General features: G+C 68.0%; 55 protein-coding genes and 1 tRNA gene (1 of these 56 running past the window's edge). 39 read left to right on the top strand and 17 right to left on the bottom strand.

Going from position 1 to position 57,179, the window contains the following annotated elements:
- From ABD108_RS19650 to ABD108_RS19690, 9 genes are all read left to right on the top strand, one after another.
- Positions 1–388, top strand: a 388-nt coding sequence (locus ABD108_RS19650; protein ID WP_343931157.1) for a diiron oxygenase, incomplete at its 5' end; no start/stop codon positions are given.
- 51 nt (positions 389–439) lie between these two features.
- Positions 440–1,183 carry a TetR/AcrR family transcriptional regulator gene (locus ABD108_RS19655; RefSeq protein ID WP_220658315.1) on the top strand — a complete coding sequence of 248 codons (744 nt, stop codon included), beginning with the start codon at positions 440–442 and terminating at the stop codon, positions 1,181–1,183.
- Positions 1,184–1,331: 148 nt separating this feature from the next.
- Positions 1,332–2,783 (top strand): extracellular solute-binding protein, encoded by a 1,452-nt coding sequence (locus ABD108_RS19660; RefSeq protein WP_304941251.1) that lies wholly within the window; start codon positions 1,332–1,334, stop codon positions 2,781–2,783.
- Positions 2,780–3,718, top strand: coding sequence for a carbohydrate ABC transporter permease (locus ABD108_RS19665; protein ID WP_255585697.1), 939 nt, complete (start codon positions 2,780–2,782; stop codon positions 3,716–3,718). The genes ABD108_RS19660 and ABD108_RS19665 overlap by 4 nt, the downstream gene beginning before the upstream one ends.
- 10 nt (positions 3,719–3,728) lie before the next feature.
- Positions 3,729–4,562, top strand: a complete 834-nt coding sequence (locus tag ABD108_RS19670) for a carbohydrate ABC transporter permease (protein ID WP_220658316.1) — start codon at positions 3,729–3,731, stop codon at positions 4,560–4,562.
- Between the two features lie 28 nt (positions 4,563–4,590).
- Entirely contained in the window at positions 4,591–5,772 is a 1,182-nt protein-coding gene (locus tag ABD108_RS19675; RefSeq protein ID WP_305112693.1) for an ABC transporter ATP-binding protein, read from the top strand.
- Between the two features lie 7 nt (positions 5,773–5,779).
- Positions 5,780–6,460: a metallophosphoesterase family protein gene (locus ABD108_RS19680; protein WP_343931158.1), complete on the top strand. Its 681-nt coding sequence runs from the start codon at positions 5,780–5,782 to the stop codon at positions 6,458–6,460.
- Entirely contained in the window at positions 6,450–7,322 is an 873-nt protein-coding gene (locus tag ABD108_RS19685; protein ID WP_305112691.1) for a chromosome partitioning protein ParB, read from the top strand. The genes ABD108_RS19680 and ABD108_RS19685 overlap by 11 nt, the downstream gene beginning before the upstream one ends.
- Before the next feature lie 27 nt (positions 7,323–7,349).
- Complete coding sequence (locus tag ABD108_RS19690) at positions 7,350–7,979, top strand: suppressor of fused domain protein (RefSeq protein WP_220658320.1); 630 nt, start codon at positions 7,350–7,352, stop codon at positions 7,977–7,979.
- On the opposite strand, the gene ABD108_RS19695 is transcribed toward ABD108_RS19690, so the two are convergent.
- Both ABD108_RS19695 and corA read right to left on the bottom strand, forming a co-directional pair.
- Positions 7,976–8,788 (bottom strand): hypothetical protein, encoded by an 813-nt coding sequence (locus tag ABD108_RS19695; protein ID WP_343931159.1) that lies wholly within the window; start codon positions 8,786–8,788, stop codon positions 7,976–7,978. The two genes, ABD108_RS19690 and ABD108_RS19695, sit on opposite strands and share 4 nt — an antisense overlap.
- A gap of 42 nt (positions 8,789–8,830) precedes the next feature.
- Positions 8,831–9,907, bottom strand: coding sequence for a magnesium/cobalt transporter CorA (corA, locus tag ABD108_RS19700; RefSeq protein WP_343931160.1), 1,077 nt, complete (start codon positions 9,905–9,907; stop codon positions 8,831–8,833).
- Positions 9,908–9,997: 90 nt separating this feature from the next.
- Between corA and ABD108_RS19705 the strand changes: the two genes are divergently transcribed.
- Positions 9,998–10,897, top strand: a complete 900-nt coding sequence (locus tag ABD108_RS19705; RefSeq protein WP_343931161.1) for a type 2 periplasmic-binding domain-containing protein — start codon at positions 9,998–10,000, stop codon at positions 10,895–10,897.
- Positions 10,898–10,900: 3 nt separating this feature from the next.
- On the opposite strand, the gene ABD108_RS19710 is transcribed toward ABD108_RS19705, so the two are convergent.
- Positions 10,901–11,728 carry an SDR family NAD(P)-dependent oxidoreductase gene (locus tag ABD108_RS19710; RefSeq protein WP_343931162.1) on the bottom strand — a complete coding sequence of 276 codons (828 nt, stop codon included), beginning with the start codon at positions 11,726–11,728 and terminating at the stop codon, positions 10,901–10,903.
- A 122-nt stretch (positions 11,729–11,850) separates the two neighbouring features.
- Here ABD108_RS19710 and ABD108_RS19715 point away from each other — a divergent pair, with 122 nt between their 5' ends.
- Positions 11,851–12,498, top strand: coding sequence for a TetR/AcrR family transcriptional regulator (locus tag ABD108_RS19715; RefSeq protein WP_220658325.1), 648 nt, complete (start codon positions 11,851–11,853; stop codon positions 12,496–12,498).
- 71 nt (positions 12,499–12,569) lie between these two features.
- Here the strand turns inward: ABD108_RS19715 and ABD108_RS19720 are convergent, their stop codons facing one another.
- Together ABD108_RS19720 and ABD108_RS19725 are read right to left on the bottom strand one after the other, a co-directional pair.
- Complete coding sequence (locus ABD108_RS19720) at positions 12,570–16,295, bottom strand: multifunctional oxoglutarate decarboxylase/oxoglutarate dehydrogenase thiamine pyrophosphate-binding subunit/dihydrolipoyllysine-residue succinyltransferase subunit (RefSeq protein WP_343931163.1); 3,726 nt, start codon at positions 16,293–16,295, stop codon at positions 12,570–12,572.
- Positions 16,296–16,409: 114 nt separating this feature from the next.
- Positions 16,410–17,165, bottom strand: a complete 756-nt coding sequence (locus ABD108_RS19725) for a hypothetical protein (protein ID WP_343931164.1) — start codon at positions 17,163–17,165, stop codon at positions 16,410–16,412.
- A gap of 123 nt (positions 17,166–17,288) precedes the next feature.
- Between ABD108_RS19725 and ABD108_RS19730 the strand changes: the two genes are divergently transcribed.
- The 11 genes from ABD108_RS19730 to ABD108_RS19780 all read left to right on the top strand — a co-directional run bounded on the left by ABD108_RS19730 (position 17,289) and on the right by ABD108_RS19780 (position 27,574).
- Positions 17,289–17,717 (top strand): acyl-CoA thioesterase, encoded by a 429-nt coding sequence (locus tag ABD108_RS19730; protein WP_343931165.1) that lies wholly within the window; start codon positions 17,289–17,291, stop codon positions 17,715–17,717.
- Between the two features lie 10 nt (positions 17,718–17,727).
- A complete protein-coding gene (locus ABD108_RS19735; RefSeq protein WP_343931166.1) occupies positions 17,728–18,351 on the top strand; it encodes a GNAT family N-acetyltransferase in 624 nt (207 codons plus the stop codon).
- 2 nt (positions 18,352–18,353) lie between these two features.
- A complete protein-coding gene (locus ABD108_RS19740; RefSeq protein WP_343931167.1) occupies positions 18,354–21,236 on the top strand; it encodes a DEAD/DEAH box helicase in 2,883 nt (960 codons plus the stop codon).
- A gap of 285 nt (positions 21,237–21,521) precedes the next feature.
- Positions 21,522–22,703, top strand: a complete 1,182-nt coding sequence (locus ABD108_RS19745) for a rep family protein (RefSeq protein WP_343931168.1) — start codon at positions 21,522–21,524, stop codon at positions 22,701–22,703.
- A gap of 101 nt (positions 22,704–22,804) precedes the next feature.
- A complete protein-coding gene (locus tag ABD108_RS19750) occupies positions 22,805–23,254 on the top strand; it encodes a hypothetical protein (RefSeq protein WP_343931169.1) in 450 nt (149 codons plus the stop codon).
- Between the two features lie 23 nt (positions 23,255–23,277).
- Positions 23,278–23,712 carry a hypothetical protein gene (locus ABD108_RS19755; protein ID WP_343931170.1) on the top strand — a complete coding sequence of 145 codons (435 nt, stop codon included), beginning with the start codon at positions 23,278–23,280 and terminating at the stop codon, positions 23,710–23,712.
- Positions 23,709–25,073 (top strand): FtsK/SpoIIIE domain-containing protein, encoded by a 1,365-nt coding sequence (locus tag ABD108_RS19760; RefSeq protein WP_343931171.1) that lies wholly within the window; start codon positions 23,709–23,711, stop codon positions 25,071–25,073. Before ABD108_RS19755 ends, ABD108_RS19760 begins: the two co-directional genes overlap by 4 nt.
- Complete coding sequence (locus tag ABD108_RS19765; RefSeq protein ID WP_343931172.1) at positions 25,070–25,261, top strand: helix-turn-helix transcriptional regulator; 192 nt, start codon at positions 25,070–25,072, stop codon at positions 25,259–25,261. Before ABD108_RS19760 ends, ABD108_RS19765 begins: the two co-directional genes overlap by 4 nt.
- 23 nt (positions 25,262–25,284) lie before the next feature.
- Entirely contained in the window at positions 25,285–26,148 is an 864-nt protein-coding gene (locus tag ABD108_RS19770; protein ID WP_343931173.1) for a hypothetical protein, read from the top strand.
- A gap of 100 nt (positions 26,149–26,248) precedes the next feature.
- Positions 26,249–26,527, top strand: coding sequence for a hypothetical protein (locus tag ABD108_RS19775; protein WP_343931174.1), 279 nt, complete (start codon positions 26,249–26,251; stop codon positions 26,525–26,527).
- 222 nt (positions 26,528–26,749) lie between these two features.
- Complete coding sequence (locus tag ABD108_RS19780) at positions 26,750–27,574, top strand: hypothetical protein (RefSeq protein ID WP_343931175.1); 825 nt, start codon at positions 26,750–26,752, stop codon at positions 27,572–27,574.
- Positions 27,575–27,755: 181 nt separating this feature from the next.
- Here the strand turns inward: ABD108_RS19780 and ABD108_RS19785 are convergent, their stop codons facing one another.
- Positions 27,756–28,214, bottom strand: coding sequence for a hypothetical protein (locus ABD108_RS19785; protein ID WP_343931176.1), 459 nt, complete (start codon positions 28,212–28,214; stop codon positions 27,756–27,758).
- A gap of 94 nt (positions 28,215–28,308) precedes the next feature.
- Between ABD108_RS19785 and ABD108_RS19790 the strand changes: the two genes are divergently transcribed.
- The 6 genes from ABD108_RS19790 to ABD108_RS19810 all read left to right on the top strand — a co-directional run bounded on the left by ABD108_RS19790 (position 28,309) and on the right by ABD108_RS19810 (position 34,698).
- Positions 28,309–28,677: a hypothetical protein gene (locus tag ABD108_RS19790; RefSeq protein ID WP_343931177.1), complete on the top strand. Its 369-nt coding sequence runs from the start codon at positions 28,309–28,311 to the stop codon at positions 28,675–28,677.
- Entirely contained in the window at positions 28,674–28,853 is a 180-nt protein-coding gene (locus ABD108_RS22160) for a helix-turn-helix domain-containing protein (RefSeq protein ID WP_425579804.1), read from the top strand. The genes ABD108_RS19790 and ABD108_RS22160 overlap by 4 nt, the downstream gene beginning before the upstream one ends.
- Positions 28,854–28,942: 89 nt before the next feature.
- Positions 28,943–29,926 carry a tyrosine-type recombinase/integrase gene (locus ABD108_RS19795; RefSeq protein ID WP_343931178.1) on the top strand — a complete coding sequence of 328 codons (984 nt, stop codon included), beginning with the start codon at positions 28,943–28,945 and terminating at the stop codon, positions 29,924–29,926.
- Between the two features lie 147 nt (positions 29,927–30,073).
- Positions 30,074–30,820: a hypothetical protein gene (locus tag ABD108_RS19800; RefSeq protein WP_343931179.1), complete on the top strand. Its 747-nt coding sequence runs from the start codon at positions 30,074–30,076 to the stop codon at positions 30,818–30,820.
- Between the two features lie 108 nt (positions 30,821–30,928).
- Positions 30,929–32,068 carry a metallophosphoesterase family protein gene (locus ABD108_RS19805; RefSeq protein WP_343931180.1) on the top strand — a complete coding sequence of 380 codons (1,140 nt, stop codon included), beginning with the start codon at positions 30,929–30,931 and terminating at the stop codon, positions 32,066–32,068.
- On the top strand, positions 32,065–34,698 hold the full coding sequence (locus ABD108_RS19810) for an AAA family ATPase (protein ID WP_343931181.1): 2,634 nt from the start codon (positions 32,065–32,067) through the stop codon (positions 34,696–34,698). The genes ABD108_RS19805 and ABD108_RS19810 overlap by 4 nt, the downstream gene beginning before the upstream one ends.
- Here the strand turns inward: ABD108_RS19810 and ABD108_RS19815 are convergent, their stop codons facing one another.
- The 6 genes from ABD108_RS19815 to ABD108_RS19840 form a co-directional block, all read right to left on the bottom strand.
- Positions 34,699–36,222, bottom strand: coding sequence for an acyl-CoA synthetase (locus ABD108_RS19815; RefSeq protein ID WP_343931182.1), 1,524 nt, complete (start codon positions 36,220–36,222; stop codon positions 34,699–34,701). It lies immediately after the preceding gene.
- 190 nt (positions 36,223–36,412) lie between these two features.
- Positions 36,413–37,033, bottom strand: coding sequence for a DUF3558 family protein (locus ABD108_RS19820; protein WP_343931183.1), 621 nt, complete (start codon positions 37,031–37,033; stop codon positions 36,413–36,415).
- 124 nt (positions 37,034–37,157) lie between these two features.
- Entirely contained in the window at positions 37,158–37,736 is a 579-nt protein-coding gene (locus ABD108_RS19825) for a DUF3558 family protein (protein WP_343931184.1), read from the bottom strand.
- Entirely contained in the window at positions 37,733–38,113 is a 381-nt protein-coding gene (locus tag ABD108_RS19830; RefSeq protein WP_343931185.1) for a hypothetical protein, read from the bottom strand. Before ABD108_RS19830 ends, ABD108_RS19825 begins: the two co-directional genes overlap by 4 nt.
- Positions 38,114–38,169: 56 nt before the next feature.
- Positions 38,170–38,631: an SRPBCC family protein gene (locus ABD108_RS19835; protein WP_343931186.1), complete on the bottom strand. Its 462-nt coding sequence runs from the start codon at positions 38,629–38,631 to the stop codon at positions 38,170–38,172.
- Positions 38,632–38,741: 110 nt separating this feature from the next.
- Positions 38,742–39,185, bottom strand: coding sequence for a hypothetical protein (locus ABD108_RS19840; RefSeq protein WP_343931187.1), 444 nt, complete (start codon positions 39,183–39,185; stop codon positions 38,742–38,744).
- 66 nt (positions 39,186–39,251) lie between these two features.
- Between ABD108_RS19840 and ABD108_RS19845 the strand changes: the two genes are divergently transcribed.
- Genes ABD108_RS19845 through ABD108_RS19855 form a run of 3 tightly spaced genes read left to right on the top strand, consistent with a single transcriptional unit; the run spans position 39,252 to position 42,680 of the window.
- Positions 39,252–41,711 carry an HAD-IC family P-type ATPase gene (locus ABD108_RS19845; protein WP_343931189.1) on the top strand — a complete coding sequence of 820 codons (2,460 nt, stop codon included), beginning with the start codon at positions 39,252–39,254 and terminating at the stop codon, positions 41,709–41,711.
- 4 nt (positions 41,712–41,715) lie between these two features.
- A complete protein-coding gene (locus ABD108_RS19850; protein ID WP_220658341.1) occupies positions 41,716–42,105 on the top strand; it encodes a hypothetical protein in 390 nt (129 codons plus the stop codon).
- Between the two features lie 50 nt (positions 42,106–42,155).
- On the top strand, positions 42,156–42,680 hold the full coding sequence (locus tag ABD108_RS19855; protein ID WP_343931190.1) for a hypothetical protein: 525 nt from the start codon (positions 42,156–42,158) through the stop codon (positions 42,678–42,680).
- Between the two features lies 1 nt (position 42,681).
- Here ABD108_RS19855 and ABD108_RS19860 read toward each other — a convergent pair whose 3' ends face one another.
- A complete protein-coding gene (locus ABD108_RS19860; RefSeq protein ID WP_343931191.1) occupies positions 42,682–43,539 on the bottom strand; it encodes a universal stress protein in 858 nt (285 codons plus the stop codon).
- The gene (locus tag ABD108_RS19865; protein ID WP_343931192.1) at positions 43,536–45,494 is read right to left on the bottom strand and encodes a primary-amine oxidase; all 1,959 of its coding nucleotides are present in this window, start codon (positions 45,492–45,494) and stop codon (positions 43,536–43,538) included. The genes ABD108_RS19860 and ABD108_RS19865 overlap by 4 nt, the downstream gene beginning before the upstream one ends.
- 183 nt (positions 45,495–45,677) lie before the next feature.
- Between ABD108_RS19865 and ABD108_RS19870 the strand changes: the two genes are divergently transcribed.
- Both ABD108_RS19870 and ABD108_RS19875 read left to right on the top strand, forming a co-directional pair.
- Positions 45,678–46,139: a hypothetical protein gene (locus tag ABD108_RS19870; protein ID WP_343931193.1), complete on the top strand. Its 462-nt coding sequence runs from the start codon at positions 45,678–45,680 to the stop codon at positions 46,137–46,139.
- Positions 46,140–46,586: a hypothetical protein gene (locus ABD108_RS19875; protein ID WP_343931194.1), complete on the top strand. Its 447-nt coding sequence runs from the start codon at positions 46,140–46,142 to the stop codon at positions 46,584–46,586.
- 4 nt (positions 46,587–46,590) lie between these two features.
- On the opposite strand, the gene ABD108_RS19880 is transcribed toward ABD108_RS19875, so the two are convergent.
- From ABD108_RS19880 to ABD108_RS19890, 3 genes are all read right to left on the bottom strand, one after another.
- Positions 46,591–48,246: an FUSC family protein gene (locus tag ABD108_RS19880; protein ID WP_425579805.1), complete on the bottom strand. Its 1,656-nt coding sequence runs from the start codon at positions 48,244–48,246 to the stop codon at positions 46,591–46,593.
- Between the two features lie 78 nt (positions 48,247–48,324).
- Complete coding sequence (locus tag ABD108_RS19885) at positions 48,325–48,981, bottom strand: hypothetical protein (protein ID WP_343931196.1); 657 nt, start codon at positions 48,979–48,981, stop codon at positions 48,325–48,327.
- 145 nt (positions 48,982–49,126) lie between these two features.
- A tRNA-Arg gene (locus ABD108_RS19890) sits at positions 49,127–49,199 on the bottom strand.
- A gap of 132 nt (positions 49,200–49,331) precedes the next feature.
- Here ABD108_RS19890 and argS point away from each other — a divergent pair.
- The 6 genes from argS to rho all read left to right on the top strand — a co-directional run.
- On the top strand, positions 49,332–50,984 hold the full coding sequence (gene argS / locus ABD108_RS19895) for an arginine--tRNA ligase (protein WP_343931197.1): 1,653 nt from the start codon (positions 49,332–49,334) through the stop codon (positions 50,982–50,984).
- A 12-nt stretch (positions 50,985–50,996) separates the two neighbouring features.
- Positions 50,997–52,352 (top strand): diaminopimelate decarboxylase, encoded by a 1,356-nt coding sequence (gene lysA, locus ABD108_RS19900; protein WP_343931198.1) that lies wholly within the window; start codon positions 50,997–50,999, stop codon positions 52,350–52,352.
- Positions 52,352–53,668: a homoserine dehydrogenase gene (locus ABD108_RS19905; RefSeq protein ID WP_220658349.1), complete on the top strand. Its 1,317-nt coding sequence runs from the start codon at positions 52,352–52,354 to the stop codon at positions 53,666–53,668. The genes lysA and ABD108_RS19905 overlap by 1 nt, the downstream gene beginning before the upstream one ends.
- On the top strand, positions 53,661–54,749 hold the full coding sequence (gene thrC / locus ABD108_RS19910) for a threonine synthase (protein WP_220658350.1): 1,089 nt from the start codon (positions 53,661–53,663) through the stop codon (positions 54,747–54,749). Before ABD108_RS19905 ends, thrC begins: the two co-directional genes overlap by 8 nt.
- An 8-nt stretch (positions 54,750–54,757) precedes the next feature.
- A complete protein-coding gene (gene thrB, locus ABD108_RS19915) occupies positions 54,758–55,750 on the top strand; it encodes a homoserine kinase (RefSeq protein ID WP_343931199.1) in 993 nt (330 codons plus the stop codon).
- 343 nt (positions 55,751–56,093) lie between these two features.
- Positions 56,094–57,179 carry the 5' portion of a transcription termination factor Rho gene (gene rho / locus ABD108_RS19920; RefSeq protein WP_425579806.1) on the top strand. Its footprint extends 861 nt past the window's final position, so 1,086 of the gene's 1,947 nt are visible here — the first part of the coding sequence; it begins with the start codon at positions 56,094–56,096; its stop codon lies beyond the right edge, outside the window.

The following is a 57,179-nucleotide window of genomic DNA, read 5'->3' on the forward strand; positions in this document are numbered from 1 at the left end:
GCAGATCCACGTGGCCGAGGAAGCCCGCCACATCTCCTTCGCGCACGAATTCCTGCACGCGCACCTGCAGGGGATGACCAAGCGGCAGAAGCGGATCTGCGCCGTGGCCTTCCCGCTCGCGATGCGCTGGCTGGTGGGGGAGATCTTCACCCCGCCGAAGGAGTTCTTCGAGAAGTTCGAGGTGCCCCGCGAGGTGCGCCGCGAGGCCTTCTGGCGCGGCCCCACCGCGCGGGCCCTCCTCAACGACTACTTCGCCGAGATGCGGGCGCTGGCCGACGACCTCGGATTGATGACGCCCACGGGCCGACGGATCTGGAAGCTGCTCAAGATCGACGGACATCACGCCAGGTACCGGGGCGAGCCCACCCGTCCCGCGCAGGTGGCGTGATCGCCGGCGGCTCGCGCTGGGGTGCGCCGGTGACGCGTAGCATCGGCCGGTATGGCCACGCACACCGAGGAGCCGGGCTCCGGGTACGAGCTGCGCTGGCGTGAACACAATTCGCAGCGCCGCGATCTGATCCTGCGCGCGGCGGCGGGGCTCGTCGAGGAGTCCGCGCCCGGCGCCCCGATCTCGGTGCAGCGCATCGCCGACCGCGCCGGACTCGTGAAATCGGTGGTGTACCGCCAGTTCAAGAGCAAAGACGATCTCGCGCGGGCGCTGCGCGGCTACGTGGTCGACGCTTTCGCCGCCGAACTCGAGGCCGATCTCGACATCTCCTCGGGAAGTCTCCGGGAGATCCTGCGGCGTTCGGTCGCCTCGGCGGCCGGCTGGATGCAGGACAATCCGCGCCTGGTGGACCTGTTGCGTTCCGGTCCGTCCGAGGCCGCGCCCGACGCCCCCGATGCCATGAGCGATCTCAAACAACGCATCGTGACGCGCGCCCGCGCCACCATCGACGGCATCGCCGCACTCACGGGGCTCGACGCCACAGGCTTCGCGGCGGTTCCCTTCGTCGTGTTCACGATGGTGGAGGCCACGCTCACCAGCTGGGTGCGCGGCGAGGCCCCGATCCGGGGCCAAACCCGGTCCGAGGTGGTCGAATCGCTCACGGGCATCACGTGGTTCGTGCTCGACGGTGCCGCGCGAGGCGTGGGGATCGAAGTGGACCCGGACATCGAGTTCAGCACGGTGCTGCACCAGCTCACCGAACGCCCCGGCACCGACCCACGGTCCGGAGGATGACGGCACCGTCGGGCGATTCCCGGGCTCTGCGCAATCCGGACGCCCGATCTGGCACGATAATGCCGAATGTGGTTCACCTCACCGCTCGCGTCCGCTAGCTTTCGTGCTGCGACGCCTCCGGTCGAGGGGCGGATTTAGGAGGCGGCGCGTGACGACCGGACCGAGATCAGGGTTCACCCCTGGGCGAACCGCGAAGCTGGCCGCTGCCGGCCTCGCCGCCACGATGGGGGTGACCATCCTCGCGGGCTGCGGCGCGAAGGAGGACGGCGTCACGCTCAACGTGTACGCCCCCGCCGACGGCGCCACGCTCGTCAAGGAGGTGGCGCAGGACTGTTCCACCACCGACTACAAGGTGGTCGGCCACGCCCTGCCGAAGAGTGCGGACGATCAGCGCCTCCAGCTCGCCCGGCGCGCCACCGGCAACGACCGGACCATGGACCTGATGGGCCTGGACGTGAACTGGACCGCCGAGTTCGCGGAGGCGGGATGGATCCTGCCGCTGCCCGAGGCGCTCACCCGCACGGCGCAGAAGACGGTGCTCGCCGGCCCGCTGAAGACGGCGATGTGGCAGGACACCCAGTACGCCGCGCCGGCGTGGACCAACACGCAGCTGCTCTGGTATCGCAAGGACTCGCTGGAGAAGGTGCTGGGCCGCAAGATCGGTCCGGCCGCGCCGAAGCTCACCTGGGACCAGGTGGTGGAGTACGCGGGTAAGTCGGGCGCGCTCGGCGGGCCGACCCAGATCGAAGCACAGGCGGCGCAGTACGAGGGCGTGGTCGTGTGGTTCAACTCCCTGCTCGAGAGCGCGGGCGGCCGCATGCTGGCCGACGACGGCAAGACGGTGACCCTCACCGACACACCGGAGCACCGGGCCGCCACCGTCAAGGCGCTGAGCATCATGAAGTCGATCGCCACCGCACCCGGCCGCGATCCGTCGTTCACTCAGCTCAAGGAAGGCGAGTCCCGCCTGGCGATGGAATCGGGCAAGGCGATCTTCCAGGTGAACTGGCCCTTCGTGTTCGCGGGCATCAAGCAGAACGCCGCCGCCGGCTCGGTGCCCTTCCTGCCCGAGCTCACCAAGTACGACGCGCTGCTCAATCCGGCGAAGGACGATAAGAACCCGCCGGAGCCCACGGTCGGCCAGCTCAACGAGATCAACAACCTGACACGGCAGAAGTTCGACTTCGCGCCGTACCCGTCGGTGATCCCGGGCAAGCCGGCGAAGACCACGGTGGGCGGCATCAACTTCGCCGTCGCGAAGACCACCCGGTACGAGAAGCAGGCCTTCGAAGCGCTGGCCTGCCTGACCAACGAGTCGGCCGAGCGCAAGTACGCGGTCAAGGGCGGTACCCCGCCGGTGCTGCCGAAGCTGTACGACGATCCGGAGTTCCGCAAGGCCTACCCGATGGCCACGCTGATCCGGGACCAGTTGCAGGAGAACACCTCCGCGGTCCGGCCCATCACGCCGCAGTACACGGCGATGTCGACCCTGCTCCAGGCCACCCTCGCCCCCGTGGGCTCGTGGGACCCGGAGCAGCTGGCGGACAAGCTGACCGACGCCGCTGAGAAGGCCATGAACGGAAAGGGCCTGGTGCCATGACATCCGGACCGACCGCCACAGTGGAGCGGATCGAACCCGCCCCCGCTCCCGCGAGCGAGGGGCAGCGCGCGGAGAAGCGCCTGGGCCTGATGCTCATCGCCCCCGCCGCGATCGTCATGCTGGCCGTGACGGCGTACCCGATCGTCTACGCCTTCTGGCTGAGCCTGCAGAAGTCGTCGCTGGCCGCTCCCGGCCAGGACGAGTTCGTCGGTTTCAGCAACTACGGCACCGTGCTGCAGGACGGCTACTGGTGGCAGGCGCTGGGGATGACCTCGTTGATCACCGTGATCTCGGTGGCGATCGAGTTCGTGCTCGGCCTGGCGATCGCGCTGGTGATGCACCGCACCATCGTCGGTAAGGGCGTGGTGCGCACCGTGGTGCTGATCCCGTACGGCATCGTCACCGTGGTCGCCGCGTTCTCCTGGTTCTACGCCTGGACTCCGGGGACCGGTTATCTTGCGAACCTGCTGCCCACCGGGTCGGCCCCGCTCACCGAGCAGTGGCCGTCGGTGGCGATCATCATCCTGGCCGAGGTGTGGAAGACCACGCCGTTCATGGCGCTGCTGCTGCTCTCCGGCCTGGCCCTGGTGCCCGACGATCTGCTCAAGGCCGCCGCGCTCGACGGCGCCGGACCGTGGACCCGCCTGACCAAGATCATCATTCCGCTGATGAAGCCGGCGATCCTGGTGGCACTGCTGTTCCGCACGCTGGACGCGTTCCGGATCTTCGACAACATCTACATCCTGACCAACGGCAGCAACGGAACGGGGTCGGTATCGATCCTGGGGTACGACAACCTGTTCAAAGCCTTCAACCTGGGTGTGGGATCGGCGATCTCGGTGCTGATCTTCATCTGCGTCGCGATCATCGCGTTCATCTTCATCAAGGCGTTCGGCACCGCCGTGCCGGGGTCCGACTCGGACGATCGACGGTAGGGGAAACGATATGGCTGCCAACACCGCCGGCCGCAAGCTGGCCTGGAGCGCGATCGACCTGCTGGTGATCGCCTACGCGCTGATCCCCGTGCTGTGGATCATCTCGCTGTCGTTCAAGCCGGTCGCCACCGTCGGCGACGGGAAACTGATACCGACCAACCCGACGTGGGAGAACTACACCGCGATCTTCTCCGGCAACGGATTCGTGCGGCCGCTGGTGAACTCGATCGGCATCGCGCTGATCTCCACGGTGATCGCCGTGATCATCGGCATGTTCGCCGCGTACGCCGTGGCGCGGTTGCAGTTCCCGGGCAAGAAGCTGTTCGTGGGCGCGGCGCTGCTGATCGCGATGTTCCCGCAGGTCTCGCTGATCTCGCCGCTGTTCAACATCGAGCGCAAGATCGGCCTGTTCGACACCTGGCCAGGCCTGATCCTGCCGTACATCACCTTCGCGCTGCCGCTCACGGTGTACACGCTCTCGGCGTTCTTCCGCGAGATCCCCTGGGAGCTGGAGAAGGCCGCGAAGATGGACGGCGCCACCCCGGCGCAGGCCTTCCGCCAGGTGATCGCACCGCTCGCCGCCCCGGGCGTGGTGACCGCGGCCATCCTGGTGTTCATCTTCTGCTGGAACGATCTGCTGTTCGCGTTGTCGTTGACCGCGACGGATTCGTCGATCACCGCCCCGGTGGCGATCGTGAACTTCACCGGCAGCAGCGAATTCGAAACTCCCACCGGTTCCATCTCCGCGGCAGCGGTGATCGTGACCATCCCCATCATCATCTTCGTGCTGATCTTCCAGCGACGAATCGTGGCCGGTCTGACCTCCGGCGCGGTCAAGGGCTGACGCCGGAAAGTACTCAAGGAGCAAAACTATGGCTGACATCGTCCTGGACCACGTCAACAAGACCTACCCCGACGGCAGCACCGCCGTCAGCGACATCAACCTGCAGATCGCCGACGGCGAGTTCGTGATCCTCGTCGGACCCTCGGGCTGCGGCAAGTCGACCACGCTCAACATGATCGCCGGCCTGGAAGACATCTCCGGCGGTGAGCTGCGCATCGGCGGCGAGCGGATGAACGAGAAGGCACCCAAGGACCGCGATATCGCGATGGTCTTCCAGTCCTACGCGCTGTACCCGCACATGACGGTGCGCGAGAACATCGCCTTCCCGCTCAAGCTCGCGAAGCTGCCCAAGGACCAGGTCAACGCCGCCGTCGAGGACGCCGCGCGCACCCTCGACCTCACACAGCACCTCGACCGCCGGCCCTCGCAGCTCTCCGGCGGCCAGCGCCAGCGCGTGGCGATGGGCCGCGCGATCGTCCGCAGCCCCAAGGCCTTCCTCATGGACGAGCCGCTGTCGAACCTCGACGCCAAGCTGCGCGTGCAGATGCGCACCGAGGTCTCCCGGCTGCAGAAGCGCCTGGGCACCACCATGGTGTACGTCACGCACGACCAGACCGAGGCCATGACCCTCGGCGACCGCGTCGTGGTGCTCAAGAGCGGCGATGTTCAGCAGATCGGTGCGCCGCAGGATCTCTACGACCGCCCCAACAACCTGTTCGTCGCCGGATTCATCGGCTCGCCCGCGATGAACTTCGTACCCGGCCGCCTCACCTCCGTGGGCATCGACACCGCACTCGGCGAGATCCTGCTCCTCGACGCCCCCGCCCTGGCCGAGAAGGCCTCCGCCGCGGGCAACAAGAACGGCGAGGTGACCGTGGGTATCCGCCCCGAGCACTTCGAGGACGCCCGCCTGCTCGACCCGAACCAGCGGGTCGGCGGCCTCACCTTCACCGCGAAGGTCGACGTCCTCGAATCGATGGGCTCGGACAAGTTCGTGCACTTCTCGGTGCCCACCGCGACCGGTCGCGTCGATGCCCTCGCCGACCTGACCCCCGACGGACAGTCCGCCCCCCTCGACGGTGTCGACGAGATCGTCGCGCGCCTATCCGCCGACTCCACCGCCGCCCGCGGCGCCGACGTCGACCTGTACTACGACCCGGCGAAGATCTCCGTCTTCGACCGTTCGACCGGCGTCAACCTGGCTCTCTAGCATCGCGGTGCGCGTGCTCGCCGTCAGCGACGAGGAGGTCCCGGGCCTGGCCCTGGCCTCCTCGACGTTGCGGCCCGACCTGATCCTCGGCGCGGGGGACCTGACCGGCGAGTACCTGGAAGCGCTGGTCGACCGGTACGGCGTGCCGTGCGTCTTCGTCCCGGGCAATCACGACCCGGATCACCGCGGATTCCGCCGCACCCGTGGGGGATACGTGCGCGGAGGCCTGCCGGAGGAACCGCCCGGCCCGCGGGGTGGCGTGAACGCGGACGGGCGCATCGTCACCGTCTGCGGGCTGACGGTGGCGGGCCTCGGCGGCTCGATCCGCTACCGGTCGGGGGCGAATCAGTGGACTCAGGGGCAGCAGCGTCGTCGGGCCTGGCGCCTGTGGCTCGCCTCCCGATGGCGACGGCCCACCGTCGACGTGGTCCTCGCGCACTCCCCGGCGCAGGGCGTGGGCGACGGTGAGGACGCGCCGCACCGCGGCTTCGCGGCCCTCGGTACGCTCGTACGCCGGCTACGCCCCCAGGTCTTCGTCCACGGCCACGTGCACCCGCACGGCCGGCCCGGACCGGACCTGGAGATCGCCGACGTTCCGGTGCTGAACACCGTGGGCTACACCTACTTCGACATCACCCCCGGATCGCCCGGGGCCTACACCATCCGGGAGCGACGACGTGGCGCGTGACACCGGCTTCCCCGACGAGGACGCCCGCTCGGACTTCGAGCGGTCCCGCCGCCGCGCGGAGATCGCGCGCCTCGCCGCCTGGATCCGTCGACGGCCCGGCGACGTGAACGACGTGCTGCCCTACGACGAGGTGGTCGGCGCGCTCGGCATGGTCTCCGAGCGCAACCTCGGACTGCAGGTGATCCCGACCGCACAGATCGTCGGCAGTGTCGATCGCACACGGGATTTCGACCGGTACTTCCGTCCCCGCACACCCGCCCTGCGGGCGCGCTGGCAGCGGCTCGCGGCGGCGCAGCGGCGGGGTGAGGCCATGCCGCCGATCGAGGTGAAGAAGATCGGCGACATGTACTTCGTGGTGGACGGTCACCACCGCGTGTCCATCGCCTTCGCGCGGGGTTTCACCACGATCGACGCCTACGTCACCGAGGTGGTGACCCGGGTGGGCGCCGACGGCATCTCGGTGCGCTCGGACCTGCTGCTCAAGGACCACCGCCGGCTGTTCCTGGAGCGCGTGCCGCTCACGGGGGAGGCCCGCGACCGCATCCGGATGACCAACGCCTGGGACTACTCGGTGCTCGCCGAATCAGTGGAGGCCTGGGGTTTCCGGCTCGTCCAGGAGACCGGCCAGTACCTGTCCCGGGAAGAGGTCGCGGACCGCTGGTACCGCGACGAGTTCAGCCCCGTGGTGGCGATGGCCCGGGATGCGGGAATCATGGCGCAGGCCACCGACGCCGAGGTGTACCTCTTCGTGGCGTGCGAGCGGTACCGGCTGGTGCGCAGCCATGAGTGGAGTCCCGAGATCATCGATGAGGTGGGCGAGCGCACCACCCGCAAGCCCTGGCAGCCGGGCCAATTCTTCTGACCGGGGCGGGCTCGTAGGATCGAAGCCGTGACTTCCGTGGTGGACGACGTCCGGGCGCACCTGTCGGCGCACTACGACGGGCGGGGTTTCGCGCCGCCCGCCTCGGCATCGGTGACCTTCCTCGGCCTGGAGCCGATGACGGTGCTGCGCTGGGTGGGCGAGGGCACCGTCGCCTTCGCCAGCCTCGGCTGCTCGCGCCACCCGATGACCGATCCGAACGCCATCGTGGCCGCGGACGACGGCCCGCGCGCGGAAGTCGTCCTCGAACTACGGCGCCGGGAGCGGAGCGAGCGGGCCGGGTCGACCCCTCCCGCCGCCGACGGTCCGGGCGCGGCGCTCGACGGGGTGCATCGTGCGGTCGCGATCCTCGGCGCCTCGCCGTCGGTCGAGGGACTGGTGCTGGCACCCGACGCGCTCGTCGACCTGGGCTCGCCGCTCTGGGCCGGTGCCCCGTTCACCGCGGTCCTGCTGGGCGAGTCGACGGTGCCCGACCTGGAGCGCGACGGAGAGCCGGTGCGCTTCCTGCGAGCCGATCCGATCACCGCGAACGAGGCGGCGTGGGTACGGCTGAAAGGCGCTGCGGCACTCCGTGAGGCATGGTCCGAGGCGGGCATCGACCCGTCGGACCCCGGACGTCCCGCGGCCCGCGAGGTCTAGCCGCGGTCGGCCGGGTCCGGTGGCCCGAACAGCGGATCGTCCGGCGGCGCCGCCCCGAAGAGCGGATCCTCGGCGACGCCATCGGGAGCCGATCGCGGCACGGCGACCATGCCCTCCGGCACGGTCGGTTCCGCGGCGATCGGAACCTGCTGCTCCGGCGGCGCGGAACCGAAGGCGACGTCCGCGGCCCACCCCGCCAGGATCGACACGACCGCGGGCAGCACGCCGACGAGCAGGTTCGCGAGCTGGACGCGGTTCGACGTCTCGCCGACCCACTCGAGGTTGTTCTGCAACCACAGCGGCACGAGCACCGTGAACAGCATCGGGACGGGCAGCGACCACACCCACGCCGTACTGCGCCGTCGCGCGATGCCCCAGGCGGCCCAGATCATGACGAGATTGAGGATCCCGCCGGAGACCTGGATGAACCAGTACACGGGTTCGGACGCGAGGCCGCCGGAGTAGTCCGGGGCGCTCATCATGGTCAGGATCCACTGCGTGGACAGTCTGGTCACGATGTCGCCACCGATGATGCTCACGACGATCACCAGGACGGCGACTACGGCGCGCGGCTTCGAGCGCGCGGCGTACAGCAGGTAGAGGGCGATCAGCGCCTTGGTCGAGTTTTTCAGGAGGAAGTCGACCACCGGATTCTGCGGGACGAACTGCCCGACCGTGCCGCCCCACGTGGACCACGCGGCGGCGACCAGGCCGAACGCGGCGCTGCGCGCCACCCACACGTGGGCGGGCGCACCGTCGTTCCCCCGGGCCCAGAGCTCGCTCCGGCGGTCCCACAGCTCACGGATCATGAGCTAAGCGTACCGATGGTTCAGATCACCACACCGGTGCGGTCAGAGCCACTTGATCCTGCGGAACGTGACGAACAGCCCGAGACAGGCCAGCAGCATCACGGCCAGCACGGCGTAATAGGAATAGCTCCAATGCAGTTCGGGCATGTTGTCGAAGTTCATGCCGTAGATCCCGGCGATCATCGTGGGCACCGCGACCAGGCCGATGATCGCCGACATCTTGCGCATGTCCTCGTTCTGCTGCATCCCGATCTTCGCCAGCGCGGCGTCGATCAGCGAACTGAGCACATCGTTGTAGGTCTCCACGTGATCGGCCACCATCGACTGGTGATCGACCACGTCCGAGAAGTAGCGCCGGATCTCGGTGGGGATGATGTCGTCGAAATCGCAGGTGAGCCGCTTGAGCGCGTGCGAGAGCGGATGAATACCGCGGCGCAGTTCCACCACATCACGCTTGAGCTGGTAGATCTCGTCGACCTGGATCCGGGAGCGGGCGCGGAAGACCTCCTCCTCCACCCGGTCGATATCGTCCTCCAGCAGATCGGAGACGGCCACGTAGGTGTCCACCACGTGGTCGGCCACGGCGTGCATCACGGCCGACGGACCGAGTCGGAGCAGCTCGGGGTTGGCCTCCAGGTTCCGCCGCACCCGGCGCAGGCTGCCGTGCTCGCCGTGCCGCACCGTGATCACGTGGTCGGGGCCGACGAGCACCATGACCTCGCCCATCTCGATCAGGCGGGCCATCGGGTCGGTGCGGTCGTGACCCACGTAGTTGACCGTCTTGAGGATGAGGAACAGGTTGTCGTCGAACCGGTCGACCTTGGGGCGGGTATGGGTGACCAGCGTGTCCTCGACCGTCAGCGGGTGCAGCCCGAAAACCCGCGCCACCTCGTCCATCTGGTGTTGATCGGGATCGAGCATGCCCACCCACACGTAGCCCTCACCGCGGCGGCGCACCTCCTCGATGGCCTCGACGTAGGTGAACCGGCCCGGAAGCCGCTCACCGTCGACGTACACACCGCAGTCGACCACGGCGCGTGCGACCGGGACGGGCACCCGGGGCACGACGGCATCGCGGCGCGGCGTACCCGCCCGGGGTAGGGACGGTATCGAGGGCATGCGCTGATATTAGACCCGCCGAACGGCGTTCGCGGTGCCCGCGGGCGGGCGGATTCCCCACCGCGGCGGGAGGCCGGGTAGAAAGAGGGCGTGAGAAGTCCGATCCTGCGCCTCGGCGCCGCGACCCTGCTCGCGGCGGCCCTCGCCGGCTGCGCCGATGCCGGCGACGCCTCCGATCTCGGCCCCCGGACGAGCACCGGCACCGTGACCCTGGCGACCTCCGACGACATCGCCTCCCGGATCGAGGGGCTGATCTACGCGAACGCGCTCCGCGGCATCGGTACGCCGGTCGAGACGCGGCTCGGAATCGGCCCAGGCGACGCCGCCGTGGCCGCGGTGGAGCGGGGCGAGGTCACGGTGGCCCCTGCGCTGACCGGCGCGCTGTGGGACCGCTACCGGCCCGGGGCGCCCCTGCCGACGGCGCGTGCCGCCGAGGAGAAGGATTCGAAGGCGCAGTGGGACGCCCAGTTCGTCGCGCTCAGCGCCGTGCTCCCCGAGGGGCTCGGGCTCGGTGACCCGACGCTCGCGCTCGACCAGCCGATGCTGTACTCCCGGCCCGGCGCCGCCCCGGCGAGCCTGCGCGACTGCGAGGGGTTGACCGGGCCGGTGGTGGTCCCGCAGGGCACCCCCACCGACCTCGGCGGACGCTACGGCTGTCCCGTGGGGCCGGTGACGGTGGTGGCCGACGATGCCGCCGCGGCCCGCGAGGTGGCCGAGGGGCGCGCCGGGCTCGCGCAGCTGGGCACGTTGACCGCCGCGGCGCAGCAGCTCAACCAGGTTGCCGACCCGGATTCGACGGTGCCCGCCCGCGCCGTGGTGCCGCTGTTCCGCCGGGACGGCGTCACGGTGCAGCAGAACAAGCGACTCTCGGCGATCGCAGGCGAGCTGACCACGATCGATCTGGCCGCGATGGTCGAGAAGGTGCGGTCGGGGGAGAAGACCGTGGAGCAGGTGACCGACGCCTGGGGCGCCGATCACCCGCTGCACTGACCGCTAGAGGCGCTTGTTGAGCTGGGAATCGACCAGCGCGTTCACCCGCTGGTACGCCGAGCCGCCCACTCGCACGAGTACGTCGATGATCTTGGCGTCGGCGCCGATCAGGACGCGGCCGCGGTTCTTCTTGACCCCGTTGAGGATGACGCGGGCGGCGTCGTCGGCCTCGGTGCGAGCGAGGTACTTATCGAACATCTCGGCGCTGGCGGCCTGGTTCTTCCCCTCGGCGACGGTCGCGTTGCGGGCGATGGCGGTCTTGATGCCGCCGGGGTGCACGCAGGTGACGCCCACGTTGTGATCGCTGGCGAGCATCTCGATCCGCAGCGACTCGGTGAACCCGCGCACCGCGAACTTGGCGGCGTTGTAGGCGCTCTGGCCGCCCACACCGAGCAGGCCGAACAGGGAGCTGGTGTTGATGATGTGTGCGTCGCCGGAGGCGATCAGGTGCGGCAGGAAGGCCTTGGTGCCGTTGACCACGCCCCAGAAGTCGATGTCCATGACCCGGTCGTAGTCCTTGAACGAGGTGGTCTCGACGGGCTCGTGGTGCGCGATGCCGGCGTTGTTGAACAGCAGGTTGACCGTGCCGTAGTGCGCGACCACATCGTCGGCGTAGGCCAGGAGCTGTTCGCGCTCACCGACATTGACCACCTTGGTGTGCACCTCGGCGCCACTGGCGCGGGCGAGCTCGGCGGTCTCCTCCAGGCCGGCGGGATCGTAATCGCAGAGCGACAGCTTGGCGCCCTCATCGGCGAGCTGCAGGGCCAGCTCGCGGCCCATGCCGGAGGCGGCGCCGGTGATGACGGCGACCTTGCCGCGGAAACTCTTCATGGTGGAAATCCTCACATTTGTCCAAGCTGAGCTGCACTGATGCGCCGGAACCCGGCGTACTTACTCGACAGTAGGGTCGGGAACGGGCATATGTCAACGACCTATTGAGTAGCATTCAGTAGGTGACCAGAAAGTCCGTGGCAGCCGCGGTGGGGCGTAAGCGCACCCGACTGAGCCCCCAGGCGCGGCGCCAGCAGTTCATCGACCTCGGCCTGCAGAGCCTCAAACACCAGGCGCTCGAACAGGTGTCCATCGAGGAGATCGCCAGCCAGGCCGGCGTCTCGGCCGGTCTGCTGTTCCACTACTTCGACTCCAAGCTCGACTTCCAGGTGGCTCTCGTCGAGGAGCAGGCCCGCATCGTCGGCGAGGTGGCCACCCCGGAACGCGATCCCGCGGACATCGCCGACGTGATGCCGATCCTCAGCGCCACCCTCGGCACCTACGTCGATCACATCATGGAGAACCGGCAGTCCCTGCTGCCGATGCTCGCCGGTGTCAGCTGGTCGGAGCCGCGGATCCGGACCGCCGTGAAATCGGTCCGCGAGCAGATCGTCGATCAGTTCGTACAGCAGGCCGAGAACATCGGCATCGAACGATCGACCCGGTTCGTACTCGCCGTGCACGGTTGGATCGCGGTGGTCGAGGAGACCCTCGTGCAATGGCTCGACGAGAACGCCGGTTTCGCCGAGATGACGCGTGACGAGGTGGTCGATCACCTCGCGACGATGTTCGTCGGTATGGCCGGCGCGGTCGGCCTCGATCTGGTCTAGCGCGGCCCGCACCGACGAGGAGGGCCGGCCCTCCCAGTGGGAAGACCGGCCCTGCATCGTGATTCAGTCGATCAGGCGAAGGCCTCGTCGATGATCTGTGCCTGCTCCACGGCGTGCACCTTCGACGAACCCGAGCACGGTGCCGACATCGCGCGCCGCGAGACGCGCTTGATGCCCACGAGCCGTCCGTCGAGCTGCGGCAGCTCCAGGCCGAAGAACGGCCATGCACCCTGGTTGGCCGGCTCCTCCTGCACCCACCGCACATCGGTGGCGTTCGGGTACTTGTCGAGCGTGGCCGGCAGACGGCGCGAGGGGAGCGGGTACAACTGCTCCAGGCGGATGATCGCCACGTCGTCGCGCTTGTCCTTCTTCCGCCGGGCCTCGAGCTCGTAGTAGAGCTTGCCCGAGACCAGCAGCAGCTTGGTGACGCCGTCGCGGTTGCCGCCCTCGACCTCGAAGCTCGGGTCGTCGATCACCGAACGGAACTTGCCCGTGGTGAAGTCCTCCAGCGGGCTCACCGCGGCCTTGTTGCGCAGCATCGACTTCGGCGTGGCCACCACCATCGGGCGGCGCACACCGTCGAGGGCGTGACGACGCAGCAGGTGGAAGTACGACGCGGGGGTCGACGGCATCGCGACCGTCATCGAACCCTCGGCGCACAGCTGCAGGAACCGCTCGATGCGGGCCGACGTGTGATCGGGGCCCTGACCCTCGTGGCCGTGGGGGAGCAGCAGCGTGACACCGGAGGTCTGGCCCCACTTGGCCTCGCCCGAGCTGATGAACTCGTCGATGATCGACTGCGCGCCGTTGACGAAGTCGCCGAACTGCGCCTCCCAGCACACCAGCGCCGACTCGTCGGCCACCGAGTAGCCGTACTCGAAGCCCAGGCCCGCGAACTCGGTGAGCGCCGAGTCGTAGACCATGAACCGGCCGGGCGACTCCGCGCCGTCCTCGCCCAGGTGATCGAGCGGGGTGTACTCCGCGCCGGTCTGCCGGTCGATCAGCACCGCGTGACGCTGCGTGAACGTGCCGCGGCGGCTGTCCTGGCCGGCGAGGCGGACCGTGCGGCCCTCCTCCAGCAGGGTGCCGAAGGCGAGCAGCTCGCCGAAGGCCCAGTCGACGCCGCCGTCGCGCGACATCTCGAAGCGGCGCTTGACCACGGGGGCCACACGCGGGTGCACGGTGAAGCCCTCGGGGACGTTGGCGTACGCGTCGCCGATGCGCTGCAGTTGCTCGAGCGGCACGGCCGTCACCAGCGAACTGGGCAGCGGCTGGTCGGCGATGATCGACGGGGCGGGCTCGGCCTGGAACTTCTCCAGCTCCTTGACCTCGTTGAAGACCCGCTCCAACTGGCCCTGGTAGTCGCGCAGCGCGTCCTCGGCCTCCTTGGTGGAGATGTCGCCACGGCCGATGAGGGCCTCGGTGTAGGACTTGCGGACACCGCGCTTGGTGTCGATCACGTCGTACATGCCGGGCTGCGTCATCGACGGGTCGTCGCCCTCGTTGTGACCGCGGCGGCGGTAGCAGACGAGGTCGATCACGACGTCCTTGTGGAAACGCTCACGGAAGTCGACGGCCAGCTTGGCCACCCACACGCAGGCCTCGGGATCGTCGCCGTTGACGTGGAAGATCGGCGCGCCGATCATCTTCGCGACGTCGGTGCAGTACTGCGAGCTGCGCGAGTTCTCCGGCGAGGTGGTGAAGCCCACCTGGTTGTTCACCACGATGTGGATCGTGCCGCCGTTGGAGAAGCCGTCGAGGTTCGCCATGTTCAGCGTCTCGGCCACCACGCCCTGTCCGGCGAAGGCCGCATCGCCGTGCAGCATCAGCGGCATCACGGGGTGCACGCCCTCGGGCGGGTTCTTCATGTCCTGCTTGGCGTGCACGATGCCCTCGAGCACCGGGTCGACCGCCTCGAGGTGCGAGGGGTTGGCCACCAGCGAGACGGTGATCTCGTTCTCGCCGAACATCTGGTAGTACTTGCCCTCGGCGCCGAGGTGGTACTTCACGTCGCCCGAGCCGTGCGCCTGCGCCGGGTTCAGGTTGCCCTCGAACTCGGTGAAGATCTTGCTGTACGGCTTGCCGACGATGTTCGCCAGCACGTTGAGGCGGCCGCGGTGAGGCATGCCGATGACGACCTCGTCGAGCGAGTGCTCGGCGGCCTGATCCAGCACGGCGTCCATCATCGGGATGACCGACTCGGCGCCCTCCAGCGAGAAGCGCTTCTGGCCGACGTACTTGGTCTGCAGGAAGGTCTCGAAGGCCTCGGCGGCGTTGAGCTTGGACAGGATGTACTTCTGCTCGGCGACCGTGGGCTTGGTGTCCTTGGTCTCCACGCGCTCCTGCAGCCACTTCTGCTGCTCGGGCTCGAGGATGTGCGCGTACTCGATGCCCACGTGGCGGCAGTACGCATCGCGCAGCACCGACAGCACCTTGCGCAGCTTGAGCCGGTCTTCACCGTGGAATCCGCCCACGTTGAAGGTGCGGTCCAGGTCCCACAGCGTGAGCTCGTAGGTGAGCACGTTGAGGTCGGGGTGCGATTCGAGCTTGTCGTTGTTGAAGCGCAGCGGGTCCACATCGGCCATCAGGTGGCCGCGGGCGCGGTACGCCGCGATCAGCTCGAGGACGCGGGCGTCCTTGTCGATGCCGTGCGGCGGGATGTCGCGACGCCAGCGCACGGGCTCGTAGGGCACGTGCAGGGTGCGGAAGATGTCGTCCCAGAACTCGTCGCTCAGGGTGAGCTCGTGCACGTACCGCAGGAAGTCGCCGGACTCGGCGCCCTGGATGATGCGGTGGTCGTACGTGGAGGTCAGCGTGGTGAGCTTGCCGACGGCGAGGTCGGCGATCTTCTCTTCGCTGGCGCCCTGGAACTCGGCGGGGTACTCCATGGCGCCCACACCGATGATCGCTCCCTGGCCCACCATGAGGCGGGGCACCGAGTGCACGGTGCCGATGCCGCCGGGGTTGGTCAGCGAGATGGTGACGCCCGCGAAGTCCTCCGCGGTCAGCTTGCCGTTGCGGGCGCGGCGCACGATGTCCTCGTAGGCGGCCACGAACTGCGAGAAGTCCATGGTCTCGGCGCCCTTGACGCCGGCCACCACGAGGCTGCGGCTGCCGTTCTTGCCCACCAGGTCGATCGCGATGCCGAGGTTGACGTGGGGCGGGGTGACCGCGTTCGGCTTACCGTCGATCTCGGCGAAGTGCCGGTTCATGTTCGGGAACGCCTTGACGCCCTGGACCAGCGCGTATCCCAGGATGTGGGTGAAGCTGATCTTGCCGCCGCGGGTGCGCGCGAGGTGGTTGTTGATCACCACGCGGTTGTCGAACATGACCTTGACCGGCATCGCGCGGACGGACGTGGCCGTCGGGATCTCACGGCTCGCGTTCATGTTCTTGACCACGGCGTTCGCGGCGCCGCGAAGCACCTGATGCTCCTCCTCGGCGGGGAACTCGGCCGCGGCGGGGGTCTTCGGTGCGGGTGCGGGCTTGGCCGGCGAGGACGGTGCCGGGGTCACCGGGGCGGAGGGCGCCGGAGTCAGCGTGGACTCCGAGGTCTTCGCCGGCGCGGCCACCGCGGGTGCGGCGGCCGCGGGGGCCGGAGCAGCGGGGGCTTTCGGCGCGGCGGGTGCGCTGGGAGCGCTACCGTTCGCCGCGGCGTCGGTGCCGCCGGGCTGATACTTGGAGAGGAAATCGTGCCAGCTCGGGTCGACCGAATTCGGGTCGGCCTTGAACCGCTCGTACATCTCCTCGACCAGCCACTCGTTTTGGCCGAAATCCGATACAGAACTGCTGCTCACGGCAGGTCCTCGCCTCGATTCATCATCGTCGTATCATGCGTGCGCCGAACCGGATCGCAGTCGGCGCAAATCTGCGTGGTCCAGGGTAGTCCACCGCGTAATTCGTGCGGCGGGTTACTCCGGTAACGCCGTCCCGCCGGGCTCGGCCACCGAGCCCTCGACGACCCGCAGGCCGGGGGACGGCCACGTGGTCGGGACCGGACCGAAGGCGTTCCGGGAGTTCTTGATGACGCCCTTGCCCAGCACGCGGTTGCCGCCCGCGCCCACCACGGCGCCGATGCCCGCGGGGAGCAGCTTGCCGAGGACCAGCGGCGACTTCTTCGCCAGGAACCGCCGGCTGAACATCTTCATCAGCTGCTTGTTGAGGTTGCCCAGGCCCGGGAGCTGGGTGGGGTTCTTCTTCAGGTTCATCAGGGTGGCGTTCTTAGCACCGACGGTGGTGCGCAGGGCACCGAGACCCGCCTCGCCGAGTACCGCGGTGAGCACGAGCGCCTTGCGCAGCTCGCGATCGTCGGGCGAGATGCCGTAGACGTCGGCCACGGCCAGGGCGTACAGCGCGGAGGCCTCCATGAAGACCACGGTCTCGGCGCCGACGGTGCCGATCGCGGCCAGGGTGCCCACGCCCGGGACGGCGGCGGTGGCGCCCGCAGCGCCGCCGGTGCCGGTCACGGTGAGCAGGTAGCGCTTCTCGATCCGCTCGATGATCTGCGCCGGGCTCTCGTCCGGGTGCGCCTCGCGCAGGCTCGTGACGTACTTCGCCACCGCGGGGGCCTGGAGCCGGGCGGCGCGATCGATGACGGAGCCCAGCACGCCGCCGCCGTCACGGGTGGCGGGCACGTTGGGCTCGATGTTGGCGGGCTGTTTCGCCATGATGACCTCCGTAGCTGGGCGCCCGCAGCGGGCACCGCTCTCCACCCCTTGTTACCACTGCAACGCGATATTCATTCCCCGTCCGGACGGACCGGGGTGGGCTCGCCGCGTAGGGTGCGACCCGTGCCGAGCATCGACGAGCAGCCGTACACCCTCGAGATCCCCACCCGGTGGAAGGACAACGACGTATACGGGCACGTCAACAACGTCGAGTACTACAGCTTCTTCGACACGGTGATCAACACCTATCTGATCCGGGAGGGCGGCCTGGACATCCATGCGGGCCCGACCATCGGGCTCTGTGTGGAATCTCACTGCCGCTACGACGCCCCGCTGGCCTTCCCGGAGCGGGTGACGGCGGGTCTGGCCGTCACCCGGCTCGGTGGCTCCAGCGTGACCTACGCCGTGACGCTCTTCGGCGAGAACGGCGAGGCCGCGGCGGAGGGCTGGTTCGTGCACGTCTTCGTCGACCGCGGGACCCGCCGGCCCACGCCGATCCCGGACGGCCTGCGGGCCGCGCTCGGTCGGCTCCGTGTCGGTGGCGACGCGTAGTCTCCGCTGCATGGCGTTCTCCACCCCGCTGCAGCCGGTCACGCTCACCGGGCACCTGGTCACTCTGGCCCCGCTGTCGCACGACCATTACGACGGTCTGCTCGAAGCGCTCGAGGACGGGCAGCTGTGGGACCGCTGGTACACCTCCGTCCCGGCACCGTCGGGGCTTGCGGCCGAGATCGACCGCCGGCTGGATCTGCAGGCGAACGGGCAGATGATCCCGTTCACCGCGATCGACACGGCGGGCCGGGTGCTGGGCATGACCACCTACTACGACATCGATCCCGACGTGCCCCGGATGGAGATCGGTTACACCTGGAACCGCGCCTCCGCGCACGGCACCGGCACCAACGCCGAATCGAAGCTGCTGCTCCTCGAGCACGCCTTCGACACGCTCGGCTGTGAGTGCATCGGCCTGCGTACGCAGTGGGTGAACACCCAGTCGCGGGAGGCCATCGCGCGGCTCGGAGCCAAGCAGGACGGCGTGCTGCGCAGCAACAAGCGCTACCGCAACGGCGCCCTGCTCGATGCGGTGCTCTTCTCCATCCTTCGGCACGAGTGGCCGGCCGTGCGGTCGCACCTGCGGCACCGTCTGCGCCACCGGCACGAGGCGTATCGCGCTGTGGCGGAGTAGCCGTGCCTCGCCCCCAGGCGGCCGCGCACGGGCTCTGGCGTCCCGGGCTCGGCCTGGCGTTGTGGTTCTCCGACGATCTCGGTGAGCCCACCGCCGAACCCGATCCCGCGGTGCTCCCCGCGACGGTGGCCGCCGTCCTCGGCGACCGTAGGCCACGCCGCTCCACCACCGTTGCCGGCCCGCAGGGGCAGCTCGTCGCGCCTGTGCTCACGCTCGGCCCCGAGCGGGCCGCCGCACTGCTCGACGAGCTCGGCCCGGACGACGGCGGTGGCGACCTGCGCTACCTGCGGTGGGTGGCGAAGTCGGTGGAGCGGTTCGTGGCGATCGGTGCGGTCACCCCGGTGTTGCGCAGCGACGACGGCGAATGGCTGGTGCGGTGGGCCCCACTGGAATCGGTGCAGTGGCGCACCTGGGTGCAGACCGCCGCCGCGGCGATGCCCGCCGCGCTGCGGCGCGGGGGAGACCTGGCCGCGATCCTGGACATGGCGGCCGAGCTCACGGACCGGTACGCGCGCCGGAGGCTCGGCGCGGGGCCGTGGGACTGGGTGGCGGCGCCCTCCCTGCGCGCCCTGGTCGACGGTGAGCCGCTCCCCGCGGACAGGGTCGCCGACGCCGGCGCACCCGCGGCGTGGACCGAGTGGTCGGGCAGTGTCCGCTCCGCCGAGACCCTGCTGGTGCTCCGGCTGATCGAACCCGACGGTAAGCGGCCCGGCGAGATCGACCCGGTGCCCGCTCCGGCGGATGCGCCGTGGCGGCTGGAGGTGTGCCGGCGGGTGCCGGGGGCGGCTCCCGTCCGTGCCGATCCGGTGCGGATGAGCCCCGTCGACCTGGACGACCTGGCGAGCGAGCTCGCCCGCGCCCTCGCGGTGTACCCGCCACTCAAAGGTGTTCGGCAGGACCCGGGTTCGCTGGACTTCCTGCTCACCACGGGCGAGGCGGAGGCCCTGTTCCTGGAGGGGGCTCCGGGCTTGACCAAGGCGGGGTACGAGGTACTGCTGCCCACCTCGATCGCCACGGTGCGGCCGGCGCTGCGGCTCACTGGTCGCGAGCAGCCCGGCCGCACCGCGCTCACGGTGCAGGCCGGGCTCGCCGAGATCAAGGATTTCGCCTGGCAGCTCGCCGTGGGCGATGCGGTGCTCACGGCCAGCGAGCTGGCCGGTCTCGCGAACACCATGTCCGGTCTGGTCAAGGTGCGTGGCCGCTGGGTACGCGCGGACCGGCGCACGTTGGCGCACGCGGCGCGCTTCGTGGCCGAGCAGCGCAAGGCCAAGGAGGACGGCACGGCGCACGACCTCGGTGACCTGCTCGGCCTCATCGCCGACCCCGCCGCGCTGCCGGCGCCGTTGGTCGCGGTGGACGGTCTCGGCTGGCTCGACTCGGTGTACCGGGGTGGCACCATCGCCCCCGCGACGGTGACCGCGCCGTCGGCCTTGAAGGCCGAGCTGCGGCCCTACCAGCTGCGCGGTCTGGAGTGGTTGGTCACGTTGTGGCGCAGCGGGATCGGTGCGGTACTCGCCGATGACATGGGGCTCGGGAAGACGATCCAGGTGCTCGCGCTGCTGTGTCACGAGCGCGGCGATGCGGCGGTCGATGCCCCGGCTCCTACGCTGATCGTGTGCCCGATGTCGGTGGTGGGGAACTGGGCCGCCGAGGCTCAGCGGTTCGCACCGGGCCTGCGGGTGCTGGTGCACCACGGCTCCGACCGCGCCTCCGGGGAGGCCTTCGCCGCGGCGGTCGCGGAGGCGGACATCGTGATCACCACTTTCGCGCTGGCCTCCCGCGACCGGGAGCTGCTGTCGGCCTTGCGGTGGGGCCGCATCGTGGTCGACGAGGCGCAGCACGTGAAGAACGTGAACACGGCCGCGGCCAAGGCGCTGCGCGCGATTCCGGCGGCGCACCGGGTGGCCCTCACCGGCACGCCCGTCGAGAACCGTTTGGAGGACCTGCGGGCGGTGATCGACCTGGTGAATCCGGGACTGCTCGGCTCCGCCCGGACCTTCCGCAATCGGTTCGCGATGCCGATCGAACGGGAACAGGACCGGGCTGCGGCGCGGCGTCTCACGTCGCTCACCTCGCCGTTCATCCTGCGCCGGGTGAAGACCGATCCGGATATCGCTCCGGAGCTTCCGGAGAAGGCGGAGTTCACCGTTCGCGCCTCGCTCACGCCGGAGCAGGCGGGCCTGTACCAGGCGGTGCTGAACCGCCTCGTCGAGGAGCTCCGCCGGTCCGAGGGGATGCCCCGGCGGGGGCTGGTGTTGGCCTCGCTCACCCGGCTCAAGCAGGTGTGCAACCACCCGGCTCACTACCTGGACGACGGCTCGCCGCTGCTGCGCCGCGGGCAGCACCGGTCGGGCAAGGTGGAACTGCTCGCCGACATCCTGGAGACCGTTGCCGCCGACGGTGAGCGGGCGCTGGTGTTCACCCAGTACGCCGAGTTCGCGCGGATGCTGCAGCCCTGGCTCACCGGGCTGCTCGGCGCGGAGGTCCCGGTGCTCGACGGTTCGGTGCCGCGCCGCGATCGGGACGCGATGGTCGAGCGGTTCCAGGCGGGCGACGGTGCTCCGGTCCTGGTGGCCACGGTGAAGTCGGGCGGCACCGGACTGAACCTCACGGCTGCGAATCATGTGGTGCACGTGGATCGTTGGTGGAATCCGGCGGTCGAGAACCAGGCCACCGACCGGGCCTTCCGGATCGGGCAGACCAGGGCCGTGCAGGTGCGCAAGTTCGTGTGCGCGGGAACGCTGGAGGAGCGGATCGACGGGGTGATCGCGGCCAAGCGGGAGCTGTCGGACATGACGGTGCAGACCGGCGAGGCCTGGCTCACCGAGCTGAACAACGATGAGCTGTACGAACTGGTGCGGCTGTCTGAAGGGACTGTCGTCTAGGGCTTTTGGCACCGAATCGTCCCATGATCGGCATGATTCTCGGGATGTTCGTACACGCTGTCGTACACGGACTCGTACACGCCAACTCCCTTCCGGTACGTCAGTACCAGGGCGGCAGGCCGGCCACGCGCCGGGGAGCGGGCGAAGCGGAGCGACCCCGGGCGCAGGGGCCGAGCCGCCGCCCGGTCTCGATTACTACGCGAACTCTGTAAACGGGGATCCCGCTGGCTCTCGGATCGTCTACCGAATCGGTGCTCTCGACGCAGCTTCGTCGGGGTGGTCACGATGATTCCCATCTCGGACACGGCTCGTCAGGACATCTGGAGGGCGCGGAACTTCCAGAGGTTGCATTCGACCATCGAGCGAGTCAGGAAGTGCGGCGTGGTCTGCACTCACAAGGACGGGGTTTCGCTCTCCGTGGCGGAGGATGTCTCGGGCAAGAGGAAGGCTCGGTTCGGGAATCTGCATAGCTGTGGCTCGGTGTGGTCCTGCTATCGCTGCTCGTACGTGGTTGCTCGGGCGCGCGGGGATGAGCTGGCGATGATGATTCGGGCGTATCGTGCGCTGACGGGTGGCGACGTGGTGTTCGTGACTCTCACTGCTGCGCACAAGGCTTCGGATCGTCTGGTCGATCTCTGGGACGGTGTCACGGAGGCGTATCGGCACGTGGTGAACTCACGTCGCTTCAAGAACATGCGAGGCGAGTTGTCCCCGGATGGTGAGGGTGGCTACACGTCAGATGGTCTGGTCGATGGCTACATCAAGGCGACGGAGGCCACCCACGGTGATCACGGCTGGCATCCTCATCTGCATCTCCTGTTCTTCGTCCCGGACGCGTGGGAATTCGGGCGGAATTTTTCTGCCATTCGGAAACTGTGGATCGACGGGTTAGCCAAGCAGGGTATGCAGGCATCCAAAGAGGGGCAGAGATTCAGAACTGTCTCCGAGGAGCGAATCGACACTCTGGCCCATTATGTCGGCAAGGGTGCACACGCCTGGGGAGTCGAAGATGAGATCACCGGTGGGATGCGGAAGAACGGTAAGCATGGCCGGACGCCGATGGAGATTCTGCACGGACTGGTTCACAATGAGGCGGAGCCCGGAGATCTGAAGCTGTGGCACGAGTGGGAACAGGTGTCCCACGGAAAGCGCCAGCTGGTGCACTCTCGGTTTGGTGGCATCTGGTCGATCCTTGGTTCGGAGATTCGGCCAGATCAGGAGATCGCAGAACAGACAGGTGATGAGCTGGATCAGCAGGAACCCCGGCCGGACGAGAGAGTCCTCGGATACATCCCCTCTGAGATCTGGAGCGCACTGCTCCGTCATCGAAGAACTGCCGTCCTGGAGATGTTGGAGATCCTGGAATTGATCGACAGTTCTGCTGAAGATGAAGCCCTGGAAGATTTTGAATACCGGCTAGGTGTTCCGATCTTCTCCAGGGAGGAACTATTGGCTAATTCTTCGTGATTCAATGGCCGTAGAGACGGCTCGGAGCTATGTTAATTCCTCTAATTCTTTGCTATTCTAAAGTTCGAAGCGAAAAGGTTTCGCAGAATAGGAGAAATGCAGTGGCTACTCGGATCAATACCTTCAAGGTCGACACCGACGACATCAAGATCCTCGTCACAGGTGTGGCGCGGGTCGATGAGGTCGAGTACACGGATGACGGAGCTGTCAAGACTCCGGTGATCGACAACAGCGGAGAGCAGCGGGTGGACCAGTACGGCCAGCTGGTCTGGAAGCAGAAGACGGAAACCGTCGACGGGCGAGAGATCCCTCTGTGGAAGCTGGACGTGCTGATGAAGTACAAGGATCAGGGGGTCACCTACTCGGACACCTACGGCATCAAGGTTCCCTACCCCGGCAACGCCGAGGAACTGGAGGACCGGGAAGTCAGGTTCCAGAATCTACGGGTCGGGCAGTTCCGGGAGAACTTCACCTTCAAGGCACAGGCTGTCGGACTGGCACAGTCGGTTGCACGGCCTTCGGCCAAGCCTGACACCAAGCCGACTGCCTGATCCGCCGAGTTCAGGAGTGAAGCATGGTTCTCCCGATCGGTAAGCGCGTCTCACCGAAGTTGCTCATTGTCGCCGGGGTGGTCGTTGTTCTGGCTCTGTTCGCACTGTCTCGCTGCGGCGGATCCAACTCGGACAAGTCCACCCCGGCTGAGCCGGCGGTCCAGGTCAGCTCAGGTCGTCTGGACGGGCTGCAGCTTTGTCACGGTGATCAGTACGGCTCCAACCAGCGGACCTGGACAGTCACCGCTGGCACGGCCAGTCGGACCCAGGCCTGTTTCTCCGACTCCGGATCCAAGCTGGAGCTGCTGATGAACCAGGCACTCCCGGTGATCCCCGCTCGATCCCAACGCACGCTGGTGCAGGTGAACAGCTCCTGGCTGGTCTGCTCCGAACCCAATGATGTCACCGCTGACTCCGTCCCGATGCAGCAGTTGAACTGCCCGGCGGGTGCACGATGAGCCGCAGGAACCAGCAGATCGTCGTCACTGAGCCAGCTCAGGAAGAGGGTGTGCTGGAGCGGACCGTGAGGACCTACATCCTCGAGGTCATCGCAGCGGTCGGCGCAGTACTGGTGATCACCTACTGGCAGCTCACCGGAGCCGATCTACCTTCTGTAGCACCTGCTCTTATCGGCGCGTTCCTGCTCTTCGTCGTCGGCACATACCTGGATCCAATGCTGACCATCTGGCTCCGCTGGGAAGCTGTTGCCCGAGACACCGGAACCGTCGCGGCGTGGACCGGAGTGCCCGATCTTCTCTGGGCGTGGCGCACGTCCCGAGGTGTGTCATTCTGCGTCTCAGGGCTGTCCATCGAACCGGACGACTTCTTCGCCGTGGAAGACCGCGTCGCCCGGGGATTCGGGTACTCCGCTGGACTGGTGGAACAGAAGGCAGGCACGTTTCGTACTTCCCGGCGCCGGTACCACGTTCATCTGTCCAAGCTGGACGGACTACTTGAAGCATTCCCGCTCCCTGAAGGGAAGCCGTACTCCGCCAATGACACCGCTATTGTGTTGGGGCGGAATAAGAATCTGGAGACTATCTCCTGGCATCTGCTGGAGTCGGCGGGGCACTTCATCCTGCAGGGTGAGACCCGCTCTGGCAAGTCAGTGCTGATGTACTCGGTCCTGGCGCAGATGGCATCGATGGTGGACGTCACGGTCAGAGGTATCGATCCCAGCCAGATCCTGGCCAAGCCTTGGGATCCGAGAAACTGGGTGATTGGAAGCCGGGACATGTCCCTCGCCGCTGAGATGCTGGAAGCCGAAGTGAGAGAGATGGATCGGCGAAACCGAGAGCTCAGTCGAGCTGGCTTCGACAAGGTGGCAGAAGTGTCTCCGATGATGCCGCTTCGGGTGATGGTGCTGGAAGAATTCGCCGGCATCATGCGGTCTGCGGTGGCAGAAGACACCAGGGAGGGGCGGAAGTCCGATAAGGTCGCACCACGGATCGCCGCTGCTCTGGCTCGTCTGGTCGCCGAGGGCGCCAAGTCCGGTATCCGTGTGATGCTGCTGACGCAGCGGGCATCGTCCCAGGTGATAGACACCGATTCCCGAGGCAACTTCGCCATCAGAGTCACGCTCCGCGTGGGCAACTCCGAAGCCATCACGATGCTGCACGACGGTCTGGATTCCTCATGGCTGACAGCGGTGAAGCAGTACAAGAACGGCGTGGGAATCGTGGACATTCCCGGCGAGAAGACCCAGAAGTTCAAGGGAGTTTACATCGGCGCTCGGGAGTACGACCGCTACCTCACTGAGGTTGCATCTGGTGAGGACATCGCACTGGCTCGCGCCGGAGTTCTGGCGGACATCCGATGACGCCGAAAAAGTACACCGTGCCCGACGCCGCCGCGATGATCGGAGTCGCGCCCACCACGCTGTACCGCTGGATCAGTCTGGAACGAGTCCCCGCCCAGTACGCCGTGTCGGGCCGTCTGTTTCTCACCGCTGAACAGGTGGACCAACTCGCCAGGGAGCGGACCGACTTCCAGGGAGGCCGGCAGTGACTCAGTTCCCGTACTCCCGGTCAGTGTCGATGCTGGTCGACGCCCACGGTGACCAGATCCCGGCGCCGGTGATCCTGTCCACCCTGCTGGCCTGGTCCCGGGATGAGGCCGTCCGCACCGGGAGCTGGTCCGTACATCTGGAACATCTGCTGGACGTCGTGCAGATGGGTGAGCAGGTCGCCAACGCAGCACCTGGCACGCTGCCGATGATCCACCGCACCGACGGCAGGCGGAACGGCGGAGGCTGGCAGGAGATCGTCGTGCGTGGAATTCCTCGGATCAACCCGGGAACACCGGTTCCTTCGGCGACAGCTCCGCTGGAACAGGTGCTGTCCACCATCACCGCCCGGTACCCGGTCTCTGTCCCGCAGATGATGCGTGCCGTCGCGTTGTGCCTGGACCAGGTGATCGACGCGGAGCGGTACAACCGGAACCCGATGCCGACGCTGCACTGGTGGGCGGAGGACTCCGTCCAGGTTCCCAGCACGTTCCTTCGATTGCTGGAGGCCAACTCCACCCGGTACTTCACGACGTCTGTGTTGGATGAGGACACGCTGTTTCTGCTGTGGGCGACAGCTTCACCGCCTGCCGCCGGCGCCACGCTCCGACAGGTCAGTTCAGCAGTGGTGGACCAGTTCCACACCGACCCAGAACGCGGTTGGCATCCCGCCGTGCCGATTCGCTATGGCCGCACGCTCGCCGGAGAAGCGGTGTTCCTGCTTACTCGCCACGGTGAGGAATACCTCGCCTACCTGCCTGACATCGCCCCGGACGCGGACCAGTACGCCGCCCGGATCACAGAATGGGCCATCACCGGAACGTCAGATCCCCGTTGGATCATCGTGTCCCCCTGGAACTGGCGGGCGTCACCGCTCTTCACTGTCTGACATCAAGTTTGTCCGAGTTCAGTACGCTCCGAGCGTCGTCGTGAGGCGCTACTGTCGCGCAAGAGAATCACTCACTTCCGTTCTAGCAGAAGGACTTGCAATGTCGACAGTGCTGATCGCCTACGACCTCAACTCTCCCGGCCAGGACTACAAGACCTTGATCGAGAAGATCAAGACCTACGGCACATGGTGGCATCACCTGGATAGTCTCTGGATCGTCAAGACCGACTCCACCGCCAAGACTGTTCGTGACGCCCTGGCCCCTCTTATTGACAGTGGAGACGAACTTCTGGTCATCGATGTGTCGAACAATTCAGCGGCGTGGAACGGGTTCAATCAGAAGGGATCCGACTGGTTGAAGACCCACCTCTTCGAGTAGTCAACCCTCTTTGGTTTGGGGTCGGGCTTACCAGCCCGCCCGAGCCACGCTTGACCGTCGGAATCACGGTGCGGGGGCGGGCCCCTCGGCCTACCAGGCTCGCCAGAGCTCCAGCGGCGACAGCAGGCTGCGGTAGGTCGACAGCGCCGTCTCCGACGGTCTTTGCCAGTCCGTACGGTATCTGTCGGTTCCTGTTGGTATGTTCCCCTCGACTGTCTATCGATGGAGGGCGACATGCAGCCGAACGGGGAGCACAACCAGCAAGGGCCCGCCGGTCCGCCAAACTTCCCGCCGCCTGGAGGCGGCTACACCAGACCTGGCCCGTTCTCCGGCCCGAACCAGACTCGTAACCTGCTGATGGTGGCTGCAGCCGTCATCGTGCTCGCCGTCGTCGTGATCGCCTCCGTCGCAGCCTGCTCCAGTTCTGATTCCTCGACCACCGGTCAGCAGCACAACAGTGGGGACGGTGCACCGGCGGTCGCGCCGACCACAGCGAGTGCTTCCAAGCCGACCAAGCTTGACGCGTCACTTCTCGATGGGCTGCGGCCGGTGGAGGCGAACGACTTTACCTACGTCAATGCCTCGCCGATGTACGGCTGGAGATTCCGGCTTTCATACCCATCATCTATTGTCTGCGAGGTCTCCCCGTTCTTCAAGTTCGGCAAACCGGAAGGCGCTCCTGCGCAAGGTTTGCTGTTGTGCACGTCTATGGGATGGTCTCGGCAGTCGCTTGAATCTGTGGAGAACCCCGTCCATGCACAGTCGGACAAATACAATCTGGGTCCGAGTTCTCTTGGGTGGGTGAGTCACCCCAACGAAAAGGATACCCAAGGGGGGAATATCGAGGGCAAGCCCCAGAGCTTCCAGTTGTCTCCCTCATCCGGCAATGAGCTACAAGCAGGAACGAAGGCCACCTTCAATATCGCCAAGCAGACAGATCCGCCCCTGAACTTCACCTGCGGCAACACTGGTGAGGCCGTGGTCTGCGTCAACGACAAGACCAGACATGGCTTCGGAGCGACCAATACGACGTTCCAAGTCTGGTAGCGACTCTCTCGCTCGCTACTTGCCCGTGCAAGCTCTCAGAATCGCAATGAGGGCCCATTACGGCGCCACCCAGCTACGCTAGACCACGATAAAAGAGAACCCCGACGAGATTCATCTCATCGGGGTTCTACTTTTGCGGCTCCAAGGCTAATTAGAACGCGACGTAAGAATAGCAGCACGGCTACTCGGGATGCCAGATCGTCGTCACCGGGCCCTTGATTGTCGCGAATCTACTTTCGAGGAGTTGCATACCGTCGTCACCGATATTTTCGTCGGTCTCGAATGTTCTGTATCGGCGATCTGTCGTGTAGGGGCCGAGTATGTGCAGAACTCGCACGACGAATCCTGAAATGGTGAGGGCGATGAAGCCGCCGGCGAGATCGTCCGGGTGCTTCGCCTCCCAGGTGTTCACCTGGTTCGTGTCTGTCCAGTCGGTGGTCGGACGCAGCCTCGCCTGCAGGGTTGGCCGGGTGATCTTCGCTATCGGCCGCTGCTCGGCCGTCCGCACGTCTGACTCCAGGACGTAGGTGCGGTTGCTGGCCGCTACCGAGGGTAAAACGTGCGCGTCGGTCAGCTTTCTGACGTTGGCGTACGACATCTCGAGGCGTTCGGCGACGTCGGTCAAGGGGACGAGCTCCATGCTTCGAGTCTAGGCGTTACGGGTCACGCTGTTTACATCCTATGAAAGTGACTGGTAATATACGCAACGTAATATCCCAAGGCTAAGGAGAAACATGATGGAACCAGTTGGCAACGAGTCGGTCTCACGTCCGCGAGAGCTGCAGGGTTCGGAGCTTCACGAGGTGCGGGCGGTCATGCTCGGGCTCGCCCTGTTGGCGTCGTGTGACTGGCGCATCACCACAAGAGGGGCGCGGATCGCGTCATACCTGACGAGTGGAACTCCGGTACCGGTCGCGCAGATCGCGGGCGCGATGCTCGACGACCTCGCCTACAGGGGAGGTGACGTCGATCAGTGGTTGCGGGAGACCGAGGATCCGGACGAGATCGCGTCTCCCGTTGAACGGGTGGCTCAGCTGTTCGCCGCAGACGCGCCGCCTCTGTTCGTGTGGTGTGGTCACGCCGATATTGGGGGTGTCGCGTGACGGCGGGTGTTGAGCCGATCTGGCTCACATCGGCGGACGTCGCAGTGATGCTGTCGCTCTCGCGGTCGACCGTGTACCGGCTGGCTGACACAGGTCAGCTTCGCGCGGTCAGGGTCGGCGGATCCGTTCGATTCACGCGGGAGTCGGTTCATGCCTTCGCGAAGGCGGCGGCGTGAGTCCCTCGAAACTCCCCAACGACAAGTGGCGGGGTCGGCGCTACCTCGGCGTGGATCCCGCCACTGGGCGTAAGAGGGAGGCCACGAAGGTGTTCAGCGACTTCAAGGCGGCGAGACGGTGGGAATTGGAGCAGTCCGCGCGTCGCGCCACCTCGGCGTCGGATAGTCGTATCACGGTCCGACGTTTGGTGGAGCGGGACCGAGCATCGGTCGAACTAGGTTTGGGGCCTGCATCGAAGGTGACGTTCTGGTCGTCAGTACGCACCCATGTGTTGCCGTTCCTCGGCGAGACCAAGATCCGTGACATCGGCGTTATCGAGGTGAAGCGGGTGCACAAAATCTGGCTGACCACCTCGGCTCCTGACACGGTGAACACTGCGCGCGTAGCACTGTCGCGGATCTTCGCTCACGCGATCGACCTCGGCATCGTGGACAGCGACCCCGTCAAGGTAGTCAAGGGCCCCAAGACTCAAGCGCGGACCGCTCCTGCCCTCTCGGATCAACAGTTGGCTTCGCTGCTGACTTCGATCGCCGATGACGACTTCAGGTTCTACGTCCACTTCGCCGCTAGGACCGGTCTTCGCCCGTCCGAGCTCGCGGCTGTGCGTCCGATGGACTGCGACCTCGAAGGTCGTCGGGTTCGGGTCCATCGGGCAGCGGTCAACGGAGGTCGAAAGGGAGAGTTCGACCGAACGAAGAACAGGCGAGAACGATACGTGCCGCTCTCTGCAGATCTCCTGGCCGGCCTTGGTGAACGCATGCAGCGATCCGCGGCGGATCTCGACGGATTCCTGCTGTCGTCACAGGGTTACGGCCCAGTGCTGCATTCCAACTTCATCAACCGTCATGGCTGGCGGATTCTGTCTCCGGGCTGGGACTTCTACAACTTGCGCTCCACGGCCATCGTCGGCTGGATTCGGGCAGGTGTGGATCTTCACGTCGTGCGTGACTGGGCCGGACACGCGACTCTCCAGCAGACCTCCGCGTACGCTCGGGCAGCAGGTTCGGACGCCGCCGACGGGGTGACTCGGTGGGATTCGTACATCAGTCGTACAGAGGAGCGTCTCGGATGACGTTCACGACGGAGGGAATGCGATGCGGGCGAATTGGATTCGCGATCCCTGGCTTCAGCGTCGCGACGAGCTGTACGAGCTGATCGCCCTGCGCGACGATGCGGCGGCGCTCTGATGGCGCGGCGCGCGCGGGATACGGCGAGGCCGATGGGCGGCACCTGGTTCACGCGGCGGTTGATCGCGCAGCGCGAGGAGGTCACCGAGCGCCGCAAGGTGCAGTACGCGCGGCGGCTCTATCAAGAGCATCAGGTGTTCTCGCTGGCCGTGGTGCCGGCCTCGATCACCGCGACGGTGCAGGGCAGCCAGCTCGATCCGTTCGGCGTGGGGTTGTCGCGGATCCCGGGTGATCCGGCGGCGGTGGTGTCGCTGCTGGTGGCGCAGGGCGCCACCGGCGAACTGCTCGGGGTGACCCGGGGCGATCTCGGCCGGACCCTGGGAGATCTGGTGTTGCCGGAGACGGCCTCCGATGTGGAGGTCAGCTGCGCGTGCCCCGACGAGAGCGGTGCCTGTGTGCACGCGCTCGCGCTGACCTACGAGTTCTGCGCGGCAGCCGACCTCGATCCCAGCCTTCTCCTCGACTTCGCCGGTGTCCCGCTCGCCGGCCTGCTCGCGCGGGTCGCGGCATCGGGACGCGAACCGGCGGGGGCGGCCCGTCCGGCGCCGGTGGCGGCACCGTCGGCCGAGGAGGAATGGGACGCGGGCGCGGCGGCCTTCTACGGCGACGGCATGGACCTCCCGCCCCTGCCCGAGCCGAGCCCCGTCGACGCGATGACCCTCTTGGACCCGGCCCTGTTGCGCGCCGCGCTGCGCCGCACGGGGACGAAGCCCGCCGATGTGGCCGAAGCGCAGGACGAGCTCGCCGAGCTGTACGACCGGTTGCGCGATCCGCGCTGACGGTGCCCGGTGAGGCTCCGGCGCCGGGCCGTGGCGATCGCGGAACTTGTCGGTGCGGGTCACTATCCTTGAGGCGACGCGATCGAGTGAGATGACGAGGGGGTGGACATGCGCTTCGTGCACACGGCGGACTGGCAGCTGGGCATGACCAGGCACTTCCTCGATGCGGACGCGCAGGCCCGCTTCACCGACGCCCGATTGGACGCCATCTCCCGGCTCGGAGCCCTGGCCACGGAGCGGTCGGCCGAGTTCGTGGTGGTCTGCGGCGATGTCTTCGAGGACAACCGCCTGGCGCCCGCGGTGATCGCCCGCAGCCTCGACCGGATGGCCACCATCGGCGTGCCGGTGTACCTGCTGCCCGGCAATCACGATCCGCTCGACGCCGCCTCGATCTACACCTCGGAGGTCTTCGCCCGGCATCGCCCCGAGAACGTGGTGGTGCTCGACTCCGCGGGGATACACACTGTGCGGCCCGGTGTGGAGCTGCTCGCCGCGCCGTGGTTCTCCAAGCATCCGGCGGGCGATCCGCTCACGGAGGCGGTCGTCGCGGCATCCGCGCCGGAGGCCGGTGTGATCCGGATCGCCGTCGGGCACGGTGGCACGCTGCCCGTGGGCGCCCAGGACCAGCGGTTGATCGACGTGGCCGAGCTCGGGGCCCGGCTCGACCGCGGTGAACTGCGCTACGTGGCGCTGGGCGATCGGCATTCGGTCACGCAGGTGCGGCCCGGAGTCTTCTACAGCGGCGCGCCGGAGGTCACCAACTTCGACCACAAGGAGCGGGATTCGGGGTCGGTGCTGCTGGTCGACGTCCCCGAGGACGGCGGCGCCACCGTTGTCGAGCCGGTGCGGGTGGGCAGTTGGCGGTTCGCCTCCCGGGAGTTCCCGCTGTCCGCGGAGCGCGATGTGACCGCCGCCGTCGCGGCGTTGTCGGCGTTGCCCGATAAGGACCGCACGGTGGTCAAGGTCGGCTTCACCGGCACCGTGGGGCTGGTGGCGAAGGCGGAGCTCGACGCCGAGTTGGAGGCGCTGCGCGCGCGATTCGCCGCGGTGGAACTGTGGGAGCGCAAGACCGACCTGGCGGTGCTGCCCGGCGAGGACGAGCTGGAATCGCTCGAACTGTCCGGGCCCGCCGCCGCGGCGGCGGAGGAGCTCCTGGGTATCGCGCGCAGCGGGGGCGAGAGCGCCGCCGACGCATCCGGTGCACTGGCTTTGCTGTACCGCCTCACCCGGCAGGATGTGGTCGCGTGAGGCTGCATCGCCTGGCGGTCAAGGACTTCCGCGGTGTGCAAGAGCGCGAGATCGCGTTCGCGGACACCGGCGTCACTCTGCTGCACGGCCCGAACGAGGCCGGCAAATCCTCGATGGTGGAGGCGCTGCAGCTGCTGCTCGATGTGAAGGCCACCTCGAAGTCGCAACGGGTCGAGGCGGTGTGTCCGGCGCATCGTGACGCCGGCCCCTATGTCGAGGCCGAACTCACGGTGGGGCCGTACCGCTTCGTGTACGCCAAGCAGTACCACCGTCGCCCCGGCACCACGCTCACCGTGCTCGAACCCACCCCGCAGCAGCTCACCGGCGGCACCGCCGAGGCGTGGGTGGCCGAGCAGATGCGCACCCACGTCGATGCCGATCTGCTCGCGGCGCTCACCGTCTTGCAGGGCCCCGGTCCCGGGCAGCCCTCGCTGCGCGACAGCGCCGCCTTCGCGAAGGCGCTCGATTCGGCGTCGGGCGGCGCGGGAGATGATGAACCGGGGGCGGAGCGCCTGGCCGAGTCCGTCGCCGCCGAGCGGGCTCGGTACTTCACTCCCACCGGGCGGCCCACGGGTGAGTTGGCGGCCGCGCGGAGCCGGGATGCGGCGGCCCGCAGCGCGTTCGAGCAGGCCGAGGCGGCACTGCGGGAGGTCGACCTGGTGGTCGATCAGCACGCGGCCGCCTCCGGTCGATTGGCGTCGATCGTCGACCGCCGGGTGGCGGCGGTCGCCGCGTTGGACGCGCTTGCGGCCGACCAGGACCGCGTCACCCGGTTGCAGTCGCAGGTATCGCACGCCCGCGCGGTGCTGGAATCGGCCACGCTGCGGGAACAGCATGCCGGGGATGCAGCGAACCGTCGCCGCCGCCTGATCGCGCAGCAGGCTCAGGCCACCGAACGGGCCGCGCAGGTTCGCGTGCTCCGCGATAAGGCCCTCGCCGACCGCGAGGTGCTCGCGGCCGAGGCGGCGTGGCTGGAGACCACGGTGCACGAGCTGACGGCGGTCGCCGCGGATCGCCGCGAGCGCAAGGCGCAGGCCCAGTACGCGGTCGATTACGCCCGCGAGGCCGCCGGCTATCAACGGCTCCGCAGCCGTATCGAGCAGGCCGAGCTGCTCGGCAAGGATGTCGAGGACGCGCGGAACCGGCTGGCGGGCAACCCGATGGATCGCCGCGCGCTGCAGGCCATCACCGCTTCCGAACAACGGCTGGAGCGGGCGCAGGCCAGGTTCTCCGCGCTGGCGGCCACGCTGCGGCTGGAACGCCTCGGCTTCACCGATGTGCTGGTGGACGGCAGGCTGATCGGCGAGGAGCCCGTGGAAGTGGTGGCAGGCAACGGCACCGCCATCGAGGTACCGGGTGCAGTGCGGATCGAGGTGGTGCAGCGCGGCGAGAGCGCGGATGCGGCCGCCGAGGTCAAGGCCGCTCACGCGGCAGTGCTCGCCGCGTGCCGCGAGGCCGGTGCCGCAGACGCTGCGCAGGCGCGGGAGCTGCATGATCAGCGCGAGTCGATCGAGGTCGAGCTCCAGGAGGCCCGGATCGCCCTGGCGCACGCTCTGGGCGAGTCCAGCCTGAGCGAGTTGCGGGAGATGGCCGACGAGTCGGCGGCGCGGATCGTGGAGCTGGAGGCCGCGGTCGATCCCGAGCTGCTCGCGGCCGATGCGGAGATCGCGAAGCGGAACCTCATGGAGGCGACCCAGGCCGAGGTGGCGTCGCGGGGCGAGGAGAAGCAGACCCGCGAACAGCTCGGGCAGAAGCAGCAGGAGTTGCACCGGGCAGCCACCGATGCGCAGGTCGCCGCGGATCGGTTGCAGCACTTCGACAGTGCGGCCTCCGAGTTCAGTGCGGAGCTGGAGCGCGTGCGGCGCGACGCCGACGACGAGGCGCTGGGTACCGCAGCCGATGCCGCCGCCGAGGCCAGGGCGGCTGCCGCCGCGGCACTCGCGGAGCACGAGCGCGCCGCACAGGAGGCCGATGTCGCGGGGTTCGCCGGCCGGCTGGCATCGGCGCGGAGCGCCGCCGACCGGGCGCGAGCCGCCGAGGCCGAGGCACGCGAACACCTCGCCGGGCTCGCCGCGCAGCTGAGCCTCTTCCAGGCCGACGGCCGCCGTGACCGGCTCGACGCTGCCGAGGCCGAACTCGTGCACGCCGAGCGGGCGCTGACCTCGGTGGAGGAGCGCGCCCGCGCCGCGGCGCTGCTGCACGACACGCTGACCGCGCACCGCGACGCCCGGCGCGCCCGCGTCCAGGCGCCGTACCAGCACGCGCTCGAAGAACTGGGGCGCACCGTTTTCGGCGATCCCCTCACGATCACGGTCGGCGACGATCTGACCATCGCCTCGCGCACCGTCGACGGTGTCACGGTGCCCTTCGAATCCCTGTCGGGCGGCGCGCAGGAGCAGTTGGGGGTGCTCAGCAGGCTCGCGTGCGCGCGGCTGGTGGACGGTGCCGACGGTGCGCCGGTGATCTTCGACGATGCCCTCGGGCACAGCGATCCCACCCGGCTCGGGGCGATGGCCGACGCGCTGGTGACGGCGGGCCGGTCCGCGCAGGTGATCGTGTTCAGTTGCGTGCCGGGCAGGTTCGACGCGCTCCGCGGCCGCGAGGGCGTCACCGAGGTCGCGCTCGGCTAACTACACCTGTTCGCGCAGCTTGAACTTGAGCACCTTGCCTGCGGGGTTGCGGGGGAGGGCATCCACGATGTGCAGTGCCAGGGGCAGCTTGTACGGAGCGAGCGAGCCCTTCGCGAAGTCCCGGACCTCGTCCAGGGTGAGGGTGGCGTCGGGTTTGAGCGCCACGATCGCCGTGACCGCCTCGCCCCACTTCTCGTGCGGAACACCGATGATCGCGACCTCGGCCACCGCGGGGTGGTTGTACAGAACCGATTCCACTTCCGCCGGGTACACGTTCTCGCCGCCGGAGATCACCATGTCCTTGACCCGGTCGACCACGGTCACGTAGCCGTCGTCATCCTGCTCGCCCACGTCGCCGGTGTGGAACCAGCCCTCGGCGTCGATCGATGCGCTGGTGGCGGCGGGGTTCTTCCAGTAGCCCGTGGTCACCTGCGGGCCGCGCACGCAGACCTCGCCGCGCTCACCGTCGGGGACCGGCGCACCGTCGGGCCCGAGCAGCGCGACCTCGGAGAGCGGCAGGATGTGGTGGCCTGCGGCGCCGATCTTGCGGGCGGTGTCGTAGACGTCCATGACCAGTGCGAGCGGGGCGGTCTCGGTGAGGCCGTAGCCCTGGCAGAACGGGATGTTGCGGCCGTTGTAGAGCGCGATCAGGGGTTCGGGGACGGGCGCGCCACCGCAGGTGAATTGCCGGACGGTGGAGAGGTCGGTGGTGTCGAAGGCGGGCACCTGGCTCATGAACAGGAACATCGCGGGGACGCCGAACATGGTTGTCACGCGGTGCTTCTCGATGAGGTGGAGCGCGGCGGTCGGATCGAAGGCGGGCAGGATCACCAGCTGGCCGCCCTTCTGCAGGGTGATCAGGGTGGTCACGTTGAGGCCGCCGATGTGGAACAGGGGCGCGGCAACGAGACTGATGTCGGTGGATATCGTATCGAGGCTGAGGAGCGCGTTCATGTTGTTCCAGAACATGTTTCCGTGCGTCAGCATGGCGCCCTTGGGGCGGCCGGTGGTCCCGGAGGTGTACATGATGAGCGCGAGATCGTCTTCCCCGGGGTGCTGCGGGTCCGTGATTGGGTCGCGTCCGGCGAGCAGGGTATCGAGATGTTCCCATCCGTCGACAGGGTCGAGGGCGATCGCGCGGCGCAGGCCCGACGATGCCCGCACGGGTTCGACGACGGCGGCGCGATCGGCGTCCGCGATCAGGGTGTGCACGCCGGCGTCGGTGAGGATGTATTCGAGCTCGGCGGAGGTGAGGCGGAAGTTCAACGGCACGAAGACCGCACCCGCGCGGGACGCGGCGAACATGCTGGTGAGGAAGTCGGGGTGGTTGAAGCCCACGTAGCCCACGCGGTCGCCCGCCGCGATCCCGCCCGCGACGAGCTCGGCCGCGAGCCGATCGATCCGCTCGGCGAACTCCGCGTAGGTCCACGTGCTCTCGCCGTAGGTGATGGCCGGACGATCGGCGCTGACGGCGGCGCGGCGAGCGATCCAGGAGCCGAGATCGATCTGCGGGCGTGCGGGCATGGACTCTCCTCGAGGCGGCGTGGCGATGTGGGATCGATCTTCGACCGGGAACGCCGCTGCGGTGGCCGTTTTGCCAGATTCTCAGGCGCGGTGTTGTGGTGCTGGCGGCGAGGGAGTCGGCAGAGTGACGGCGAGGAGGAGTGGGTGTTGCCTCGCGGGCGTTATGCAGATCCTGCATAACGCTGAAGCGCTACGGTGCCTTCGATGCCGCGAGGCTCGCGAACGCGAATGCCTTGTCGCACTCTTCCTGTAGTCCGGGCGATGGCGGTCGTGCGGACGTGACGCCTACGACGGTTCCGACGATCGCCTCCGAGGACATGAAGACAGCGATGCATCCGTCGTTCGAATCAGGAGCGACCGCGATCGTCCGTCCATTTACCGAGCGGTCGGGTTGCCACGACCGGTTTGAGTGCTTCTTCTTGTAGTTGTCGAGAGTTTTTTCGTCGCCGACCACTTGGCTGAATTTCAGAGTCCGATCTGGCGAGTCCCATCCGCAGCCACGATAGTTGGGGGAGTCCGAGAACGCGGCGTCGGAGATCGAAGACGGTGCGATTCCCAAGGGGATCAATTCCTCGGCTCGATAGGCCGTACACGGTTCGAACGTCGTCCCGTCGTTTCGGCCATTGACTCGTTCAGAGATCGTCGGAACCACGGGTAGCGACGTCGAAACATCGATCGCCGGTATCGGGTCCCCGGCGACCGCGCACGCTGCGGTCGCAGCAGCCGCGAGGACGATGCAGAACCGCACCGGCTTCATAGGTTGGGGCGCGCAATCGAGAGTTCGTTCTCCGATCTGAGGGCCTGCGGGCATGGAGTCTCCTCTGGGCGGCTTGGGTATGTGGGATCGATCTCCGGCCGAGGGGCGCCGTCTGGCGGTCGACCGCCTCGGGTGCTGTCTCCAGTTGGTTATGCAGATCCCGCATAACGCTGAAGCGCTACGGAGCCTTCGATGCCGCGAGGCTCGCGAACGCGAATGCCTTGTCGCACTCTTCCTGTAGTCCGGGCGACGGCTTCTTAGCGGTCGAGACGATGACCCCGGTAACCACGATCGCATCTTGCGACATGAACGCTGCAACACAGGCATCCGGTGAATCCGGCGCGACAGCGATCTCGCGACCTGACGCGATGCGGTCCGGCTGCCACGGTAGTTGCGATTGCTTCCGCTTGTAGTTCGCGAGCGACACTTCGTCGCCGAGGATTTGGTGGAAGCGCGTTTGGCGATCTGGGGATGTCCACGCGCATCCGCGAAAGTTCGGAGAGTCTGAAAATCCTGCATCCTTGATCGATCCAGGATCGATATCGAGTGTGCTGAGTTCGCGTGCGGAGTAGGAGATGCAGGGCTCGAATGTGGATCCGTCATTTCTGCCGTTGACGCGCTCGGAGATTGTCGGCGTGAACGGGAGGGATGACGATATGTCTATGGCTGGCACGGCCGTACCCCCGGTGCCGGTTGCGCAGCCAGTGGAGAAAAGACCGGTTGCAAACGCGAGGAGGGCAGTCGTTGCTTTCCTCATTGGCCCAACGTGCTCAGTGCGTCTCGGCTTGTCTCCTCGGTGGTTGAAGTCCGACGGTCGATCTCCCGTAGGGAGGCGGCAATGTGACGGGCCTTCGCGGCTTGCCTCTTGATCGTCTCGGCGACGGAGTTTGGATCGTCACGCACTGCTGCTCGGATATTGCTTGTCGCCGAGTGCCCTTCCACTGTGTCGCCAAGGTGATTGACGTTTCCAATGCGGAAGAGTTCCTCAATGATCGCGTCAAGTCTCTCGGCATGGCGCTCGTGCGCCCGGGCCAACTCCTCGATCGCGTCACCGTCGCGAACCATGACGGGACGGTCGGCGATGCGTTTCATCGCTTCTTCGCGGATCTTCTCAGGCTCGGGGGTGGGCGGCATGGGACCTCCTATGCGCGTGCTTTCCCATTGGACGCACGAGCGGGGCGATCGGTTCCCTAGGTGTTCTCGGCGCGGGCCTTCAGCGCGGCGAGGCCGCGCTCGAAATCGCGGCCCGCGAACCGGTCCATGGGCACGATCTTGCCCACCAGGGCGAAGAAGCCGGTGGTCACGCCGGTCATGGTCCAGGTGACTCGGAAGACACCACCGTCGGGACGGATGTCGAACCGCACGTGGTTGTTCGCAGCCATCGGCTTCTCGAAGTCGAGATCGATGTCCACGGAGTCGTTCAGTACCGCGCCGGTGATGGTCATCCGGCCCGCGCCGGCCTTGCGGTTGCCGCTCCACGCGTACGTGGCGCCGACCCCATCCGCGGGGCCGCTGTAATCACGCTTCAGATCGGGGTCGAGCCCCTCCCACGGCGACCAATGCCGCCACTCGTGGAAATTGTCGATCAGGCCGAAGATCACGTCGGCGGGTGCGTCGATCACGGTGGACCGTTCGACGGTGAAAGCTCCCATGCGAGGTAGCGTACGGGGCTATCGCAGCCGGAGCGCGGCCAACGCGACGAAGACCAGAACTACCGCCAGTCCCGGCCAGACCCACAGCGAGGCCGCCGACAGGGCGCGGCTCACTCCTGCGTTCCCGTCGGCAACGAACGCAGCGACCATCGGGTGCCGGCCTCGCGGACCGCGATGCCCGCGAGGAACCCGAAGAACGCCGCGAGGACGTCGAGCTCGGCGAGGGGCTTCGAGGCGAGCCAGACGATGAGGGCGCCGAGCAGCGGAGCGGCGACGGCGATGGCCCGCGCCCGCCAGGTCGGCAGCCAGAGTGCGGTCACGATCGACGTCGTGACCGCCGACCCGAGGCCGATGGCACCGAGCGTCGAGACCGTATTGAGCTGCTCGAAGTAGCCGAAGGCGGAGGGTACGCCATTCGAGTACCGCTTCGCATCGGTCAACGGGACGTACGCCGTCCATCCCGATCCCATCTGCTGGAAGACCAGCATCATCGCCACCACGTAGGCCCACCAGCCGGCATCACCGACGGCGCGCACGACCCGGACTTTGTTCACGGCGATGAATCTATCGTGGTGCATCGCACCACCGGGCATACCTCGGTCGTCATTAGACTCGCTGGCATGACAGCAGTACCCGATACCGCCGCCGACCACCCCGCCGCCGGTCTCACGACGGCGCAGGTGCAGGAGCGGGTGCGCGAGGGCAAGGTCAACAAGCTGCCGAACCGCTCGGGCCGCAGCACGTGGGACATCATCCGCGCGAACGTCTTCACCCGGATCAACGCGATGCTGGGTGTGCTGTTCGTCCTCGTGCTGTTCACCGGCTCGCTGATCAACGGGCTGTTCGGCCTGCTCATCGTGTTCAACTCGGCGATCGGCATCATCCAGGAGCTGCGCGCGAAGAAGACGCTCGATTCGCTCGCCATCGTCGGGCAGGCCCGGCCGGTGGTGCGGCGCGACGGACAGTCCGTGGAGATCGCTCAATCCGACGTGGTGCTCGACGACGTGATCGAGGTGGGGCCGGGCGATCAGATCGTGGTCGACGGCGAGACCATCGCCTCCGAGGCCCTGGAGATCGACGAGTCCCTCCTCACCGGCGAGGCCGACCCCGTCGACAAGCAGCCGGGTGACGAGATCTTCTCCGGCAGCTTCGTGGTGTCCGGGTCCGGCACGTACCGCGCCACCAAGGTCGGCGCCGATGCCTACGCGGCCCAGCTTGCCGACGAGGCCAGCAAGTTCACCCTTGTCGATTCGGAGCTGCGCTCGGGCATCGACCGCATCCTCCAGGTGATCACCTGGCTGCTGGTCCCTGCAGGCGTGCTCACCGTGGTGAACCAGCTGGTGATCTCGCGGCAGAGCCTCGACCAGGCGATCCTCGGCATGGTCGCGGCCCTCGTGCCGATGATCCCCGAGGGGCTCGTGCTCATGACCTCGATCGCCTTCGCCGTCGGCGTGGTGCGCCTGGGCCAGCGCAAGTGCCTGGTGCAGGAACTCCCCGCGATCGAGGGCCTCGCGCGTGTGAACGTGGTGTGCGCCGATAAGACCGGCACCCTCACCGAGAACGGCATGCGACTGTCCGAAGTGGACGTGCTCGACGGGGACCGCAGCGACATCGAGCAGGCACTGGCTGCCATCGCCGCGCTCGACCCGCGACCCAACGCCAGCGTCCAGGCCATCGCCGAGGCCTACCCGGATTCGCCCGGATGGCGGGCCACCGCGATCGCTCCGTTCAGCTCCGCCAAGAAGTGGTCCGGAATCTCCCTCGCCGAGGGCGATTCCCCGCGCGGCAACTGGATCCTCGGGGCCGCCGACGTGCTCCTCGATCCCGAGTCCGACGGTGCGCGGCGCGCCACCGAGCTCGGTTCGACGGGGCTGCGGGTGCTGCTCGTGGCCACCACCGACGTACCCGTCGACACCGACACCGGCGACCTGGCCGCACCCGGAAACCTGGTGCCCCGCGCGCTGATCGCGCTGGAGCAGCGGGTGCGCCCGGACGCCCGCGGCACCCTCGACTACTTCGACTCGCAGGGCGTCGCGGTGAAGGTGATCTCCGGCGACAACGCGGTATCCGTAGGCGCCGTCGCGCATTCGCTCGGACTCGGCTCGCCGGATTCCTCCGTGGACGCCCGGAAGCTGCCCGCCGAGAACGACGAGCTGGGCACCGTCGTCACCGACAACGTGACCTTCGGGCGCGTGCGCCCCGATCAGAAGCGGGCCATGGTCAAGGCGCTCCAGTCCCGTGGCGACACCGTGGCCATGACCGGCGACGGAGTCAACGACGTGCTCGCCCTCAAGGACGCCGATATCGGTGTCGCGATGGGCTCGGGCAGCTCCGCCGCGCGCTCGGTGGCCCAGATCGTGCTGCTGGACAACAAGTTCGCCACGTTGCCGTACGTGGTGGGCGAGGGCCGCCGGGTGATCGGCAACATCGAGCGCGTCGCGAACCTGTTCCTCACCAAGACGGTGTACGCGGTGCTGCTGGCGTGGCTCGTGGGCCTCGCGGGCATCGGCGCCAAGCTGTTCGGCTTCACCCCGATCTCGTACCCGTTCCAGCCCATTCACGTGACGATCGCGGCCTGGTTCACCATCGGTATCCCGGCCTTCGTCATGTCGCTGGCGCCGAACAACGAGCGGGCTAAGACCGGCTTCGTGGGCCGTGTGCTGCGCCTGGCCGCACCGTCGGGCACGGCCGTGGGCCTGGCCACTTTCCTGTGCTGGGTGGTGGTGAACCCCGGCGGATCGGGTGCCGCCGTCGGCGGCAAGGCGGCTGCGCTCACGACCCAGCAGATCCAGGCTTCGACCGCGGCGCTCATCACGCTGCTCGTCGGCTCGCTGTGGGTGCTGGCCCTGGTGGCGCGGCCGTACAACTGGTGGAAGATCCTGCTGGTCGGGGTGTCCGTAGCGTTCTACGTGGTGCTGTTCTCCATCCCCTGGGCGCAGCAGAAGTTCTTCCTGGACATCAGCGATCCGCAGATGGTGGGCACCGGGTTCGCTTTCGGCGCCGCCGCGATCGTGATGGTGGAGGTGTTCCGCCGCCTCGCGCCCAAGGTCTTCCACGGGGTTTCCCGCAGAAAGCGATAACCAGGTGGAACTCATCTTCCCCGGAGCTCCGCTCGCGTGCGCTCTGGGAGCGGCTGCGGCCTGGCTCGTATTCGTGTCACCGGCCGAGCTCGCGGGTGCAGTGGCCCGGGAAGCCGCGGGTTGGATCGCAATCACATTGGCGACGCTGGCGATTCTTCCGCTCATTGCGCTCGTGCTCGGTCTGCTTCTGTTGGACACGACGGGCGAGGTCGAGGCGAGCACCGCGGTGGCGGTGGCAATCACGGCTACGGTGGCGGCGTGTGCGGCGGCGTTGTACGTCGGGTGCATCCGGCGGGTGCGGTTCTTGGCCGTGCCGATCTTCGCCTTCGGCGCGGGGGTGCCGTGGTTCTGGTGGTTCCTCCTGGTCGGCGATTGGTCGTTCGGTCCGACCTGACGGGCTCTTTCGGGGGCTCGCGGGTGAGGTGCGAGGCGTAGGGTCCAGGTATGGACACGGAAGCTGAGGGATCGGAGACCGTGGTCGAACCGAGCGATGTTCGCGTTCGCGCGGTCTGGGAATCACTGGCGTCGCCCCTGGCGATCGCCTTCGTCACCGACAGTCGGGTGGTTCTGCTCGACGAGGCGGAGCTCGCTGCGCTCGACGACGGCGGCACCGACCTGGTGGTGGGCGACCTCTGCATCGGCGGTACCGATGAGCAACGCCGCACCCTGTTGGACGAGGCGCGACAGGTCTCCGACCGTGAGTATCAGGAGATGGGTGACGTGGACGTCGCTGTAGTGGACGGCGCCGTCGAGCTGCGGCGCACGGCCGGCGACGGCTTGCAGGAGTCGGCTCCCGCGGTGGTCGCCGCACTACTGGAGCACGAGCGCAACGGGTGGCGGAACCGGGGTGTGAACTACGCCAAATGGAGTTTCACCTGCGGCGATCACCATTTCGTCACCACGCCCCTACGTGCGGCGTTCGTCGCGGATCGGATCGCCACCGCGCTCGACCACGCGGGCCGTCGCTGACTCAGAGTTCGCGCGGAACCACGATCATCGGGACCGCCACCACGCGCAGCATCTTCGCGGCCGTCGTGCCGAGGAACAGCCTGCGCGGTGCCGCGAGCCTGCTGGATCCGACCAGGACCACGTCGCCGGGCTGCCAGTCGAGTCGCCGCACGGCGTCCTCCACGCTGGGGCCGGTGACCACGGCCGAACGCACTTCGACGACGGCGGGCAATTTGCCGCGGGCCTCGTCGAGCAGGCGTTCGGCGTGCTTCTCCGCGGCGTAGACGGCGTTCGGGTCGTCACTGCGCTTGGCGGGCATGAGATCGAGCGCGATGAGCGAGACCAGGCGCAGGGGCACGCCGGCGCGCTGGCTCCCGCGGATGGCGGTGGCCAGCACGGCATCGGCACCGGACCGCGTGCCCAACGCGCAGGTGATCTCGCGGACGGTGCGGACACCCTGATTGCGGAATCCCCGCGGCGCGAGGGCCACCGGCAGCGGTGCCGAGTGAATCAGGTCGTTGACCACCGAGCCCAGGGAGTACGGACCCAGCAGGCCTCCACCGGAGCCGCCCGCCACGATCAGGGTCGCGCCCACTCGCGCGGCTTCGGCGATGATGCCCTCCGCGATCGAGTCGTAGATCCCGATGTGCATGGACACCGGGATGTCGTCGGTCACCAGATCCCGCGCCTCGGCCAACCACTCGTCGGCCTGGGCGGTGAGCACATCGTCGAAATCCCCGGGAGCGATCGCTGCGTTGCCATCGGGAGGAACGATCATGCCGATCGCGAGCTCCGCATCGAAGGTGCGGGCGAGCTGCGCACCGAGCATGACGGCATCGCGGCCGCCGTCGGTGGCGAGGTAGGCCACGTAGACGATCACGAGCAACAGCCTCCGTCCGTGGAGGAATCGTCCTGCTCAGTGCAGCATTTCGCGGGCGAGGGTGCCACGTCGAGCGAAGGGTTGCGGTCGAAGAAGCCGAAGGGCTTGAGCCAAAAACTCACCGTGTCGGAGGGCATGATCGGCCAGTCCTCGGGCCGGGTGATGTGGTGGATGCCGAAGGTGTACCAGAGCACCACGTCGGTGTTCTCGATGTTCCGGTCGGCGGCGGTCCACGCCGGAAGACCCATGCCGGAGCCGCCCTGGTTGACGAATTCACCCGCCGGCCAGCGTTCGTCGGCGGCGTTCGGGGTCACCCACAGCGTGTGCTTGATCGCCTCGCAACGGCCGAGGATGGGCGAATCGTCGGGGAACATCGGGGGGAAGGCGCCACTGGGTGCGAGCTTGTAGGCGGGGGAGAGGCCGATACCCGTTGTGACGTTGTCGTTGGCGACCTTCCACGATCGCTGCGTGGCGTAGTTCGGGTTCTGTTTGCCCTCGGATTCCGTGCGCAGCGGCGTGTTCACCTGCTGCAGCGACAATCCGTACGGATTGTCGGGGCCCACGGGAACCGGCTCGGTATCGGAGCGGTAGACGGTGTTCTGCTCGCCATCGATATCCAGATCCATACGGGCCGTGAGGAAGTGCTGGTGGAACGGCGCGTAGGTGCGCTGATCGACGAGCGTGCCGTGCGGGTGCGCGGCGCCCTCGGCGATGTGACTGACCACCATGATGCCGGTGGCGCGGACCTCGCACTCGATGCTGCCGTCCTGGTAGAACCGCCAGTAGGTGAGGTACTCGTAGTTCGCGACGGTCACGTGGAAGGAGACCGTGAGGCGGCGCATGCGCCGGACCTCCGACCCCGCATGGTGATCCACGTGCTTCCACAGGACCGCGTTGTCCTCCTCGTGGATGCAGACCGCGTTCTCGATGCGGTAGGGCTCACCCTTGCTGTTGTGCAGGGTCGCATCCAGGTACCTGATCTCGCCCAGGCAGTCGCAGCCCAGCGCGAGTGAGGTGGTCATGAAGCCGAGACCCCACTCGCCGATGTCGAAGGCGGTGCGGCGGTAGTGATCGTCGCAGTGGTCGCGGTACGGCACCATCATCTCGGCGAACGAGAGCCGGTGGGCGATCTTGCGTTCGGTGCCGTTGTCGTTGTACGTGACGGCGTGCAGCGTCATGCCCTCGCGATAGTTGAAACCCACACGCAGTGACCAGTTCTGCCACGAGAGCTTGTTGCCCTCGAGGGTGAACGACGGCCCCTCGGGCTGCGTGATCTCCAGCGGCTTGAGCGGGCCGCGAGTATCGGCGTCACGGATCTCCTTGGGCACCATGCGCGGCACGTACTCGCCCATGATCTTCGGGCGGTCCACGCGGAACGTGTCCTCGATCTCGAGCAGTTCCATGGTGGCGAGGTCGATGACGCAGTGGAGGCCGTTCACCGGCCCGGCGTACGGATTCGCGCCCTCGGCCGCCCGCACCCAGGTGTCCGACCAGCCGATGCGGCGGCCCTTGTACTTCTCGGGGATGAGCACCTCGCCGTACGTCCAGGTGTCCATGAACACCAGGTCCAGGTCGGTGATGCCGCGGTCGGCGAGCGCGGCGATCACGTCAGGGTGTGCACGGAGGGCCTCGTCGGCTTCGACCCACTCGTCGACGGTGACGTTCGGCTGTACGTCCGGGACGTGCTCGAAGGAGGTGACGGCACCGTCGGTCAGAGAGATCCGGGCCCGGAACGTGCGGTTCGAGCTCCGGTCGTACAGGACGGCCTGGGCTGCGCGCTCGCACGGCGCACCGTCGGCGTCGAAGGCGGCGATCTCGGGCTTGCTCGGCTCGATCATCTCGATCGACGCGTACCGCCAGTTCTCGTCCACGTCGTGCGCGTCCGCGAGCAGCCTCGTGACCGCCCGGAATTCATCGGCGGTCAGCGGGTCGAGGGGATGCTGGAAATCGCTCATCGGGGCGGGAGCCTCTCTGGTCGGGTCGTGCGCGCGCGTGGATCGATCATCTCCACAGTGCTCCGTGCCACACCGTGAAGCACGCGCCGGTGCGTCCATTGATCCTATGGTCGTCGCTCCGAATCGGAGCGCAAAACGCAGTCGATCCATTCGCTATGGCGAATTGCAGCTAGTGTCTGTCGTATGGGTACCTCGGAGGGGCGGACGTGGCTTCCGGCGTCGACGGTGGCGGGCGCGGCGGTGGTGTCGCCGATCGTCGCGTTCGTGTTGCTATGGCAGGTCCGCGACAAGCTCAACGCGGTGTACATGAAGGCGCAAAGTGGGCCCGTGACCGTGCCGGACGATATGGCAGGGCAGGCGATCCGCTTCATCGTGGTCGCCGTCGTCGTGGCCCTCATCGGGCTCGTCGCGGCGGGCGGTGCGCGGGCGCTGAGCTCGGCGGCACGGGTCGCGCTGATCGGCTGCGGCGGAGCCCTTCTCGTGCACGCTGCGGTCCTCGCGCCGGACGTGTGGCTGCACGACATGAGTATCGGCTATGCGAGCTACGCCGGATTCATGATCGGCGAGATCCTGCTGTTCGTCGTTGCGGTGATCGCTGAGCTGTACGTGCTTGTCTCTCACGTGGTCGCGGACCGAGTGGCGTAGATGCGCGCGGCTCACGAGGCCGATCCACCGGCCTGGCTGGCACGATCGGTCCCTCTCCTTCTCGTGGTGTGCGGTCCGCTGCTGAGCGTGTCCTTCTGGTGCATCCTCGCCATGGACTCAGAACTTCCGCACCGTGAATGGGATCGCCTGAATGGAATCGCGGCGGCGGTCGCGACTGTTTTACTCGCTCTTGCGGGCGCAGCGGTGATCGCCCAGCGTTGGCGTGGCGCAACATCGCTCGGCGTGAACTTCATCGCGGCCACTGCGCTCGTGCTGTCCGCGGCATACTGCGGGTTGATCGCTCACCAGTATCTGTTCGGCGATTCCATCTGCCAGGACGAGAACTGCATGCCCGAACTGACCGTGGTCCTCTGGTGGGGCTTGACCGGGTTCCAATGGCTCGTGCTCGCTGTGCTGGCCGTGATAGCGAGTCCGCGATTCCGGTGACGGACTACTCGCGTCCGTTGCCGAACCGTTGTTTCCAGGCGGCACCGTCAAGTAGGGGGCGGTCGTGTGGCGCGGTCCAGAATGCCGAGAGCAGGTCGTAGCCGGAGTGCACGAGTCGCGCTTGCGCGGGCCAGTGTTGATCGGTCCACTCAGGCTCGTTGTGTGCCGAGTCGATGCCCGCGCGCACGCATCCCTCCACCTCGAAGTGCAGGCACCGCGCCTGTTCGCGGGCGGGCTCCGCGCCCACCTCATCGGGCCGGTCGACGAGTGCGAGGGCGGTGGAGCGCACGCGTTGCGCGGTCCATTCGAAGGTGCGACGGTGCGTGTTCGGATACAGGAAGTACATCGCCAGGAAGGCGACGATCACGCCGATCACGGTCTCCAAGAGCCGGTCCCGGATCACGGGTCCGGCCGACCCCGTCGTCGCGCCGGCGCCGCTCGCCATCAGCGCGACTGGCGTGATGAAGGTGACCGCCGCCGCGTAGTTCCGCGTGATCATCATCTCGATGCAGAACTGGAGCACGGCCACGATCGCGATGAGCGCGTACCCGGTCGGTCCGAGCCCGTACAGCGCCGCATAGAGAGCGAGCCCGACTGCGGTCCCCATGAAACGCTGCAGGCCGCGCACGGTGCCGTGTACTCGATCGACACCGGATTGGAGCACGACCAGGGCGCTGATGGCAGCCCAATGCGGGCGGTCGAAACCGAGCGCGAGACTCGCGGCGCCGGCGGCGGTGCACGCGACACCGACTCGGACTGCCGTCACCATCGCGTGCGAGGACATCGTCAACGAGCGTCGCAGGCGGTGACCGATGCTCGGCCGCATCGTCGAGGTGGTCACCTCGCGCGTGGGGTCCACGCCCGCGGATTCGACGGTGTCGACCTGCGTGGCTGTGAACCGGTGGTTGGCATCGCGAAGGCGTTCCAGGAGCGGGGCGTCGGCGGAGCGTGCACCGGCGCGGGCATCGTCCATCGTGGACCACGCCGCAATGAGCGCCGAGCCGGCGGCGTTGCGTTGCGTGGCGGTCCGCGCGCCGTCGGGAGCGAGATACGCGTCCACCGCCCCGACGGCGCGGTTGACCGCCTCGCGCTGCGGACGCGACGGATCACGAAGCGCACCGGCCATGGACACGACGACCGACGACACCACTCCCAGCGCGGTGCCGACGACGAGTGACGCCGCACCGGCTCCCGCCTCGGTGGCGATCACGGCACCCGATCCCACCAGAGCGAAGAACAACGCCCCCGGCGGACCGAGGCGCAGTGCATCGACCACGTAGACCGCGAGGACTGCCGGGACGACCACCATCAGTACCGACGCTATCCGGATCGGGACACTGCTCTCGGGGATCACCGATCCGAGTGCGGTGCCGACGATCACGCTGAGTAGCAGAGCGATTCCGGCGATGCCCACCACCTGTGCGCGGATGCGGTAGGCGCGGCCCTCGCCGTACAGGACCGCGAAGGCGCCGAACGTCGCGAACAGGGCCGACGATCCGTGGCCGGCGGCGACCATGCCCGCGCCCGGAATTCCGACCGCCGCTGCGGCCCGCAGCCCCGCGCCCCAGCGCCACGGCCCGGCCGCCGACTGCGCGAAGACGAGTGATCGCACACGACTGACCGGCGGGAGTGGATCGTGGTTCGGTTCGCCAGCAGTCACATACTCATTCCATCACCCCGCGGGGACTGCGAAACTGCGGGGAATCACCTCAGCCCAAGGGACGCGACACCCGGCTCGTCACAGGAGCACCAGACCTTCGAGGCCGGGGGTGGCGGCTGTGGCGCTGAAGAATTCCGAGATCGGGATGGCTGCGGCGCCGTCTCCGGCAGATATAGCAACGATCTGGCCCTCGGAATCGAGAACGGCCGCACCCGACCTGCCCGCGGGAGAGGTGAAGCCCGACAGGCGCAGGAGACGGTTCGGTTCGATCTCCACCCGGAACCGCTCGCCGATACCCATGACCTTCACCTTGTCGCCCGCGTTGGCGACGGCGCCCGGCGCAGAAACGGACCACCCGACGCCCGGCTCGAGCTTCACCGCAACCGCAGACCATGTGCCGTTGCCACCCCGGACAACGGCGGCGATCGTCCCGAGAAGCGCCCTGGCGTCAACGTTCTCGATCTGGGTGCCCACAGATGCCGCGCACTCCTTGCCGACGATCGCGTAGCGGACCTGATTCTCGCCCTGCCCCTGAGCGGCCGTCATGCCGAGCTGGCACATCGCATTCGATCCCACCGGCGCCACGATGATTCCCGGTGTCGCGGATTGCAGTGGAACGGGATCGCCGGGCGCGATCGGCGGGGGCGACGATCGGCTCATCAGAGAGGTTGGTCCGTACTGAATCGGGCCGTCATCCGGAGCGGAGCAACCGGTGAGGAGCACCAGCAGCGCCAACGATGCACCACGGTATCGACTGATCACGGATTCACGATTCCACATGACGGTGATCGTGGGAAGAGGCTGGACGCGCGGCACCGACGCCCTATGTGGCATGTGGTGGGGGTGGCGTGCCCCAAGAGATGCGGCGGATACAAAAAAGTGCCCCCGGCAGGATTCGAACCTGCGGCCTTTCGCTCCGGAGGCGAACGCTCTATCCCCTGAGCTACGGGGGCGCAGGGCTACGCAAGGTTAGCGCATCGTCACGGCAGACCGGAAACCGGCTGGCGGGCCCGTGGCGCGTCGCGGCCCCGTCGTCGGTACGTCCTGCCTGCTGGGGCGAACTCCCCGCACCATAGGATGTACCGGTGACTCCCGCTGACCTTTCGGAACTCCTGCATGCGACCGCGACGACCGTGCTCACCGAGCGCGGCCTCGATGTCTCGGTGCTCCCGGAACGCGTCACCGTCGAGCGCCCGCGCAACCCCGAGCACGGCGATTACTCCACCAACCTCGCGATGCAGGTCGCGAAGAAGGCGGGAGTGAACCCGCGTGACCTCGCGACCTGGCTCGCCGAGGCCCTGTCCAGCGCGAACGGCATCGACGAGGCGACGATCGCCGGCCCGGGCTTCCTCAACATCCGCCTCGCCGCCGACGCCCAGAATCAGCTGATCGCCTCGATCCTGGACCAGAAGGACGCCTTCGGCCACGGGACCGCGCTCAAGGACCAGCTGATCAACCTCGAGTTCGTCTCGGCCAACCCCACCGGCCCCGTGCACCTCGGCGGCGCCCGTTGGGCCGCCGTCGGCGACAGCCTGGGGCGCGTCCTCGAAGCGCAGGGCGCCGAGGTGACCCGCGAGTACTACTTCAACGACCACGGCGCGCAGATCGACCGGTTCGCCCGCTCGCTCGATGCGGCCGCCACCGGCAAGCCCGTCCCCGAGGACGGTTACGCCGGCGACTACATCGGCGAGATCGCCGCCACCGTGGTGCAGAACCGGCCCGGCATCCTCGACCTCCCCGAGGACGAGCGCATCGAGGCCTTCCGCGCCGACGGCGTGGAGCTGATGTTCGAGCACATCAAGCGCACTCTGCACGACTTCGGTACCGACTTCGCCGTGTTCACCCACGAGGACGAGATGTTCACCTCGGGCCTGGTGGAGCAGAGCGTCGAGCAGCTCAAGGGCAACGGCAACCTGTACGAGAAGGACGGTGCCTGGTGGCTCCGCTCCACCGACTACGGCGACGACAAGGACCGCGTGGTCATCAAGTCGGACGGCAACGCCGCCTACATCGCCGGTGACATCGCCTACCTCAAGCACAAGTTCGACCGCGGCTTCACCCTGGCCATCTACATGCTGGGCGCCGACCACCACGGCTACATCGGCCGGCTCAAGGCCTCCGCCGCGGCGATGGGCTACGACCCCGACCGCGTCGAGGTGCTCATCGGCCAGCTGGTGAACCTCGTGCGCGACGGTCAGCCCGTGCGGATGAGCAAGCGCGCCGGCACCGTGATCACCCTCGACGATCTCGTCGACGCCGTGGGTGTGGACGCGGCCCGGTACTCGCTGATCCGCAGCTCGGTGGACACCTCCATCGACCTGGACCTCGACCTGCTGACCCAGGCCAGCAACGAGAACCCCGTGTACTACGTGCAGTACGCGCACGCCCGCCTTTCCGCGATCGCCCGCTCGGCCGCGGAACTCGGCATCGTGGGATCGACGCAGCACCTGGGCCTGCTCGACAACCCGCGCGAGGGCGATCTGGTGCGCACGCTGGGCGAATTCCCCGGTGTGGCAGCGGGAGCCGCCTCGATGCGGGAACCGCACCGCGTGGCCCGCTACCTCGAAGAGCTGGCCGGCGCGTACCACCGCTTCTACGGCGAGTGCCGCGTGCTGCCGCTCGGCGACGAGCAGCCGACCGACCTGCACCGGGCCCGCGTGGCCCTGTGCGCAGCCACCCGCCAGGTGCTCGCCAACGGCCTGGCCCTCGTGGGCGTTTCGGCGCCCGACCGGATGTGAGAGGCCCCGCAAGTGAGTGAACTCGCTCCCGGCGTCTGGCCGACGCACGCGCGCCGCGAGGCCGACGGTGGCGTCACCGTGGCCGGAATCCCCGCGCGCGCTCTCGCCGAGGAATTCGGCACGCCCCTGTTCGTGATCGACGAGGACGACTTCCGCGGCCGGTGCCGCGGCATGCGCGAGGCCTTCGGCGACGACGCCGCCGTGCACTACGCCTCGAAGGCCTTCCTCTCCATGGAGATCGCCCGCTGGGTGCGCGACGAGGGCCTGAACCTGGACGTGTGCAGCGGCGGCGAGCTCGCCATCGCCCTGCGCGCCGGGTTCCCCGCGGACCGGATCGCCCTGCACGGCAACAACAAATCGGTCGCGGAGCTGGCTTACGCCGTCGACTCCGGCATCGGCCACATCGTGATCGACTCACTCTCCGAGATCGCCCGGCTCGACGCCGTCGCGGGGGAGCGCGGAGTGGTCCAGGACGTCCTGATCCGCCTGACCCCCGGTGTGGAGGCGCACACCCACGAGTTCATCTCCACCGCCCACGAGGACCAGAAGTTCGGCTTCTCCCTCGCCTCGAACGGGTCCGATTCACCGGCGATGCGGGCCGTCACGGCGGTCTTCGAGGCCGACAACATCCGGCTCGTGGGCCTGCACAGCCACATCGGCTCGCAGATCTTCGACGTGGACGGCTTCGAGATCGCGGCCCGTCGCGTGCTGGAACTGCTGCGCGACATCGTCGCCCGGTTCGGCGCGGAGAAGACCGCCCAGCTGAACACCATCGACCTCGGCGGCGGCCTCGGCATCGCGTACACCCCGGACGACGATCCGCCGCCCGTGGCCGACCTCGCCGCGAAGCTGCGCAGCATCGTCGAAACCGAATCGGCGGCACTGGGTCTGGCGACCCCGCACCTCGCCGTCGAGCCCGGCCGCGCCATCGCCGGACCGCCAGGAATCACCCTCTACGAGGTGGGCACCATCAAGGACGTGGCGCTCGACGGCGACGCCGACATCCCCTTCCGTCGCTACGTCTCGGTGGACGGCGGCATGAGCGACAACATCCGCCCCGCGCTCTACGGCGCGGAGTACACCGTGGCCGTCGCGGACCGCGATCCCGAGGGCGCGCCCGTACCCTCGCGCGTCGTCGGCAAGCACTGCGAGACCGGCGACATCCTGGTGCGCGACACCGACACCCCCGAAGGCCTGGCCGAGGGCGACCTGCTCGCCGTGGCCGCCACGGGGGCCTACTGCTACTCGATGTCCAGCCGCTACAACATGCAGCCCCGCCCGGCTGTGGTGGCGGTGAAAGACGGCGCGGCGCGGTTGATCCTGCGCCGGGAGACCGTGGACGACCTGGTGAGCCTGGAGGTGCTCTGATGACTGAACCCGTGAACCGTGAGCTCGGCGTGGCCCTGCTCGGCATGGGGACCGTGGGGGCCGAAGTGGCCCGCATCCTCATCGACAACGCCGACGACATCACCGCGCGCGTCGGTGCGCCGCTGGCCATCCGCGGTATCGCCGTGCGCGACATCGCCAAGGACCGCGGCGTGGACCCCGCGCTCCTGACCACCGACGCCGCATCGCTGATCGACCGCGACGATGTGGACATCGTGATCGAGGTGATGGGCGGTATCGAGCCCACCCGCACCCACATGCTGCGTGCGCTGCAGGCCGGCAAGTCGGTGGTGACCGCGAACAAGGCGCTGCTCGCCGAGTACACCGGCGAACTCGCCGATGCCGCGAACCGCGCCCGCGCCGACCTCTACTTCGAGGCCGCCGTGGCCGGCGCCATCCCGGTGATCCGCCCGCTGCAGCAGTCCCTCGCCGGCGACTCCGTGGAGCTCGTGGCCGGAATCGTCAACGGCACCACCAACTTCATCCTCTCCAACATGGCGGAGAAGGGGGAGGCCTACGAGACCGTGCTCGCGGAGGCGGGACGCCTGGGCTACGCCGAGGCCGATCCCACCGCCGACGTCGAGGGCTACGACGCCGCGTCCAAGGCCGCCATCCTGGCCTCGATCGCCTTCCACACCCGCGTCACCGCCGACGACGTGTACCGCGAGGGCATCACCTCGGTGACCGCCGCCGACATCGAGGCCGCCAAGGCCTTCGACTGCACCATCAAGCTGCTCGCCATCTGCGAGCGGTTCACCGATGCCGCGGGCGAACAACGGGTCTCGGCCCGCGTGTACCCGGCGCTGGTCCCGCTCAAGCACCCCCTCGCGAGCGTCGACGGCGCCTACAACGCCGTCTTCGTCGAGGCCGAGAACGCCGGCCGCCTCATGTTCTACGGCGCCGGAGCGGGCGGCGCGCCCACCGCCTCCGCCGTGATGGGCGATGTGGTGATGGCCGCCCGCAACAAGGTGCACTCCGGCCGCGGCCCCCTGGACTCGGTGTACGCGAACCTGCCCGTGGCCCCCATCGGCGACGTGCACACCCGCTACTACGTGGCCATGGAGGTCGCCGACCGGCCCGGCGTGCTCAGCGCCGTCGCCAACGAGTTCTCCGCGCGCAACGTCTCGATCAGCACCGTCCGCCAGCAGGCCGACACGCCCGATCGCGGCGCGCGCCTGGTGATCCTGACCCACAAGGCTCCCGACGCGGCCCTCTCGGCCACCGTCGAGGCCCTGAAGAACCTGGACGTGGTGACCGCCGTGTCCTCCGTGCTCCGTCTGGAGGGAACCAATGACTGAGGCAGTCCACAAGCCCTGGCCCGGCCTGATCGAGGCCTACCGTCACCGTCTGCCCGTGTGCGACACCTGGGAGCCGGGCTGGGAGCCCGTCACCCTCCGCGAGGGCGCGACCCCGCTGCTCCCCGCCAAGGCGCTGTCCGAGCTCACCGGCTGCGAGGTGTACCTCAAGGTGGAGGGCCTCAACCCCACCGGCTCGTTCAAGGACCGCGGCATGACCATGGCCGTCACCGAGGCCAAGGCCACCGGCAAGAAGGGCGTGCTCTGCGCGTCCACCGGCAACACCTCCGCCTCGGCCGCCGCCTACGCCTCCATCGCCGGCATCGAGTGCGCCGTGCTGGTGCCGGCCGGCAAGATCGCCATGGGCAAGCTGGCCCAGGCCGTGATGTACGGCGCCAAGATCATCGAGGTGGACGGCAACTTCGACGACTGCCTGGAGCTGGCCCGCAAGACCACCGCCACCTTCGACACCATCGCGTTGGTGAACTCGGTGAACCCGGTGCGTATCGAGGGACAGAAGACCGCCGCCTTCGAGATCGTCGACGCCCTCGGCAAGGCCCCCGATGTGCACGCGCTGCCCGTGGGCAACGCCGGCAACATCACCGCATACTGGAAGGGCTACAGCGAGTACTTCGCCGACGGCGTCATCTCCGCCCGCCCGCGCATGCTCGGCGTGCAGGCCGCCGGAGCCGCACCGCTGGTCAACGGCGCGCCGGTGAAGGATCCCGAGACCATCGCCACCGCGATCCGCATCGGCAGCCCCGCGTCCTGGAACCAGGCCGTGGCCGCCAAGGACGAGTCGAACGGCCAGTTCCGCGCCGCCACCGACGAGAAGCTGCTCGAGGCCTACCGCCTCGTCGCCCGCACCGAGGGCGTCTTCGTCGAACCCGCCTCCGCCGCATCGGTCGCCGGACTGCTGGCCGCCACCGAGGACGGCTGGATCGCCAAGGGCTCCACCGTGGTGTGCACCGTGACCGGCAACGGCCTCAAGGACCCCGACACCGCCCTCAAGGGCGTCCCGGAGATCGCGCGCGTGGGCATCGACCCCGTCGCCGTCGCCGCCGCCATGGGCCTGACGGAGTAGCGCGACCGGTGACTTCCGCCCAACACACCCTGCCCGTGGGCCTCACGGCCACCGTCACCGTTCCGGCGTCGAGCGCCAACCTCGGCCCGGGGTTCGACACCCTCGGCCTGGCGCTCGGGCTGTACGACGACGTGACCGTCGAGACCACCGACGGCGGCCTGGAGATCATCGTCGACGGCGAGGGCGCCGGCGAGGTGCCCACCGACGAGCGGCACCTGGTTGCCGTCGCCCTGCGCCGCACCCTGCAGCACCTCGGCACCAGCGCGCCGGGCCTGAAGCTGCACTGCGTCAACCGGATTCCGCAATCCCGCGGACTCGGATCGTCGGCCGCGGCAGCAGTCGCCGGAATCGCCGCGGCGGCCGCCCTGGCCGCCGACGCCGACTTCCCGCGCGCCCTCACCGCCGCCGAAATGGTGCAACTGGCTTCGGAATTCGAAGGACACCCGGACAACGCCTCCGCCAGCGTGCTGGGCGGCGCCGTGGTCGCGTGGACCGTTCCCGCCGCACCGGTACCGGACTCCGCGGGCTACCGCGACCAGTCGCTCGGGCACGGGCAGGCCCCGTCGGGCCCCACCCGGTACGACGCGCGCCGGGTGGACGTGCACCCCGACATCCGGGCGTACGCCTTCGTACCCGACGTGCAGTCCTCCACCTCGGTGACCCGCGGGCTGCTGCCGCGCCTGGTGCCGCACGCCGACGCCGCGTTCAACGCCTCCCGCGCCGCGCTCATGGTGCTGGCGCTCACCGCGCACCCGGAACTGCTGCTCGACGCCACCGAGGACCGGCTGCACCAGCGGTACCGCGCGGCCTCGATGAAGGCATCGTTCGAGCTGGTCGAGCAGCTGCGGGCCGGGGGAGTGGCGGCCGCCATCTCCGGTGCCGGACCCACCGTGCTGGCCCTGACCCCGCAGCCCCTGCCCGCGCACCTGTCCGAGGCCGCGGTGGCCGCCGGGTTCACGGTGCACGAGCTCGCGATCGCCGACGGGGTCTCCCGGTCCTGAGCGCCCCGGGCGCACGACACGCGGAGGCCCCTGATTGCCCGGGGTTGACAGGTCGCGCTACCATGGCAGACGTGTCCGACGAATGAATCGGACGCACTTCGGCACCCTTGCCACGAACGCCTGACACTCAGCTCAGAGTTACTGGCACGCCGGTTCCCCCACATGGCCGAGTCGGTTCACGAATCCGCCAACCACACGGTCCGGCAGCCGAAGCGCAACGAATGCACCTCAATTCGTGCCCCATCCCGCGACAAGCACCTGCATGTCATGCACGTGAATCCGTCGAACCGGGGCGCGGTACGCCCCAGATCCGCGCCGCGGCTGGGGAACTGAAAGGAACTCCGTGACCGAAACGGACGTGACCACCAGCCCCGAGACGGCTGCCCCCACCTCGGCGAGCGCTCAGCGCGCCGACGAGCGGCGCCGGTCCGGCCTGAACGGCATGGTGCTGGCCGAACTGCGCACCATCGCCGGTGACCTGGGGATCAAGGGGATCTCCGGGCTCCGCAAGGGCGATCTCATCGCCGCGATCACCGCCCAGCAGGGTGGCGGTGCCGCCCCGGCCAAGGCCCCGAAGGCCGAGAAGGCCCCCAAGGCCGACGCCCCGAAGGCGGAGGCGCCGAAGAACGACGCCCCGCAGGCCGAGGCCCCCAAGGCCGACGCGCCCAAGAACGAGGCGCCCCAGGCCGACGCCCCGAAGAACGAGGCGCCGCAGGCCGAGAAGGCCGACGCTCCGAAGAACGATGCGCCCAAGAACGACGCCCCCAAGAACGAGGGGGAGCAGGGCCAGCAGCGCGAAGGCGGCCAGCGCCGCGAGCGCAACCAGCGCCGCGGCCAGAACAACGCCGACGGCCAGAACGACCGCCAGAACGACCGCCAGGACGGCGGCCGCCAGAACGACCGCGGCGACCGTCAGGACCGGCAGGACCGGCAGCAGGGCCAGAAGAACAACAACAACGGCCCGAACAACCGGAACCAGAACAACAACGGACCGGATGACGACGGCGAGGGCCAGGGGCGCCGCGGGCGCCGCTTCCGCGAGCGTCGTCGCGGCCGCGACCGCAACCAGAACGACGGTGAGCCGCAGGTCAGCGAGGACGACGTCCTGCAGCCCGTGGCCGGCATCCTCGACGTGCTCGACAACTACGCCTTCGTGCGTACCTCGGGCTACATCGCCGGACCCAACGACGTGTACGTGTCGATGAACATGGTCCGCCGCAACGGCCTGCGCCGCGGCGATGCGATCACCGGCGCCGTGAAGATGCCCCGCGACGGCGAGAACGCCGGCAACGAGGGCGGCAACGGCGGCGGCGGAGGCCGCGGCAACCAGTCGAACCGGCAGAAGTTCAACCCGCTCGTGCGCCTGGACAGCGTCAACGGCCAGGACGTGGAGTCGGCGAAGAACCGGCCCGAGTTCAACAAGCTCACC

It is taken from the genome of Tsukamurella strandjordii, from assembly GCF_039525985.1.
GTDB lineage: Bacteria > Actinomycetota > Actinomycetes > Mycobacteriales > Mycobacteriaceae > Tsukamurella > Tsukamurella strandjordii.

What these genes read in the sequence shown, in the direction of transcription:
- ABD108_RS19655 (WP_220658315.1), top strand. Translation starts at nt 440, where the DNA reads ATGGCCACGCACACCGAGGAGCCGGGCTCCGGGTACGAGCTGCGCTGG.
- ABD108_RS19665 (WP_255585697.1), top strand. Translation starts at nt 2,780, where the DNA reads ATGACATCCGGACCGACCGCCACAGTGGAGCGGATCGAACCCGCCCCC.
- ABD108_RS19670 (WP_220658316.1), top strand. Translation starts at nt 3,729, where the DNA reads ATGGCTGCCAACACCGCCGGCCGCAAGCTGGCCTGGAGCGCGATCGAC.
- ABD108_RS19675 (WP_305112693.1), top strand. Translation starts at nt 4,591, where the DNA reads ATGGCTGACATCGTCCTGGACCACGTCAACAAGACCTACCCCGACGGC.
- ABD108_RS19695 (WP_343931159.1), bottom strand. Translation starts at nt 8,788, where the DNA reads ATGATCCGTGAGCTGTGGGACCGCCGGAGCGAGCTCTGGGCCCGGGGG.
- corA (WP_343931160.1), bottom strand. Translation starts at nt 9,907, where the DNA reads ATGCCCTCGATACCGTCCCTACCCCGGGCGGGTACGCCGCGCCGCGAT.
- ABD108_RS19710 (WP_343931162.1), bottom strand. Translation starts at nt 11,728, where the DNA reads ATGAAGAGTTTCCGCGGCAAGGTCGCCGTCATCACCGGCGCCGCCTCC.
- ABD108_RS19725 (WP_343931164.1), bottom strand. Translation starts at nt 17,165, where the DNA reads ATGGCGAAACAGCCCGCCAACATCGAGCCCAACGTGCCCGCCACCCGT.
- ABD108_RS19735 (WP_343931166.1), top strand. Translation starts at nt 17,728, where the DNA reads ATGGCGTTCTCCACCCCGCTGCAGCCGGTCACGCTCACCGGGCACCTG.
- ABD108_RS19745 (WP_343931168.1), top strand. Translation starts at nt 21,522, where the DNA reads ATGATTCCCATCTCGGACACGGCTCGTCAGGACATCTGGAGGGCGCGG.
- ABD108_RS19755 (WP_343931170.1), top strand. Translation starts at nt 23,278, where the DNA reads ATGGTTCTCCCGATCGGTAAGCGCGTCTCACCGAAGTTGCTCATTGTC.
- ABD108_RS19760 (WP_343931171.1), top strand. Translation starts at nt 23,709, where the DNA reads ATGAGCCGCAGGAACCAGCAGATCGTCGTCACTGAGCCAGCTCAGGAA.
- ABD108_RS19765 (WP_343931172.1), top strand. Translation starts at nt 25,070, where the DNA reads ATGACGCCGAAAAAGTACACCGTGCCCGACGCCGCCGCGATGATCGGA.
- ABD108_RS19775 (WP_343931174.1), top strand. Translation starts at nt 26,249, where the DNA reads ATGTCGACAGTGCTGATCGCCTACGACCTCAACTCTCCCGGCCAGGAC.
- ABD108_RS19780 (WP_343931175.1), top strand. Translation starts at nt 26,750, where the DNA reads ATGGAGGGCGACATGCAGCCGAACGGGGAGCACAACCAGCAAGGGCCC.
- ABD108_RS19785 (WP_343931176.1), bottom strand. Translation starts at nt 28,214, where the DNA reads ATGGAGCTCGTCCCCTTGACCGACGTCGCCGAACGCCTCGAGATGTCG.
- ABD108_RS19790 (WP_343931177.1), top strand. Translation starts at nt 28,309, where the DNA reads ATGATGGAACCAGTTGGCAACGAGTCGGTCTCACGTCCGCGAGAGCTG.
- ABD108_RS19800 (WP_343931179.1), top strand. Translation starts at nt 30,074, where the DNA reads ATGGGCGGCACCTGGTTCACGCGGCGGTTGATCGCGCAGCGCGAGGAG.
- ABD108_RS19805 (WP_343931180.1), top strand. Translation starts at nt 30,929, where the DNA reads ATGCGCTTCGTGCACACGGCGGACTGGCAGCTGGGCATGACCAGGCAC.
- ABD108_RS19815 (WP_343931182.1), bottom strand. Translation starts at nt 36,222, where the DNA reads ATGCCCGCACGCCCGCAGATCGATCTCGGCTCCTGGATCGCTCGCCGC.
- ABD108_RS19820 (WP_343931183.1), bottom strand. Translation starts at nt 37,033, where the DNA reads ATGCCCGCAGGCCCTCAGATCGGAGAACGAACTCTCGATTGCGCGCCC.
- ABD108_RS19825 (WP_343931184.1), bottom strand. Translation starts at nt 37,736, where the DNA reads ATGAGGAAAGCAACGACTGCCCTCCTCGCGTTTGCAACCGGTCTTTTC.
- ABD108_RS19830 (WP_343931185.1), bottom strand. Translation starts at nt 38,113, where the DNA reads ATGCCGCCCACCCCCGAGCCTGAGAAGATCCGCGAAGAAGCGATGAAA.
- ABD108_RS19835 (WP_343931186.1), bottom strand. Translation starts at nt 38,631, where the DNA reads ATGGGAGCTTTCACCGTCGAACGGTCCACCGTGATCGACGCACCCGCC.
- ABD108_RS19845 (WP_343931189.1), top strand. Translation starts at nt 39,252, where the DNA reads ATGACAGCAGTACCCGATACCGCCGCCGACCACCCCGCCGCCGGTCTC.
- ABD108_RS19855 (WP_343931190.1), top strand. Translation starts at nt 42,156, where the DNA reads ATGGACACGGAAGCTGAGGGATCGGAGACCGTGGTCGAACCGAGCGAT.
- ABD108_RS19865 (WP_343931192.1), bottom strand. Translation starts at nt 45,494, where the DNA reads ATGAGCGATTTCCAGCATCCCCTCGACCCGCTGACCGCCGATGAATTC.
- ABD108_RS19870 (WP_343931193.1), top strand. Translation starts at nt 45,678, where the DNA reads ATGGGTACCTCGGAGGGGCGGACGTGGCTTCCGGCGTCGACGGTGGCG.
- ABD108_RS19875 (WP_343931194.1), top strand. Translation starts at nt 46,140, where the DNA reads ATGCGCGCGGCTCACGAGGCCGATCCACCGGCCTGGCTGGCACGATCG.
- ABD108_RS19905 (WP_220658349.1), top strand. Translation starts at nt 52,352, where the DNA reads ATGACTGAACCCGTGAACCGTGAGCTCGGCGTGGCCCTGCTCGGCATG.
- thrC (WP_220658350.1), top strand. Translation starts at nt 53,661, where the DNA reads ATGACTGAGGCAGTCCACAAGCCCTGGCCCGGCCTGATCGAGGCCTAC.